Origin of the sequence: Streptomyces sp. NPDC007875 (assembly GCF_042868035.1) — a bacterium.
GTDB lineage: Bacteria > Actinomycetota > Actinomycetes > Streptomycetales > Streptomycetaceae > Streptomyces > Streptomyces antimycoticus.
The window spans coordinates 341,038-384,050 of sequence record NZ_JBIADZ010000004.1 but is presented as its reverse complement, the minus strand read 5'-3'; the positions used below and the strand labels follow the sequence as shown (position 1 = coordinate 384,050).

Sequence of the window (43,013 nt, the reverse complement as noted above, 5' to 3'; positions counted from 1 at the left end):
TGTGTTCTTCTACCCCCGCGGGTCCCCCCCCACCCACACCCGGCCCGGGGGGCCGCGGCGCGCGTTTCCCCGGGCGGGCCCCCCCCCCCCCCCGGGGGGGCGGCCCCCCGCTCGTCTCACCGGCCGGGCGCCGGGCCGCGGCCCCGGTGGGCCCGCCGGTTCACCCCGCTGCCTCACTCCGCGCGCCGTCCACGGACGCCGTTCTTACGTTGAGTCCATGAGCCACACACCTCGATCACTCCGAAGCCGGGCGGTGCTGACCTGCGCCCTGCTGGTGGCGCCGCTGATAGCGGGTGTGAGCGGATGCGCGGGATCTCCCGACCCCCTGTCCGCCAAGCCGTACGACGCCGCCGACCAGATCTCGTTCAGCGGTGACGGCGACGGCCGCAAGGCCGATCCGGACAAGCCGCTCGAAGTGACCGCCAAGGGCGACGACAGCCGGATCACGGATGTCACGGCCACCGACGCCGCGGGCCGCTACGTCCGGGGCGAACTGGCCGAGGACGGTAGGCACTGGCGCAGTACCGTGCCGCTGGCCGCGGGCGCCCACTACACGCTGAAGGTGTCCACGGAGGACTCCAACGGCGCTCCTGGCCGCCGTACCGTCGACTTCACCACCAGCTCCGCCCGCCGGCTGCTGAAGGTCACCTTCGGCCCCAAGGCGGGGGAGTACGGAGTGGGGCAGCCCATCACGGCCAAGCTGAGCCGGCCCGTCAAGGACCCCTCGGCCCGCGCCGTGATCGAGCGCGCCCTGAAGGTGGACTCGCGGCCCGCGGTGGAGGGCGTCTGGCACTGGGTGGACAGCCGTAACCTGCACTACCGCCCGCAGGAGTACTGGCCCGCCCACGCCACCATCACGGCCCACTCCAACCTCAAGGGCATCAGGATCGGCGGCGGGCTCTACGGCGGCGATACCAAGTCGCTGCGGCTGACCACCGGCGACCGCCTGGAGGCCCTCACCGACTCCGGCACCCACCAGATGACGGTGAAGCGGAACGGCGTGCCCATCCGGACCATCCCGATCACCACCGGTATGCCCGGATTCGACACCCGGAACGGCATCAAGGTGGTGCTGGCCAAGGAATCCGCCGTACGGATGACGGGTGCCAGCATCGGGCTCGGCGCCGGCTCCTACGACCTGATGGTCTACTGGGCCGCCCGGGTGACCAAGAGCGGCGAATATGTCCACGCCGCGCCCTGGTCCACCGGTTCGCAGGGCTACGCCAACGTCAGCCATGGCTGTACGGGCATGAGCACGGCGAACGCCGAGTGGTTCTTCAACACCGTGCGGCTGGGTGACATCGTCCAGGTCGTGAACAGCAACGGAGACGACATGGCGGCGTTCGGCAACGGCTACGGCGACTGGAACATGGCCTGGGCGGACTGGCGCAAGGGCAGCGCCGTCTCCGGCGGCCAGTCCGACGCCACGCCCGCCGACTCCGCCCGGCTCCGTCCCCAGGTCTGAACAGGAGTGCGGACGGTGAGCTCAGGCGCCCACGGAGAGCCGCTGGCGGAGCAGCCCGGCCAGCGCGTCCGCCAGGGCCACCGGGTCCACCGGATGCGTGACCGCGGCCTCCGCGCGGCTCCAGGTGGCCAGCCAGGCGTCCTGCGGGCGGCCGATGAGCAGCAGCACCGGCGGGCACTGGAAGATCTCGTCCTTGATCTGCCGGCAGACGCCCATCCCGCCCGCGGGCGCCGTCTCACCGTCCAGCACACAGGCGTCGATGCCGCCCTCCTCCAGTGCCGAGAGAACGGCCGGGAGGGTGGCGCACTCCAGAAATTCCACCGGTGGCACATCGGCGGCGGGCCGCCGCCCGGCCGCGAGGCGCACCTGTTCGCGGGTGCTCGCGTCATCGCTGTAGACCAGCACCGTTGCGATCGGCCGCATCATGACCTCCGGGCGAAGTAAGTGATCTGCCGGGCTCCTGTGGCGGATGCTACTCCCGTACAGCCGTCCGGAGGAGGGGGTGTACGGATCTCTCCCTCCTTCGGGGGACTGTCCCGAACAACCCCGACGAGCAGGGTCGATGCCCCCGCCACGGTCCTTGACACTCCGAACGGGACCCCCGGGAGTGAGCGCTGGATAAGCGACCGACATAATGTCGGTCGTGGCGACAGCAACAGCAGTAGAAACCGGGCACGCGCACCCGTCGGTCAACCGGCCGAACCTCACCAGCGTCGGAACCATCATCTGGCTGAGTTCCGAGCTGATGTTCTTCGCGGCCCTCTTCGCGATGTACTTCACCCTGCGATCGGTGACCGGAGCCGAGCACTGGAAGGAAATGGCGTCCGCGCTGAACTTCCCGTTCTCCGCGACGAACACCACGATCCTGGTGCTCTCCTCCCTCACCTGCCAGCTCGGCGTCTTCGCCGCCGAGCGCGGCGACGTGAAGAAGCTGCGCACCTGGTTCGTGATCACCTTCATCATGGGCGCGATCTTCATCGGCGGTCAGATCTTCGAATACACCGAGCTGGTCAAGAAGGATGGGCTCTCGCTCTCCTCCGACCCGTACGGCTCGGTGTTCTACCTGACCACCGGCTTCCACGGCATGCATGTGACGGGCGGCCTGATCGCCTTCCTGTTTGTCCTGGGCAGGACGTACGCGGCCAAGAGGTTCACCCACCAGCAGGCGACGGCGGCCATCGTCGTGTCCTACTACTGGCACTTCGTCGATGTCGTCTGGATCGGCCTCTTCGCCACGATCTACATGATCAAGTAAGCCGGTCACCGCACCGGAACCACGTCCTTAACAGCATCGACGCAGAAGATCCTGACACCGGGGTAATCCGTGAAAAAGCTCTCCGCACGACGGCGCCATCCGCTGGCTGCGCTCGTCGTCCTACTCTTCGCGCTGGCGGTCACTGGGGGGCTGTACGCCGCGTTTTCGCCGAGCGAGGCGAAGGCCGACGACAGCTCCGCCCAGTCCCTCGCCATCGAGGAGGGCAAGAAGCTCTATGCCGTCGGCTGCGCCAGCTGCCATGGCACGGGCGGTCAGGGGACCTCTGACGGCCCGAGCCTGGTCGGCGTCGGCTCCGCCGCCGTGGACTTCCAGGTCGGCACCGGCCGTATGCCCGCGCAGCAGCCGGGCGCCCAGGTGCCGAAGAAGAAGAAGATCTATTCGGACGCCGATATCGAGCAGCTCGCCGCCTACATCTCCTCGCTCGGCGCGGGTCCGGTGACGCCCACCAAGAGCCAGTACAGCCCGGACGGCGCGGACGTGGCGAAGGGCGGGGAGCTCTTCCGTACGAACTGCGCGCAGTGCCACAACTTCGCCGGCAAGGGTGGTGCCCTCACCAACGGCAAGTTCGCGCCGGCTCTCGACGGGGTCAGCGCCAAGCATCTCTACGAGGCCATGCAGACCGGCCCGCAGAACATGCCCTCCTTCCCCGACACCGTGATGCCGGAGAAGAACAAGCAGGACATCATCGCGTACCTCGACACGGTCAACAGCGACAAGAGCAAGACCCCCGGTGGCCTCGAGCTCGGCGGGCTCGGCCCGGTGAGCGAGGGTCTGTTCGGCTGGGTCTTCGGTATGGGCGCGATGATCGTCCTCACCATCTGGGTCGCCGCCCGGACCGCAAAGGCCAAGAAGTCATGAGTAGCCACGAGATTTCAGAAGCAGAAGACAAGCTGCCGGAAGAGCGAGGGGCCGAGAGCGCCGTAAGGCTGGCCGAGGACCCGTTCGCCGACCCGGGGCTGCCCCCGCACGAGCACCGTGTGCAGGACATCGACGAGCGGGCCGCGCGGCGCTCCGAGCGCACCGTCGCCCTGCTCTTCACGGTCTCGATGGTGGCCACGATCGCGTTCATCGCCGCGTATGTGGCGCTCCCGGTCGACAAGTACATCTACGTCTTCCCGATCGGGCACATCAGCGCGCTCAACTTCGCGCTCGGTGTGACGCTCGGCATCGCGCTCTTCAGCATCGGCGCGGGCGCGGTCCACTGGGCCCGCACCCTGATGTCCGATGAGGAGATCGCCGACGAGCGGCACCCCATCGAGGCCAGCCCCGAGGTGAAGTCGAAGGTCCTCGACGACTTCCGGGCCGGTGCCAAGGAGTCCGGCTTCGGGCGGCGCAAGCTGGCCCGCAACACCCTCTTCGGCGCGCTCGCGCTGGTGCCGCTCTCCGGCGTCGTGCTGCTGCGGGACCTCGGTCCGCTGCCGGGCACCAAGCTGCGGCACACCAAGTGGGCCAAGGGCAAGCGGCTGATGAACTACAACACCATGCAGCCGCTGCGTCCCGAGGACATCTCCGTCGGTTCGCTCACCTTCGCCATGCCCGAGGGCATGAGCGAGGAGCAGCACGACTTCCAGACGGAGATCGCCAAGGCGGCCCTGATGCTGGTCCGGCTGCAGCCGGAGAACATCAAGGACAAGCGCGAGCTGGACTGGTCGCACGAGGGCATCGTCGCGTTCTCCAAGATCTGCACCCACGTCGGCTGCCCGATCAACCTCTATGAGCAGCAGACGCACCACGTCCTGTGCCCCTGCCACCAGTCGACCTTCGACCTCTCCGACGGTGGCCGAGTGATCTTCGGTCCGGCCGGTCACGCGCTGCCGCAGCTGCGGATCAGGGCCAACGACCAGGGGTACCTCGAAGCCATGGGCGACTTCCCGGAGCCCGTCGGTCCTGCTTACTGGGAGCGCGGATGAGTACTACAAGCGACAGCGGTGCGCAGCGCCGCGGCAAAGCGCCCGCGGGCGAGCGCGTCGCCGACTGGGCCGATGGCCGGCTGGGCGTCTACAGCCTGGCCAAGGCCAATATGCGCAAGATCTTCCCGGACCACTGGTCCTTCATGCTGGGCGAGGTCTGCCTCTACAGCTTCATCATCATCATCCTCACGGGTGTGTATCTGACGCTGTTCTTCCACCCCAGCATGGAAGAGGTCACGTACCACGGGCCGTACGTCCCGATGCAGGGCGTCAAGATGTCCGAGGCGTTCGCCTCGACGCTCGACATCAGCTTCGAGGTGCGGGGCGGTCTGCTGATCCGGCAGATCCACCACTGGGCCGCGCTGGTCTTCCTGTGCGGCATGTTCACGCACATGATGCGCGTGTTCTTCACCGGTGCGTTCCGCAAGCCGCGTGAGATCAACTGGCTGTTCGGCTTCCTGCTGTTCTTCCTCGGCATGCTGACCGGCTTCACCGGCTACTCGCTCCCCGACGACCTGCTCTCCGGCACCGGTCTGCGGTTCATCGAGGGCGTGTTCCTGTCGATCCCGGTGGTCGGCACCTACATCTCGATGTTCGTCTTCGGCGGCGAGTTCCCCGGGATGGACCTCATCCCGAGGCTCTATCCGGTCCACGTCCTGCTGCTGCCGGGCATCATGCTCGGCCTGCTGGTGGCGCACCTGATCCTGGTCTTCTACCACAAGCACACGCAGTACCCCGGGGCCGGAAAGACCGAGAAGAACGTCGTGGGCATGCCCCTGCTGCCGGTCTACATGGCCAAGGCGGGCGGCTTCTTCTTCCTGGTCTTCGGTGTGATCGCGGTCCTCTCCGCGGTCGCGACCATCAACCCGGTGTGGACCATCGGTCCCTACCGGCCCGACCAGGTGTCCACCGGCGCCCAGCCCGACTGGTACATGGGCTTCGCCGAGGGTCTGGTCCGCGTGATGCCCGGCTGGGAGATCACCGCCTGGGGCCACACGCTCGTCCTGGGCGTGTTCATCCCGATCGTGCTCTTCCCGCTGGTCCTCTTCGCGATCGGGCTCTACCCGTTCATCGAGTCCTGGATCACCGGCGACAAGCGTGAGCACCACATCCTGGACCGCCCGCGCAACGCCCCGACCCGTACGGCCTTCGGTGTCGCCTGGCTGACCGCGTACTTCGTGATGCTGATCGGTGGCGGTAACGACCTGTGGGCCACCCACTTCCACCTGTCGATCAACTCGATCACGTGGTTCGTGCGGATCGGCTTCTTCGTCGGCCCGGTCCTGGCGTTCATCGCCACCAAGCGGATCTGCCTCGGCCTCCAGCGGCGCGACCGCGACAAGGTGCTGCACGGCCGTGAGACCGGCATCATCAAGCGGCTGCCGCACGGTGAGTTCGTCGAGGTCCACGAGCCGCTCGCGCAGGAGCAGCTGCACATGCTGACCCAGCACGAGCAGCCCGAGCCCTACGAGATCGGCCCCGAGACCGACGAGAACGGGGTCAAGCGGAAGGTGACGCCCGCGCAGCGGATCCGTTCGAAGCTCTCCAAGGGCTACTACGGCGAGGACAACGTCATTCCGAAGCCGACCCGCGAGGAGTACCACGAGATCACCAGCGGCCACGGCCACCACTGATCTCCGCCGTACCGCTCTCGCACGTCAGCTGACGCCACAGACCAGGGCCCCGGCCCGGACCACACGGTCCGGCCGGGGCCCTGGTCGTGCTGCCGATAGGCTGGCGGCGGGCCGCTGACGTGCGCGGCCCCTTCCCTGCCCACCCCCACGGATCCAGGAGCGGACCATGGACGTTGTGACCCCCGCCGGAGGCGACAGCACCGCGACGGCCCGCACCTGGCCGGACGTACTGACCTCGCTGATCGCCGGCCGGGACCTCGATGCCGACGACACCGCCTGGGCCATGGACCGGATCATGCGGGGCGAGGCCACCGACGCCCAGATCGCCGGTTTCGCGATCGCGCTGCGCTCCAAGGGCGAGACGGTCTCCGAAGTGGCCGGTCTGGTGCGGGCCATGTACGAGCACGCCAAGGTGATCGAGGTGCCCGGGGAGACGGTGGACATCGTCGGCACCGGCGGCGACCGCGCCAAGACCGTCAATATCTCCACCATGTCCGCGCTGGTCGTCGCCGGTACCGGCGCGCGGGTCGTCAAGCACGGCAACCGCGCCTCGTCCTCCGCCAGCGGCGCCTCCGACGTGCTGGAGAAGCTCGGCGTCAACCTGGACATCACCCCGGAGCGGGTGGTGGAGGTCGCGGAGGAGGCGGGGATCACCTTCTGCTTCGCGGTGAAGTTCCACCCGTCGCTGCGGCATGTCGCCTCGGCCCGCCGCGAGCTGGGCGTCGCCACTCCGTTCAACCTGCTCGGCCCGCTGACCAACCCGGCGCGGGTGAAGTGCCAGGCGACCGGCGTCGCCGACGCCCGGATGGCGCCCATCATCGCCGGGGTGCTGGCCGAGCGGGGCTCCTCCGCGCTGGTCGTCCGCGGCGACGACGGGCTGGACGAGCTCACCGTGACCACGACCTCCCAGGTGTGGGAGGTCCGGGGCGGCGCCGTGCGCCAGGAGACCCTCGACCCCCGCGACGTGGGCATCGAGCGGGCCCCCGTGGAGGCCCTGCGCGGCGCGGACGCCTCGTACAACGCCGATGTGGCGCGGCGGCTGCTGGCGGGCGAGCAGGGCCCGGTCCGGGACGCGGTACTGCTGAACTCGGCGGCGGCGCTGGTGGCGCTCGAGCCGGAGCCGGGGGACAAGCCCCTGGCGGAGCGGATCGCGGCGGGTGTCGCGCGGGCCGCCGAGTCGATCGACTCGGGCGCGGCGCGCGACGTCCTGGAGCGGTGGGTACGGGCCACTCACGCATAGGCGTTGCCCTTACGGCGCCCATGTTCTGTCCGTGCCCTGTCCGGGATGCGGACAGGGCATGGGCGCCGCCGTCCGGCATGGCATACTCCTGACCAGGTCACGAGTGACAGCGACTACGGCCCCGGCCCGCTGTCCGGCAACCCTCCGTCCGTGGCGGGGTGCCCCGGGTGATGACCAGGCCGCCTGGCAGCGAGGCCGGCGGCAAGCGCGGACCCCTCGCACTAGGGGTCCTGGTGGTCGAGGGAGTTCTTCCGTGATGCAGCGAATGCGCTAGGGCCGAGCGGCCCGTTTCCCCTCTTGTGCTCCGCGCGGTATGGCCGTGCGTCGAGCGACTTTCCGCGCCCTGACGGTCGGCTCACCGCCGTCTTTGTGCGCGTCACGCATTCTCACGCCTTTGATCCTCCCGGGAGACTTCGCCATGTCCGCGCGCCCTTCTGCCGCCGCCTCCGTCTCTGCCGATTCCGCCGCCTCCGCCGATTCCTCCGTCGCCGCCCGTGGGCCGCTGCCCGTGCTGGGCAGCGATGTCCTGGTGCCCCTGGTCACCGGGGGCGAGGTGACCTACGCGGCGCTCGACTACGCCGCCAGCGCCCCCGCGCTGCGGCGGGTCTGGGACGACATCGCCGCGTACGCCCCGTACTACGGCAGCGTGCACCGCGGGGCGGGCTACCTCTCGCAGCTGTCCACCGACCTCTTCGAGAACAGCCGTAAGGACGTCGCCGCCTTCCTCGGCTGCCGCGAGGACGACCAGGTCGTCTTCACCCGCTCCACCACCGATTCGCTCAACCTCCTGGCCGCCGTGGCGCCGCGGGGCACCGAGGTCTTCGTCTTCGAGACCGAGCACCACGCCTCGCTGCTGCCCTGGGAGCAGCGGAAGGACGTCACCGTCCGCTACCTCAGCGCCCCGCGCTCCCCGCGGCAGGCAGTGGAGACGCTGGAGAAGGCGCTCGCCGGGCGCGCCGAGGGCCCGGCGCTGGTCTGTGTGACCGGCGCGTCCAATGTGACCGGTGAGCTGTGGCCGGTGCGGGAGCTGGCCGCGGCCGCGCACGCACACGGCGCCCGTATCGTCCTGGACGCCGCGCAGCTGGCCCCGCACCACCCGGTGGACATCGCGGAGGCCGACGTCGACTGGGTGGCCTTCTCCGGGCACAAGCTGTACGCGCCCTTCGGCGCCGGTGTGCTGGCCGGTCGGGCGGACTGGCTGCGGGAGGCCCGGCCGTATCTGGCGGGTGGTGGCGCCAGCCGTAAGGTGACGCGCAGGGACGACGGCGGTCTCGACGTCGAGTGGCACACCACCGCCGCCCGGCACGAGGCGGGCTCGCCGAACGTCATCGGCGTCTACGCGATCGCGTCGGCGTGCAGGGCGCTGTCCGAGGCCGGTTTCGAGGGCCTGGTCGCCCGTGAGCGGGAGCTGATCGAGAAGGTGCGGACGGGGCTGGCCGAGGTGCCCGAGGTGCGGGTGCTCTCGCTGTTCGGCGACGACGCCCCCCGGGTCGCAGTGCTGTCGTTCGTGGTGGAGGGCTGGAACAGCTCCCACTTCGCGGCGGCGCTCTCCGCGGAGTACGGCATCGGCGTACGCGACGGGCTCTTCTGCGCGCATCCGCTGGTCCGCACCCTGCTGGACAGCGAGCCCGACGAGCCGGGCGAATGCGGTGCGCCGGAGGCCGCGCCGGGGGAGCGCTCGCTGAACGCGATCCGGGTCAGCTTCGGGGCGGGCACCCCGGACGAGCATGTCGAGCGGTTCGTCGGCGCCGTGAAGGAGCTGGTGCGTGAGGGGGCCCGGTGGAGCTACCGCACCGAGGACGGCCGCTGCGTCCCGGACCGCGGCTGAGCCCCTGTGCCCCGGGGACGCCGGGGGCTGAGGGAGCGAGCCGCTGGGCTCCGGGGGTCGGAGGGCTGAGGGAGCCCTGGGCCCCGGGGGGTGCCGGGGCCGCGGGGCCGGGGGTGTGGCGCTAGCCGTCCAGACCGATCGCGAACGCCGCCTCGAGGTCGTGCTGCGAGTACGTCCGGAAGGCGATGTGCGTCTCGGTCGAGGCCACCCCCGGCAGCTTGCTGATCTGCCCCGTGATGATGTCCGCGAGGTCGTCGTGCCGGGCCACCCGCACCATCGCGATCAGATCGTGCGCGCCGGTGACCGAGTAGACCTCGCTCACGTTCTCCAGCGCGGCGATCTTCTCGGCGGTCTCCGGAATCCGGTCCACGCTGGTCTTGATGAGCACGATCGAAGTGATCACGGCTGGCTTTCTCCCTCACTGGCCCTGGCTGCGCCGCCCACTCTAGTCGTCCTCCCGAACCGCCCCCACGCGTAGAGAAAGCCGAGCGTGAAGCCCACGAGATGGGCGAGATAGGCGACACCGGGGCGGTCGTCGGCCTGCCGGGCGGCCAGCCACTGGAGGGCCACCCAGAAGATCAGCACCGCCCAGGCCGGAAAGCGCAGCGGCAGAAAGAACAGAAACGGAAAGAGACTGGTCACCCTGGCCCGGGGAAACAGCCACAAGAAGGCGCCGAGCACCCCGGAAATGGACCCGGAGGCGCCCACCAGGGTCTGGGCGGAGTCGGCGTGCGCGGCGGCGTAGCCGAGCAGCGCCAGATAGCCGGTGACGAGGTAGAAGACGGCGAACTGGACTCGTCCCATCCGCTCCTCGGTCATCGCCCCGAAGACGTAGAGAAACAGCATGTTGCCGAGCAGATGCAGCCAGTTTCCGTGCACGAACAGCGCGGTCAGCGGGGCGAGCGGCTGGTCGGGGGCGCCGCTCCACAGGGCGCTGGGCACCACTCCCCAGCGCTCGAAGTACGTGGACTGGGCCTCCACCAGCCGCCCGCCCGTGCCATAGCCGGGGTTGAGCCCCGAGGCCGGTCCGATGACGAAGAGCAGGCAGCAGCTCACGATCAGGCCGTATGTCACCCACGGGCGGCCGGGCCCCGCCATCCAGGGGCGGCCGCGCCCCGACGACGTCTCGATCATGGTCAGATCATTCCGTACCGGGCGCAACCTCCACAGAGTGCCTCGCCGCGCTCCCGTCGGGGCGCGGGCGGGACGGGCCCGGCGCGGGGCAAGGCTCAGGCCGTAGGGTTACAGGACGCCGCCGACGAGCCGAGAAGCGAGGACCCGCAATCATGGCCGTGCCCCTGCCGACCGACCGGACCCGCTGGCGTTGCACACTGTGCGGCAACCTCACCCGGTTCGATGTGACCCGCTCGACCAGAGCCGTGGAGTATGTGCATCTCGACTTGGCCGGGGAACCCAGTGTCGAGGAACGCGAGGTGCTCAGTGAGACCATTGAGTCAGTGCGCTGTCGCTGGTGCAACGCGGTCGACCAGGTAGAACTCGTGGACCGTCCGAGTACCGGCCTGAGCGCCTGAGAACGGAGCGATGACAGGTGGTGGAGCGGACCGGCGACCCCGGGGCGGCCGGTGACGCCGAGGGCGTCACCGAGGCGCTGGACCGCCCGCTGCCGGAAGGGGTGCGGCGGCGGGTGGTGGCGCTGGTCGCGGACGCCTTCGGCGGGCTGACGGTCACCGAGCTGCCCACCCAGCTGCGGCAGTACGCCCGTTTCACCCCGACCCGCCGCGCCAAGTTCGCGGGCAACGCGATGGCCGCCGCGGTGGAGAGCGACCCCGTCTTCCGGCAGCGGATCGCGGGACGGCTGCGGGAGACCCAGCGGGAGCTGGCCGAGGCCATCGAGGGCGGCTCGCCGCCCGCCGCGGCCGATCCGGTGGATGTGGCGGCGGTGGCGTATGTGCTGCGGCCGGTGGGCTGGGTCAAGCTGGTCGAGGCGGCGGGCGAGGAAGCCCAGCGGGCCTCCGCCGAGCGGGCCGGCGAGGAGGCGGCGCGCGAGCTGCAGCGGCTGCGCGACGAACTCGCCGAGGCCAAGGCGGCCACCCGGCATGAGACGGACCGGACGCGCACCGAGTTGGAGGCCGCCCGCAAGGAGAACGACGGGCTGCAGCGCAAGCTGCGCAGCGCGCAGAGCGATGTGCGGCGGGGCGCGGCCGCGCTGCGCAAGGCCGAGGCGGAGCTGGAGGCCGTACGGGCGGAGGCGGCGGCCCGTCAGGCCACCGCGGACAGCGAGGCGCGGCGGCTGCGGGGCCGGCTCGCGGAGGCGGAGTCGGCGCTGGAGGCCAGCCGTCGGGCGGTGCGCGAGGGGCGCAGCGTGGAGGACATGCGGCTGCGGCTGCTGCTGGACACGGTGCTGGACGCGGCGCAGGGGCTGCGGCGTGAACTGGCCCTGCCGCCCGCCTCGATGCGCCCGGCGGACACGGTGGACGCAGTGGAGCCGGGGAAGATGACGCCGAAGGACATAGCGACCAGGGCGCTGTCGGAGATGGACCCGGCCCTGCTGGACCAGCTGCTCGCGCTGCCGCAGGCGCATCTGGTGGTGGACGGCTACAACGTCACCAAGACCGGCTATCCCACGATGCCGTTGGAGAAGCAGCGGCTGCGGCTGCTGGGCGGTCTCGCGGTGCTCGCGGCCCAGACGGGCGCGGAGATGACCTGTGTCTTCGACGGGGCCGAACTGGCCGCGCCGGTGCTGCTCGCGCCGCCGCGCGGGGTGCGGGTGCTGTTCAGCAAGCCCGGGGTGACGGCGGATGAGTTGATCCGCCAGATCGTGCGGGCGGAGCCGCCCGGCCGGCCGGTGGTGGTGGTGTCCACTGACCGCGAGGTGGCCGACGGAGTGGCGCGCGCCGGAGCGCGCCCCGTGGCATCCGCGCTGCTGCTGAAGCGACTTGCCCGTACCTGAGGCGTCGTATCCCGTATCTCCGTTATTCCCGTCTCCCCGGTTCCTGTGTTTCTGGGTGTCTGTGACTCCGGGCCCGAACTCTCTTCAGAGGTCGACCTCGCACCACTTCTGATGTCAGCGGAGCGTCAATCGACCATCACTGCCCGTGTGACATTCGTAAAAGATGCCCTTCCGGAGCGACTTTTTTGCCGTTGGGATTTGAACGGATCACGGCGGGGTCACTAAGGTCGGCTCGAACCTTCGCGCGGTTGATCACTCATCCGGGGTGACAGCGGAGGTACCGCCGAGTCCGCGCCCTGTCGCGGAGCCGGGGCTTCACAACCCCACCAACTCCCGGTAGGCGGCTGGAGGAAGAAGGAGCTCGCCTTCGTGGCGTCCCACCGTCGACCCAAGCAGCCGAGCCGCACTCGGGTAACCGTCCTTACCGCGACCGCGGCCGCCGCCGTCGCTCTCACTTCCCAGGCCGCCCAGGCCGCTCCGAAGCAGGACAAGAAGGACGTCAAGGAGCAGGTCGACAAGCTCTACGAAGAGGCGGAGCAGGCGACCGAGAAGTACAACGGGGCCAAGGAAAAGCAGCAGAAGCTGGAGAAGCAGGTCGGCGATCTGCAGGACAAGGTGGCGCGCGGCCAGGAGGACCTGAACAAGCTGCGCAACGGCCTGGGTTCGATGGCCACCGCCCAGTACCGCTCCGGCGGCATCGACCCCTCGGTGCAGCTGCTCCTCTCCTCCGACCCGGACACCTACCTCGAGAAGGCGTCCACCCTCAGCCAGCTGAGCGGCAAGCAGGCCGAGTCCCTGCGGAAGATCGCCGACAAGCAGCGCACCCTCAAGCAGCAGCGCGAGGAGGCGTCCACCAAGCTGCAGGACCTGGCGGACACCCGTAAGGCGCTCGGCAAGAAGAAGGACGAGATCCAGGGCAAGCTGTCCAAGGCCCGGAACCTCCTCAACACCCTGACCGCCAAGGAGCGCGCCCAGATGGCGGCCCAGGACGCGGAGCGCGCCAACCGCTCCAGCAGCCGGGTCGACCTGGGCAACGAGGTGCCGGAGTCGGGGCGTGCCGCCGCCGCGCTCGCCGCCGCCAAGACGAAGATCGGCCTCCCGTACGTCTGGGGCGCGACCGGTCCGTCCTCCTTCGACTGCTCCGGACTCACCGGCTGGGCCTACCAGCAGGCCGGGGTGCAGCTGCCGCGCATCTCCCAGGACCAGGCGAACGCCGGCAGCCGCATCGGCCGCGGTGAGCTCAAGCCGGGCGACCTGGTGCTCTTCTACGGCGACCTGCACCACATAGGTCTCTACGCGGGCAACGGCCAGGTGCTGCACGCGCCCAAGCCCGGTGCCGGTGTGCGCTACGAGTCGATGGACAACATGCCGTTCCAGTTCGGCGTCCGGGTCTGATCCGGAAGGTCTGATCAGGAACTGGAAAAGGGGTCTCAAACCGCCCCAAGAGCCATCCTTTCGGGCGAACCTCCAGTGCACTCGCTGATCCCCCGCCCCGCCGGTGACCTGCGTCACTCGGCGGGGCGTCAGTTTCTCCGCACACCACGGCCGTTGGACCGTGGGTAGCCCCACGGCTACTGTCTGCCCGCAGTTCTCAGCCCGACACTGCGGAAGGGAGTGCGGCTACCCATGGCGTCCTGTCGTCGCGTCGCGAAACCCGGGTCCGGCCGGGTCGCCGTCTGGACCGCCGCCTCGGCGGCCGCGGTGGCCTCCGCCGCCGCGCTGTCCGCGGTGGCGGCCGGTGCCGAACCGTATGACCCGGCGGGCCGTCCGTCCGCCCGGTCCGCCGGCGACCGCATCGCCACGCTCTACGCCCAGGCGGAGCGGGCCACCGAGCGCTACAACGCGGCGCAGACGCGCACCCAGGCCCTGCGCCGCGAGGTCGACCGGATCCAGGACCGGGTCGCCCGGGGCCAGGGGCGGGTCAACCGGATGCGAGTGGCGCTCGGCGCCCTCGCGGGCGGGCAATACCGCTCCGGCGGGATCGACCCGGGCCTGGCCCTGCTCCTCTCCGGCGACCCGGCCCAGTACCTCGACAGGGCCGCCATCCTGGAGCGGATCACCAGTCGCCAGGCCGCACAGCTGCGGGTGGTGCAGAGCGCCCAGCGCACGCTGCGACAGGAGCGCGCGGAGGCCGCGGCCAAGCTGGTGAAGCTGGAGCACAGCCGCCGGGTCGTGGCCCGCCACAAGCGGGCGGTCCAGCACCGGTTGGCCACCGCGCGGCGGCTGGTGAACGCGCTGCCGCCCAGGGACCGGGAGAGCTACGCCCACCGCGCCTCGCGGGCGGGCGGACGGGAGCCCGGTGCCCTCGCAGGCCTGCCGCCGGGCACCCTCTCCTCCGGTACTGGAACCGGCCCCGGTGAGTTCCCCGGTGGCCGCATCGGCGGGCGGCATGCGGCGCCGTTCTCGGGGCGGGCCGCGGCGGCGTTCGGCGCGGCACGGGCGGCCCTCGGGCTGCCGTACGCATGGGGCCACGCCGGTCCCACCGCCTTCGACTGCTCCGGGCTGACCCAATGGGCCTACGCCCACGCCGGGGTGGCCATTCCGCGCACCTCGCAGGCCCAGGCGCAAGCCGGGCAGCCGGTGCCGCTGTCCCAGGCCCGCCCCGGCGATCTGGTGGTCTACCGCTCCGACGCCAGCCATGTCGCCATGTACGCGGGCAACGGACAGGTGATCCACGCCCCCTACCCCGGGGCGCGGGTCCGCTACGACCCCGTGGGCATGTTGCCGATCTCTTCCATCACTCGCGTCTGAAGCCGGCGCGCGGGCTCGTACGATCTAAGACGTGGCGGGTTGGTGGAGGTCGGGCGGATGGCGGGCGCTGCTGTGCCTGCCGCTGGTGGGCACGTTCACCCTGACCGCGCTGGGCGGCTGCGCCCCCGCCCCCGCGCCCGACGACCCCGAGGGGCGTGACGGCCGGGCCGTGCAGCGCCTGCTGGACCAGCGGGCCGCCGCGGTCCGGGAGCGGGACGCGGACGCCTTCCTCGCCACCGTGGACCGCGGCTCCGCCCACTATGTGGCCGAGCAGCGGCGGGTGTTCCGGCAGATGTCCGCCGTACCGCTGCGCTCCTGGACCTACCGGCTGGTGCGCACCGGCGGTTTCACTCCCGCCCCGGTCGGCGGCCGCAGCCTCGCCGCACAGGTCGAACTCCGGTACCGGCTGACGGGATACGACACCGCGCCGGTCGTCTCCGCCCAGTACCTGACCCTCGCCCGGCGCGACGGGCGGTGGTACGTCGCCTCCGACGACGGCGTGGTGGACGGCAAGCGCGGTACGGAACAGCTCTGGGACCAGGGCACGGTCGACGTCGTCCGCGGCGCTCACAGCCTCGTCCTGGGCGTCGGCCAGGACCGGCGGGTGCTGCGCGCGATCGCCGGTATCGCGGACCGGGCGGTGCCCGTCCTCGGCCGGGTCTGGCCCCATGAGTGGGCCGGACGCGTGGTGGTCGAGGTCCCCGACTCCCTGGACCGGATGGCCGCCCTCCTCGGTGCCTCCGCGGACGGCTACCGCGGGATCGCCGCCGTCACCACGGGCGAGGTCGGCGGGGCCGGTGACGAGGCGCCCGCGGACCGGGTGATCGTCAACCCCGAGGCGTACCAGGTCCTCGGCGACTTCGGCCGACGCGTCGTGATCACGCATGAGACGGCCCATGTCGCCACCCGCACCGCCACCAGCGCCGCCACCCCGCTCTGGCTCTCCGAGGGCTTCGCCGACTGGGTGGGCTACCGCACCCCCGGCCGGACCCCCCGCCAGGTCGCACCCGAACTCACCGACGCCGTCGTCGCCGGGCGTGTGCCCACCTCGCTGCCGCGCGACGACGACTTCCGCTTCGGCAGCGACCCCGACCGCCTCTCCCGCGCCTATGAACAGGGCTGGCTCGCCTGCCGCCTGATCGCGGACCGGTGGGGCGAGAGGAAGCTGGTCGACTTCTACCGCACGGTGGGCCGGGCGCCCGAGCGCTCGGGGGCGGTGGAGTCGGCGCTGCGGAAGGTGCTGGGGGTGAGCCTGACGGAGTTCACGGCGCTGTGGCAGAAGTACGTGGCGACCGAACTGGGCTGAGCGCCGCCCTGGTCCCCGGCCCGGGTGGGCCGGAGCGGGCGCGCCGCGGCACCCGGTACTGTCGGCCACGATGGACAAGACCCTGCTCGTGACCAACGACTTTCCGCCCCGCCCCGGCGGCATCCAGGCGTTCCTGCACAACATCGCGCTGCGCCTCGACCCGGACCGGATCGTCGTCTACGCCTCCACGTGGAAGCGTGGTCAGGAGGGCGCCGAGGCCACCGCCCGCTTCGACGCCGAGCAGCCGTACCAGGTCGTCCGGGACCGGACGACCATGCTGCTGCCCACCCCGCGGGTCACCCGCCGCGCGACCGCGCTGCTGCGGGAGCACGGCTGCACCTCGGTGTGGTTCGGCGCCGCCGCGCCGCTCGGGCTGATGGCCCCCGCGCTGCGCGCGGCGGGGGCGCGGCGGCTGGTGGCCACGACGCACGGCCACGAGGCGGCCTGGGCGCAGCTGCCCGCCGCACGGCGGCTGCTGCGGCGAATCGGCGGGTCCACGGACACCCTCACCTATCTCGGTGAGTACACCCGCTCCCGTATCGCCGCCGCGCTCGACCCCCGGGACGCAGCCCGGATGGTGCAACTCCCGCCCGGTGTGGACGAGAAGACCTTCCACCCCGGCTCGGGCGGTGACGAGATCCGGGCCCGGCTGGGCCTCGCCGAGCGGCCCGTCGTGGTGTGCGTCTCCCGGCTGGTGCCGCGCAAGGGGCAGGACACGCTGATCCGGGCCATGCCGCGGATCCTGAAGCGGGTGCCGGACGCGGTGCTGCTGATCGTCGGCGGCGGGCCGTACGCCAAGGACCTGAGCCGGCTCGCGGAGACCGTGGGGGTGGCCGACTCCGTACGGTTCACCGGCCCCGTGCCCTGGGAGGAGCTGCCCGCCCACTACGGCGCGGGCGACGTCTTCGCCATGCCCTGCCGCACCCGCCGCGGCGGGCTGGACGTCGAGGGCCTCGGCATCGTCTATCTGGAGGCGTCCGCGACCGGTCTGCCGGTCGTCGCCGGGGACTCGGGCGGGGCGCCGGACGCGGTGCTGGACGGGGAGACCGGGTGGGTCGTCCCGGGCGGCTCCGCCGAGCAGAGCGCCGAGCGCGTCGTGGCCCTGCTGGAGGATGCCGAGCTGCGCCGCCGCATGGGCGAGCGGGGCCGCGCCTGGGTGGAGGAGCGCTGGCGCTGGGATCTGCTGGCCGACCGCCTGAAGTCGCTGCTGTGACGGTCCCCGGCACCGCGCCGTGGCGGGTGCCTGACGTCGCTGCCGTGACGGTCCGGGCCCGGGGGCATCGCCCTGGGCCCCGCCGTCGTCAGCCGCGGTAGATGGCCTCGATCTCGGACGCGAAGTCCTTCGCCACCACGTTCCGCTTCAGCTTCAGCGAGGGCGTCACATGCCCGGAGTCCTCGGTGAACTGCGTCGCCAGGACGCGGAACTTGCGCACCGACTCCGCCTTGGACACCGCCGCGTTGCCGTCCTCCACCGCCTGCTGGATCTCGGCCAGCAGGTCCGGGTCCTCGCGCAGCTCGGCCACCGTCACACCCTCGGGCTTGCCGTGCTCGGCCGCCCAGCGGGGCAGGAACTCCTCGTCCACCGTGACCAGCGCGCCCACGAAGGGACGGCCGTCGCCGACGACCATGCACTCGGCGACCAGGGCATGGGCGCGGATCCGGTCCTCGATCACCGCCGGAGCCACGTTCTTGCCGCCCGCGGTGACGATGATCTCCTTCTTGCGGCCGGTGATCGTGAGATAGCCGTCCTCGTCGAGCGTGCCCACGTCCCCGGTGTGGAACCAGCCGTCCGACAGCGCGTCCGCGGTGGCCGTCTCGTTGTTCCAGTACTCGGTGAAGAGGTGCTCACCGTGCAGCAGCACCTCGCCGTCGTCGGCGATGCGCACCACCGTGCCCGGCATCGGCTGCCCGACCGAGCCGATCTTCTGCCGGTCCCAGGGGTTGAAGGTGGTCGCCGCGCAGGACTCCGTCAGGCCGTACCCCTCCAGGACCGTGAAGCCGATGCCCCGGTAGAAGTGGCCCAGCCGCGCGCCCAGCGGGGCCCCGCCGGAGATGGCGTGGGTGGCCCGGCCGCCCAGCACGGCCCGCAGCTTGCTGTAGACCAGCCGGTCGAAGACCTTGTGCTTGAACCGGAGCCCGAAGGACGGCCCGCCCGGGGCGTCCAGCGCCTGGCTGTACTCGATCGCGGTGTCGGCCGCCTTGTCGAAGATCTTGCCCTTGCCCTCGGACTGGGCCTTCGCCCGCGCCGAGTTGTAGACCTTCTCGAAGACGCGCGGCACACCCAGCACCAAGGTGGGCCGGAACGCGGCGAGTTCGTCGGTCAGGGACTTCACATCCGGCACATGGCCGAGCTTGATCGGCGCCAGCACCGCCGCGATCTCCACCAGCCGCCCGAAGACATGGGCTTCGGGGAGGAACAGCAGGACCGACGACTCACCGGTGGTGAAGATCGGCTTGAGCCGCGCCACCGCGTTACCGCATTCGGCGAAGAAGCTGCGGTGCGAGAGCACACAGCCCTTGGGGCGGCCCGTGGTGCCCGAGGTGTAGACGATGGTGGCGGGGGAGTCGGCGTTGGCGATCGAGGAGCGCTCGTCCACCTTCTCCTCGGGCACGTCCGCGCCCAGCTTCCGCAGCGTCTCGATGGCATCGCCCTCGATCCGCCAGACATGCTTCAGGGTGGGCAGGCTGTCCCGGATGGCCTCGACGGCGGCCTCGTGGACCCCGGTCTCGACCAGTGCGGCCACCGCGCCCGAATCGCTGAGGATCCACTGGACCTGCTCCGGTGAACTCGTCTCGTACACCGGCACGGTGACCCCGCCGGCGCTCCAGATGGCGAAGTCCAGCAGCGTCCATTCGTAGCGGGTCCGCGACATCAGGCCGACCCGGTCGCCCGGCTCGACCCCGGCCGCGATCAGGCCCTTGGCGGCGGCCCGCACTTCGGCCAGGAACGCGGTCGCGGTCACGTCCTCCCATCGGCCGTCGACCTTGCGACCGACGACGGCGACATCGGGATGCTGTGCGGCATTGCGGCGGATGAGATCCGTCAGATTGCCGTCGGCCGGAACCTCGTACAGGGCCGGAAGGCTGAACTCGCGCAAGACTGCTGCTCCTCATGGGGCGCCGGCGCCGCTACAGGGCATGGGGGGTGGTGGACGGCCCGGACGTTACCCATCGGTACGCTTCCGGGATAGGGGTTCCAGCCCAGATGTTTGATGCGTCACACACCGCCTTCATGCTGCCCGCAGACTAGTCGACGGACGCCGTGGCCGCTAAGGAACCGCAGGTGGACGCGGGTCGCTGCAGGCAGAACACCTTACGGGCACGGGCCCTTACGTCTTAGGGTGACACGCATGCGAGTCCACGTGGTGAGTGACGTGCATGGCAACAGTGAGGACCTCGAGAAGGCCGGTGACGGGGCGGACGCCCTGATCTGCCTCGGCGACCTCGTGCTCTTTCTCGACTACGCCGATCACTCCCGTGGCATCTTCCCCGATCTCTTCGGGGTCGAGAACGCCGACCGCCTCGTCGAGCTGCGCACCGCCCGCCGCTTCGAGGAGGCCCGGGTGTTCGGCGACCGGCTGTGGGCGGGGATCGACCGCCACACGGCCATAGAGTCCGCGATCCGCCGCCAGTACGCCGCGCTCTTCACCGCGTTCCCCACCCCGACGTACGCCACCTACGGAAATGTCGACATGCCGTCACTGTGGCCGGAGTACGCCCAGTCCGGTACCACCGTCCTCGACGGCGAGCGCGCCGAGATCGGCGGGCTCGTCTTCGGTTTCGTGGGCGGCGGGCTGCGCACCCCGATGCGCACCCCCTACGAGATCGACGACGAGACCTATGCCGCGAAGATCGCGGCGCTCGGCGAGGTGGACGTGCTCTGCACCCACATCCCGCCGGATGTGCCCGACCTCTGCTACGACACCGTCGCCCGCCGCTTCGAGCGCGGCAGCGCCGCACTGCTGGAGGCGATCCACACCGTCCGTCCCAAGTACTCCCTCTTCGGCCATGTCCATCAGCCGCTCGTCCGCCGTATGCGGATCGGCGCCACCGAGTGCGTCAATGTCGGACACTTCGCCTCTTCCGGCACCCCCTGGGCCCTGGAGTGGTGACGCGCGCGCGGTAGCCTTCAGCGGCAGAGAGCTCATGCGGCGGACCGGTACGGAGGAGCCACGGCGATGGCGGAACACACCAGCTCGAGCATCACGATCGAGGCGGCCCCGGCCGACGTGATGGAGGTGATCGCCGACTTCGACCGTTACCCGGAGTGGTCCGGTGAGGTGAAGGAGGCCGACATCCTCACCAAGGACGAGCGGGGGCGCGCCGAGCAGGTGCGGATGCTGCTCGACGCCGGGGCGATCAAGGACGACTACACCCTCCAGTACAGCTGGACCGGAGACGACCAGGTCAACTGGTCCCTGGTCAAGTCCCAGATGTTGCGCACCCTCGACGGCTCCTACCGGCTGTCGGCGCTGGACGGCGGCAAGAGCACCGAGGTGACGTACCAGCTCACGGTCGACGTCAAGATCCCCATGCTGGGCATGATCAAGCGCAAGGCCGAGAAGGTCATCATCGACCGCGCGCTCGCGGGCCTGAAGAAGCGCGTCGAGAGCGCCTGACCCGGGCGGACCACCCGGGCCCCGACGGTGCCCGGGGTGGTCCGCGGCGCGGGGTACGCTCCGGCCGGGCGGATCATCCAACCCGCGCCGCGCATCTGACGCACCACCCTGCCGGAGGCTCCCTTCATGCGTACGGTCCTCGTCACCGGTACCGGCGGCGCGGGCCGCACCACCGTGGCCGCCGCGACCGCCCTCGCCGCCGCCCGTGAGGGGCAGCGGACGCTGCTGCTCACCGCCGACCCGGACGGCACCCCCGAGGCGCTGCTCGGCATCCGGGCGCTGCGGTCCGCCCCCGGGCGGTCGGCGGACCGGCTGCCGTGGTCCGTACCCGTCGAACTCGCCCCGGGGGTGTGGGCCGCGCGGATCGTCACGGACGAGTGGTTCCGTAGTGAGCTCACCGCCTTGCAGGACCGCGGCCACGGCCTGCTCGACCTGCTCGGCGCGACCCCGCTGGACGGCGAGGAGCTGACCGCCCTCCCGGGGGTGGAGTCCCTCGCGCTGCTGCGCGCCCTGCGCGCCGCCCAGACCGCCCCGCCCGGCACCGGCTGGGACGTCCTCGTCGTGGACATGCCGCCCGCGCCGGACACCGTCGCGCTGCTCGCGCTGCCCGAGCAGCTACGGCGCTATCTGCGGCGGCTGCTGCCCGCCGAGCGGCAGGCGGCCCGTGCGCTGCGGCCGATGCTCGCCCAGCTCGCGGGGGTGCCGATGCCCGCGCAGAAGCTGTACGAGACGGCCGAGCGCTGGGAGCGGGAACTGGCCGCCGTCCAGGGGGTGATCGAGTCCGAGGCCACGACGGTACGGCTGGTCGTGGAGCCCGGGCCGCTCGCCGACCGGGCGCTGCGCACCGCCCGCGCGGGCCTCGCGCTGCATGGCCGCCGGGTGGAGGCGGTGATCGCGAACCGGCTGCTGCCCACCGGGACCTCCGACCCGTGGCTCGCCGCGCTCTCCGGCCAGCAGCAGGACGCGCTCAAGGAGCTGTACGAGCAGTGGGCGCCCGCCGTCCCGGTCCGTGAGCTGCCGCATCTGGGCCGCGATCCGCACGGCGTCGGCGACCCGCGGGGCGCGGAGCCGCGGACCGGTGTGGGCGGTGTGGACGCCCAGCGCGCCCCGACCGGGCTCGCCGCGCTCGCCGGGGCCGTTGGGGCCCCCGGGGCGCGGCCCGACCGGCCCGCCCCCGACCCCTGGACCGTCGAGGACCGGCTGGCCGACGACGGGGTGCTGCTGTGGCGGCTGCCGCTGCCCGGCGCCGACCGCGACGGGCTCGGGCTGGTGCGCCGGGGCGACGAACTGATCGTCACCGTCGGCCCGTTCCACCGGGTGCTGCCGCTGCCGTCCGCCCTGCGCCGCTGTACCGTCTCCGGCGCCGGGCTGCGCGACGGATGGCTCCAGGTCCGCTTCACCCCCGACCCCGACCTGTGGCCGAAGCGGCTCTGAACCCGGCCCCGGCTCCGGCCGGCCCCCGGCTCCGGTCCTGGCCGGTCCGGGCTCTGACCCCGCCCCCCTCCTTCGGGTAACGTCGGTCACAAGCCCGGATGAACAGACCGGGCAGCCAGCATCCCCGCCGCAGGAGTTCGCCATGAGCGATGCCACCGAGCGCCCCGCAGAGCCCCCGCTGACCGATGTACCGGTCACCGAGCTGGACCCCGACGCCTGGGAGCGGGCGTGTGCCGAGGACCTCGCCGCCGAGCGGGCCAGGCGGCGGGCCCGGCAGTCCGCCGAGGAGCCGGGGAGCGTCGCCGAGGAGTTCCTCAAGCTGGCCGACGCGCTCGCCGACAAGGTCGCGGGGCTCCAGGCGCCGCTCGCCGGGACGGCGGTTCAGGGGGCCGTACAACAATTGATCGAAGGGGCGAAGGCTGCCGCGGAACCGGTCATAGAGCGCAATCCAGATGTTTTCGAACACCTCGCCAGCGCCGGATCCGAGCTGCTCGCCGCCTATCGCGCCGCCGTGACCGGCCAGGAGCGGCGCTGGACCCAGGGCGCCGAGGGCAGCTCCAAGGATCGCGGCGAGGAATCGACGAGTTCGAGTAGTGAACACATCGACCTCGACTGAGCGCCACCTCCGGTACCGTTAGCCTCGGCGGGGTTCGACCAAATAACTGAGGGACTCATGGGACTCACCATCGGCGTCGACATCGGCGGTACGAAGATCGCGGCCGGCGTGGTCGACGAAGAGGGCTCGATTCTCGAGACGAGCCAGGTTTCGACCCCGCAGACTCCCGAGGGAGTCGTCGACGCCATCGCGGACGCGGTGCGCATCGTCAGCGAGGGACACGAGATCGAGGCCGTCGGCATCGGCGCGGCCGGATATGTGGACGACAAGCGCGCCACCGTGCTCTTCGCGCCCAACATCAACTGGCGGCACGAGGCGCTCAAGGACAAGGTCGAGCAGCGCGTCGGCCTGCCCGTCGTGGTGGAGAACGACGCCAACGCGGCCGCCTGGGGCGAATACCGCTTCGGCGCCGGGGTCGGCCATGACGACGTCGTGTGCATCACGCTCGGCACCGGCCTCGGCGGCGGCATCATCATCGGTGGCAAGCTGCACCGCGGCCGCTTCGGCGTCGCGGCCGAGTTCGGCCACATCAGGGTCGTCCCCGACGGTCTGCTGTGCGGCTGCGGCAGCCAGGGCTGCTGGGAGCAGTACGCCTCCGGCCGTGCGCTGGTCCGCTACGCCAGGCAGCGCGCCGCCGCCACCCCGGAGAACGCCACGATCCTCCTCGGCCTCGGCGACGGCACCGCCGAGGGCATCGAGGGCAAGCACATCAGCGACGCCGCCCGCCAGGGCGACCCGGTGGCCATCGACTCCTTCCGTGAGCTGGCCCGCTGGGCCGGAGCCGGGCTGGCCGACCTCGCCTCGCTCTTCGACCCCTCGGCGTTCATCGTCGGCGGCGGGGTCTCCGACGAGGGCGATCTGGTCCTGGAGCCGATCCGCAAGTCCTTCCGGCGCTGGCTGGTCGGCAATCAGTGGCGTCCGCACGCCCAGGTGCTCGCCGCCCAGCTCGGCGGCAAGGCCGGGCTCGTCGGCGCCGCCGACCTGGCCCGCCAGGGCTGAGAGGCGAGGGGGGAACCGTCATCGTGCCGCTCGCGGACCTGCCCGGATCCACCACCGACCCGGACGCGGCCGTGGTGCGGGTGCTCAGCTACAACATCCGCTCGATGCGTGACGACCGCGAGGCGCTGGCCCGGGTGATCCGGGCCTGCACCCCCGATGTCGTCTGCGTCCAGGAGGCGCCGCGCTTCTTCCGCTGGCGCAAGGCCGCCGCCTGGCTGGCCCGGGAGACCGGCCTCGTCTACACCACGGGCGGGGCCACCGCCGCCGGCCCGATGATCCTCACCTCGCTGCGGGCCCATGTGGAGCACGCCGAGGACACCCTGCTGCCCCGCGTCCCCGGGCTGCACCGGCGCGGGTTCGCGACCGCCGTGCTGCGCTTCGGCGGCGGCCACCGCGACACCGGCGCCCCGGAGAGCGCAGTCGGCGTCCGGCTCGGCGTGGTCAGCTGCCATCTGAGCCTCGCGGAGGCCGAGCGCTACGAGCAGGCCGGGCTGCTGCTGGACCACCTGGCCGCGCTGGACGTCCCGTACGCCATCGCGGCCGGAGACATCAACGACCGGCCGGAGGGCCTCGCCTTCCGCCGGATCGCGGGCAAGCTGCGGGACGGCTGGGCCACCGAGCCCTGGGGGAGCGAGGCCACCTCGAACCCCGAGGACCCGCATCAGCGCATCGACGCCGTCTTCGCCTCCGAGGGCGTCGAGATCATCGGCTGTGGGGTCCCGGCCGGGCTGCCCGGCGTCACCGACGCGGACCTCCTGGCGGCCACGGACCACCTTCCGGTCCTGGCCGCGCTCCGGCTGCCCCGCGTCGCCTCGGTCTGAGGCCGATCGCTCCCGGGCGGAGCCTGAGCCGCGACGCCCGGCCCCGGAGCCCCGGGGTCAGACGACGGCGCCGCGCCCGGGGTCCTCGTCCTCTTCCTCGTCGTCGTCCTTCATCCGCAGCACCAGCGTGACGAAGCCGCCCAGGAAACCCCCGACGCCCAGCGTCGCGATCCACCAGACCATCTCCACCTGGAACAGCACCACACCGAGCAGCAGCAGCGGCCCGCCCAGCACGCCCAGCCAGGCGAAGCGGGAGGTGGTGTCGGACTCGGGGAGCGGAGGCGGCTCGGGCGGGACGAAATGGCCCTCGTCGCTCTCGTCGAAGTCGTCCTCGGACGGCTCCTCGGGCTCCCAGTCGCGGGGGCCCACCCCCGGGGCATAGACGATGAAGCCGCCCACCGGCTTACCGGTCTTGTCGGTCTTGGTCAGCCCGGCCGTCGCCGCCCCGCCGATGGCCTCGCCGTCACCGGGTCCGTCGCGGTCGGAGTCGGTAACGGTGTCGCCGTCCGCCGCGGACGGGCGGTCCTGGTCCCGCTCCCGATCCTCGTCGAGGTTCTCGGCGGCGGGCCATCGCTCGGTGCCCGGAGGGTCGTGCGGCTCCTCCTCGTACGCGGCGACGATGGCGGCGAAGGCGGCGTCGTCATCGCGCCGCGCGTCCGCCTCGTTCTCATTCGAGTCGCGCTCAGCCACTGGCCGCCGCCCCCTCCTTCCCGCTTCCCTTCCCGAGGTCGGTCCGGGTGTCGGTGTCTTCACCCATACCCGCCGTCAGCCGGGTGATGAACGTGTCCGTCTCCTCGAAGATGAACTCGGCGTCATGATCCAGGGTCGCCACGTGGAAGCTGCGCTCCAGCAGCCGCTCGGTGACGTCCCGCGAGGACACCTGACTCAGGATGCGCTCGGAGTCGGCCGGCGGCACCACATGGTCCTGGGGGCTGTGCATGACCAGCAGCGGCTGGGTCACCTGGGGCAGTTCGGCGTCGACCACCCGGTAGAAGCGGCGCATCGAGTGCACGGCGTGCAGCGGCATCCGGTCGTAGCCCGACTCCCGCACCCCCGGCTTGGCGATATCGCTCACGATGCCCTTCACCGAGGGCACCAGATGACGCAGCACCGGAAGGGCCACGGCCAGCGGATCGTGGATGCGGTTGGCCGGATTCACGAGGGCGAGGCCGCTGATGGCCGCGCCGTGCTGGGCCGCCAGCCGCAGCGCGAGCGCCCCGCCCATCGACAGACCGCAGACGAACACCCGCTCGCATGCCCGGATCAGCGACCGCAGCTCGCGGTCCACCTCCGCGTACCAGTCCTGCCAGCCGGTGACGGCGAGGTCCTGCCAGCGGGTGCCGTGGCCGGGAAGCAGCGGCAGTGAGACGGTCAGACCACGGGCCGCGAGATGGTCGGCCCAGGGCCGCACGGACTGCGGGGAACCGGTGAAGCCGTGACAGACGAGGACGCCGATCTCTCCGCCGTCATGGCGGAACGGCTCGGCTCCGGGCAGGAGCGGCACCACGGATCTCCGTTCACTGGGGAAGCGGGTATCGAGGTCCTCAGCGTACGCGGCGCGCCGCACACGGGGTAGGCAGGTTAAGGTCTCCTCGTCGGATACAGGAGGTCCCGGTTGTTCTACGGCGCTATGAAGCTGTCGGTGGGTGGCGCGTTGAAGCTCACCTTCCGGCCCTGGGTCGAGGGGTTGGAGAACGTCCCCGCCGAGGGGCCGGCCATCCTCGCGAGCAACCACCTCTCCTTCTCCGATTCCTTCTTCCTGCCCGCGATGCTCGACCGGAAGGTCACCTTCATCGCCAAGCAGGAGTACTTCACCACCCCCGGGGTCAAGGGGCGGCTCACGGCGGCCTTCTTCAAGGGCGTCGGCCAACTCCCGGTGGACCGCTCGGGTTCGCGCGGCGCGGGCGAGGCGGCCATCAAGGCGGGCATCGAGGTGATCAAGCGGGGTGAGCTCTTCGGCATCTACCCCGAGGGCACCCGCTCGCCGGATGGACGGCTCTACCGGGGCAAGCCGGGCGGGCTGGCCCGGGTCGCGCTCGCGACCGGTGCGCCGGTGCTCCCCGTGGCGATGATCGACACCGAGAAGATCCAGCCCCCCGGCAAGGTCATGCCCAAGCTGATGCGGCCCGGCATCCGGATCGGCAAGCCGCTGGACTTCAGCCGCTACCACGGCATGGACGGCGACCGCTTCATCCTGCGCTCGGTGACCGACGAGGTCATGTACGAGATCATGAAGCTCTCCGGCCAGGAGTACGTGGACGTCTACGCGACCGCCGCCAAGCGGCAGATCGCGGATGCCGAGGCGGCCCGTAAGGCGGCCGAGAAGGAGAAGGACAAACACAAGTCCGGCGCCTAGCCGCGCCGCACCGGGGGTGGGGGACGTTGACGGAGCAGTCCAGAGGTGAGCGCGCCGGGGGCGAGCGCGTGGTGCGGATGTCCGTCGAGCAGCCGCTGTGGCAGGCGCTGACCGCCTACCGGGTGCTCACCCTGCTCTACGCGCTCGGCCTGTGCGTCTACTCCTTCGACGACTACGACCATCCGCTCGGCGCCGTCGTCTATCTGGCGGTGCTCACGCTGTGGACGGCGCTCACCTTCCGGATGGTCTCCTCGGCCGAGCGCTGCAGCCGGCAGTTCCTCGTCGGCGACCTCGGCATCGCGGTGACCGGCATTCTGCTCACTCCGCTCGTGGACACCCACGACCGGATCGTCGAGGGCACGCCCACCCTGCCCTCGATATGGACGATGGGTGCGGTCCTCGGCTTCGCGATCAAGGGCGGCTGGCGCTGGGGCGCCTCGGCCTCCACCGTGGTCTGCGCCGCCAATGTGATCGAGCGCGGCGGATTCGCCCAGGACACCGTCCATATGCTGATGCTGGTGTGGGTGGCGAGCGTGGCCATCGGCTACGTCGTCGAGGTGGCCCGCGCCAGTGAGCGCACCCTCGCGCGGGCGCTGCGCATCGAGGCCGCGACCCGGGAGCGGGAGCGGCTGGCCCGCGACATCCACGACAGCGTCCTCCAGGTGCTCGCCATGGTGCAGCGGCGCGGCGCCGCGATCGGCGGCGAGGCGGCCGAACTGGGCCGGATGGCGGGGGAGCAGGAGATCGCGCTGCGCACCCTGGTCTCCACCGGTCTGGTGACCCCGCCGCGCGGGGCGGACGCCGCCCCCGGCCCGGGCGACCCGACGGACGCGGCGGGCCCATCCGCCCCGCCCTGTCCGCCCGGCCCCGAGCGCTCCGACGGCGGACTCTGCGATCTGCGGGCCCTGCTGGCACCGCACGCCGGCTCCCGGGTCACCTTTTCCGAACCGGGCGCCCCGGTGCTTCTCCCGGCGGGCGTCGCCGGGGAGTTGGCCGCCGCCGTGGGCGCCGCGCTGGACAACGTACGGGTCCACGCCGGGGAGGACGCCCACGCCTGGATCCTGCTGGAGGACGAGCCGGACGCGGTGATGGTGACCGTACGGGACGACGGCCCCGGTATCCCCGAGGGGCGGCTGGCGGACGCGGAGGCGGAGGGCCGCCTGGGGGTGGCCCTGTCGATCCGGGGACGGCTGCGCGACCTCGGCGGCACCGCCGCGTGGATCTCGGCGCCGGGGCAGGGCACCGAGGTGGAGTTGACGGTTCCGAAGGCGCCTGCGAAGAAGGCGAAGGCAAGGGGGGAAGCGGCACGATGACCGCTCAGCACGACGGCCGCCCGATGGCGGTGATGGTGGTCGACGACCATCCGATGTGGCGCGACGCGGTGGCCCGGGACCTGGCCGAGGCCGGGTTCGACGTGGTGGCCACGGCCGGCGACGGTCCGCAGGCGGTCCGCCGGGCCAAGGCCGCCGGGCCCGACGTCCTGGTGCTCGACCTCAACCTGCCCGGGCTGCCCGGGGTCGAGGTGTGCAAGGAGGTCCTCGCCGACCGCCCCGAGCTGCGGGTGCTGGTGCTCTCCGCGAGCGGTGAGCACGGGGACGTCCTGGAGGCGGTCAAGTCCGGGGCCACCGGCTATCTGCTGAAGTCGGCCAGCACCGAGGAACTGCTGGACGCGGTGCGCCGTACGGCGGCCGGCGACCCGGTGTTCACGCCCGGCCTCGCGGGCCTGGTGCTCGGCGAGTACCGGCGGCTCGCGGGCGAGCCCGCCCCCACCGCCGCCGACCAGCCGGCCGTCCCCCAGCTCACCGAGCGTGAGACGGAGGTGCTGCGGCTGGTGGCCAAGGGGCTGTCGTACAAGCAGATCGCCGAGCGGCTGGTCATCTCGCATCGCACGGTGCAGAACCACGTCCAGAACACCCTCGGCAAACTCCAGCTGCACAACCGCGTGGAGCTGGTCCGTTACGCCATCGAGCGCGGTCTGGACGACGCCTGAGGCCGACCGGCTGAGGCCCTGACACGGCCTCACCCCTCGTACGGGTGAAGTTCAAAACCAACTCCCTTGATTCGCACGGGAATCGACTCACGCCCCATCCCGTGTGACCTGGATCACCGTTAGCGTGGCTCTCCGTACCGGGCCCAATCACGGGATTCCATGGGAGAAGGGAAGAAACGATGCGGGTCGGAGTGCTGACCGGCGGCGGTGACTGCCCCGGGCTCAACGCGGTCATCCGCGCCGTCGTGCGCAAGGGCGTACAGGAATACGGCTATGACTTCATCGGCTTCCGGGACGGCTGGCGAGGCCCTCTCGAGAACGACACCGTTCCCCTCGACATCCGCGCGGTGCGCGGCATCCTGCCGCGCGGCGGCACCATCCTCGGCTCCTCCCGCACCAACCCCCTCAAGAGCGAGGACGGCATCCGGCGGGTCAAGGAGACCCTGGTCAAGCAGGAGGTCGACGCGCTGATCGCGATCGGCGGCGAGGACACCCTCGGCGTCGCCGCCCGGCTCTCCGGCGACTACGGGATCCGCTGCGTCGGCGTCCCCAAGACCATCGACAACGACCTGTCCGCCACCGACTACACCTTCGGCTTCGACACCGCCGTCAACATCGCCACCGAGGCCATCGACCGGCTCCACACCACCGCCGAATCGCATATGCGCGTGCTCGTCGTCGAGGTGATGGGCCGTCACGCCGGATGGATCGCCCTGCACTCGGGGCTGGCCGGCGGCGCCAATGCCATCCTTCTCCCCGAGCAGCGCTTCGACGTCGACCAGGTCTGTGCCTGGGTCGATTCCCGTTTCAAGATCCGCTACGCCCCCATCGTGGTCATCGCCGAGGGCGCGATGCCCAGGGACGGCGACGCGGTCCTCAAGGACGACTCGATGGACTCCTTCGGCCATGTCCGGCTCTCCGGGGTCGGCGAGTGGCTGGCCAAGGAGATCGAGAAGCGCACCGGCAAGGAGGCCCGCACCACCGTCCTCGGCCATGTCCAGCGCGGGGGCACGCCCAGCGCCTTCGACCGCTGGCTGGCCACCCGCTTCGGGCTGCACGCCATCGACGCGGTGCGGGACGAGGACTTCGGGAAGATGGTGGCGCTGCGCGGCACCGACATCGTCCGGGTTCCGCTTGCCGAGGCGACCGCACGGCTCAAGACCGTCGATCCCTCGCTCTACGCCGAGGCCGAGGTCTTCTTCGGCTGAGGCCGTCTGGGTGCAGTACGGCGATGGGCCGGGCGCGTTCACCGCGCCCGGCCCATCGTCATGCCGCCCTGCGGGCCGGTGGGCCCTTCAGACCAGCACGGCCGCCAGCAGCTCCGCCACCAGCGCCGCCCCGTTGCGGGACAGCACCGACTCCGGGTGGAACTGCACACCGGCGAAGCCCGGTCCGCGCAGTGCGTGCACGTCGCCGGTCACCGGGTCCCGGCTCAGCTCCACGCGGTGCATCGCCAGCTCCGTCTCCGCCGCCTCGTCGCAGCGCGCCGTGAAGGTGTTGTAGAAGCCGACGGTCTCCTCGCGTCCGAAGAAGTCGATCCGCTCCTGCGCGCCCTGGAACGGCACGTCCTTGCGCACGATCTCCAGCCCCAGCTCGGTCGCGATCAGCTCGTTCCCCAGGCACACCCCCAGCAGCCCGTGCCGGTGCCCGGCCACCAGCTCGGCGGTCAGCGCCCGCAGGAACCGCATCTTGGGGTCGGCCGCATCGCCGGGGTCGCCCGGCCCCGGGCCGAGCACCACGGGACCCTGATGCGCCAGTGCCGCCTCCCGCACCCCTGGCTCGTCGTACCGCCGCACGGTCACGGTCAGCCCCGAGGTGCGCAGCAGATGCGCGAGCATCGCGGTGAACGTGTCCTCGGCGTCGATCACCAGGGCATGCCCGGACAGCCCCCCGGCCAGCGGCTCATCCGCCGACGACGGGGTCTGCTGCATCCGCAGCCAGAACGGCGCCAGATCCGCCCGCCGCGCGTCCAGCGCCGCCCGCACCCGCGGATCGTCCGCGAGCCGCGGTCGCGGGCCCTGCCCCTGTGGCCGTACGGGCGCCGGCCGCACGCCCAGAGCCGTCAGCACCCCGGCCGCCTTGGCGTGCGTCTCGGCGACTTCGCCGCGCGGGTCGGAGTGGCGGACGAGCGTCGCGCCGACCGCCACCTTCAGCGATCCCCCGCGGTCGATGTCGGCGGTGCGGATCAGGATCGGCGAGTCCAGGGTCTGCGCGCCGCCGCCGTCCCGTCCGATCAGCGCGAGTGCCCCGGCGTAGTAGCCGCGTCCGGCGCCGTCCGGCCCGAGGGGCTCGTAGCGCTCGATCACCCGGCAGGCGTTCTGTACCGGCGACCCGGTGACCGTCGCGGCGAACATCGTCTCGCGGAGCACCTCCCGGACGTCGAGCGAGGAGCGGCCGCGCAGCTCGTACTCGGTGTGCGCGAGATGCGCCATCTCCCTGAGCCGGGGCCCGATCACCGTCCCGCCCATGTCGCCGACGGTGCACATCATCTTCAGCTCCTCGTCCACGACCATGGACAGCTCCTCCACCTCCTTGCGGTCGTGCAGGAACTCCAGCAGCCCCTCCGCGCTCGCCCCGCTCTCGGGGTAGCGGTATGTCCCGCTGATCGGGTTCATCACGACCGTGCCCGCCCGTCGCCCACCACCACCCTCAAGCGAGAGCGCTTCGTCGCCCCTCCCTCCCGTCATCCGCACATGCACCTCGGGGCTGGCGCCCACCAGCGTCCGCCCGTCCGCCAGCCGCACCACATACGTCCAGTAGGCGCCCCGCTCACCGGCCAGCAGCCGCCGGAAGAGCGCGAGCGCGTCGCTGCTGCCGAAGCCCGGGATCTCGCCCCGGAACGTCCGCCGGATGACGAAGTTGGCGCCCTCGCCGGTGCCGATCTCGTCCTCGAGGACCCGGCTCACGATGGACGCGTACGCGTCGTCGTCCACGTCGAACGCCCCGTCCTCGACCCGCACCCGGTGCGCGGGCAGCGCCTCCAGCGCCTCGGCCAGCGGCAGCTCGTAGCTCTCCCGGGGGCGCAGCACGGCCAGCGGCGTCCCGTCGTCGCGCACCTCGAACCCCCGCTCGCGGATCTGCCGGAACGGCACCAGCGCGAGGGCGTCCGCCACCGGCGCGCCGTCCTTCGGCGCGCCGGTCGGCAGCGGGATGTCGGCCAGCCGCTCCACCTCGCCGACCGGGCCGAGCAGCACCTCGACGGTGTCGGGTGCCCGGCCCGGGGTGCGTCGGTGCAGCAGGGCGAAGGGCGGCGCGTCGTCGGCGAGCAGCCGGGCGACGACGGCCTCAGCGGTGTTCTGCATGGCGGATGGTTCCTTCCGGAATGAGGAACGACCCGCGGAAACGCCGAAGGCCGCCCCTCGGGCGGCCTTCGCGAGATCTTGGGAGTGCGCGATTCAGTGGGCCGCCGGATGAGCGGTCCACCACCAGGTCATGGTCAGTCGCGCGAACATGCAGTGGACTTTACCTCAGCGGCGGGACATGGGGTCAGCCGGAGCGCCTGCCGATGGTGGTGAGGTCGATGTCCACCGTGAAGGGCGCTGTGATCGCGAGCTTGTCGTGGTGGATTCCGGTCAGGGAGAAGGACTCCGTGGCCGGGTCGCGCTCGTAGGTGTAGACGACGGTGCGGCCCTCGTCGTTCTCCACCCGCCAGTAGTGGCGGATGCCGGCCTTCGCGTACTTCCGTGGCTTGGTGTCGCGGTCCCGCTCCTCCGAGTCCGGCGACACGGCTTCGACAGTCAGCACGACGTCTTCCGGCAGGTAGAACGTGGATGGCTCGTCGCGCTCGTACGCCTCACGGGTCACCACGATGACGTCCGGCTCGGGAGCCTGGCGCTTGGCGAGGCGCACGGTCATCTCACGATCGGCCCGCAGACCGTCCGGGGCCTGCTGGTCCAGCTCCCTGACCAGCAGATTGATCACCCGGCTGTGCCATTTTTGCTGCGGGCTCACGAAGACGAGGCTCCCGTCGATGAGCTCGGTGTGTGGCGGAAGTCCGGGCAGCCGCAGAAGATCCTCGGCGGTGAAGCCGCCAGGCGGCGGGATCAGCCAGTCGGGCAGCGGCTCGGCACTCATGGGGCAAGAGTACGCGGCGGGAGAGGTATCGCGGGGCCGGAGTTGGCCGATCCCGGCGGCCGAGCCGATGTTCTCGGATGTGGCGGGCGCGTCCATGGCGTGGTGGAAGATGTCTCACCCTGTGGGCAACGAGCTGGGCGGCCGTGGAGACCCCGTAACCTTGTGCGGGTGACCGTGAACGCTGAATCCCACGCCGGTGGCCACACCTGGCAGTCTCTTCCCGCGGCGCAGCAGCCCGACTGGCCGGACCGAGCGGCTCTGCGCGATGTGATCGCTGAGCTTGAGTCCTATCCGCCGCTCGTCTTCGCGGGCGAGTGCGACGCGCTGCGGCACCGCCTGGGGGCCGTGGCGCGGGGCGAGGCGTTTTTGCTGCAGGGCGGGGACTGCGCCGAGGCATTCGACGGCGTGGGCGCCGACCAGATCCGTAACAAGCTGAAGACGCTCCTGCAGATGGGCGCCGTGCTGACCTATGCCGGATCCGTCCCGGTGGTGAAGGTGGGCCGGATCGCCGGGCAGTACAGCAAGCCGCGCTCGAAGCCGACCGAGACCCGCGACGGGGTGACCCTGCCCACATACCGTGGCGACTCCGTCAATGGATTCGAGTTCACCCCCGAGGCGCGGATCCCGGATCCGCAGCGGCTGAAGCGGATGTACCAGGCGTCGGCCTCGACCCTGAACCTGGTGCGTGCCTTCACTACCGGTGGCTACGCCGACCTGCGCCAGGTGCACGCCTGGAACCAGGACTTCGTGAAGTCGTCGCCGTCGGGCCAGCGCTACGAGGCGCTGGCACGCGAGATCGACCGGGCCCTGGCCTTCATGAACGCCTGCGGGGTGGACCCGGAGGAGTTCAAGACCGTCGAGTTCTTCTCCTCGCACGAGGCGCTGATCCTGGACTACGAGACGGCGCTGACCCGTACCGACTCGCGCACCGGTGAACTGTACGACGTGTCCGGGCACATGGTCTGGATCGGTGAGCGCACCCGGCAGCTGGACGGGGCGCATATCGAGTTCGCCTCGAAGGTCCGCAACCCGGTGGGCGTGAAGCTGGGCCCGACGACCACGCCGGAAGAGGCGCTGTCGCTGATCGAGCGGATCGACCCGGACCGCGAGCCCGGCCGACTGACCTTCATCACCCGGATGGGCGCGGACAAGGTCCGCGACAAGCTGCCCAACCTGGTGGAGAAGGTGACCGCCTCCGGTGCGCAGGTCGTCTGGGTCTGCGACCCGATGCACGGCAACACCTTCGAGGCGGCCTCCGGGCACAAGACCCGCCGCTTCGACGATGTGCTGGACGAGGTCAAGGGCTTCTTCGAGGTCCACAAGGAGCTCGGCACCCATCCGGGCGGCATCCATGTGGAGCTGACCGGCGACGATGTCACCGAGTGCGTGGGCGGCGGCGACGAGATCTTCGTCGACGATCTGCACCAGCGCTACGAGACGGCGTGCGACCCGCGGCTCAACCGCAGCCAGTCGCTGGACCTGGCGTTCCTGGTGGCGGAGATGTACCGGGACCAGTGAGGGTCTTCCGGTAGAGATCATAAAGACGCAGGTGGGGCGCGGATCACAACGATCCGCGCCCCTTGTCCGTTGTGGGGCTCCGATGCGGCAGGTAAGGTAAGGGTTACCTCACTGATCAACGTCATCGCTGGAGAGAGCCCGTGTACGTCTGCTCATGCTTCGGCATCACCGAGCAGCAGGTGCGTCAGCACGCGGAAACGGGCGCGTGCACCCCGCGCCAGATCGCCGGTGCCTGCAAGGCGGGTACGGACTGCGGATCGTGCGTGCGGAAGATCCAGGCGCTGCTGGGTCGCGGTGCGTGCCCCCGGCGCGAGGCGCTGGATCCGGTCGTGCTGACGACGGCCGCGGCGACGACGACCGCGGCGACGGCTGTCGCTGCCACTTCCGTCCCGGCACCGACGGCGGCCGAGGCGGCCTGACCGGCGGCCCGGCCCGGTCGCTCCGGGCTCAGTGGCCCTTCCCGGAGTAGTTGCCCCCGCTGTGATCGTCGCTGGGCTGCTCGATCTGCTGGGCGATGTAGAGGGCCTCACCGAGCTTCTCGATCAGCTCGAGTTGGGTGTCGAGATAGTCGATGTGGAGTTCCTCGTCGGCGAGGATGTACTCGAAGAGATTGGCCGAGGTGATGTCGCCCTTGGACCGCATCAGCTCGATGCCCCGCTTGAGGCGGTCGATCGCCTCGACCTCCACCTGCCGGTCGGCCTGGAACATCTCGGTCGCCGTCTGGCCCACCCGGACATGGAAGAGCCGCTGGTAATTGGGCAGGCCATCCAGGAGGAGGATCCGGTCGGTGAGAAGCTCCGCATGCTTCATCTCATCGAAAGACTCCGACCGGGTGTATTTGGCAAGCCGAGTCCAGCCAAAGTGGTCCTGCATCTTGGAGTGCAGAAAGTACTGATTGATCGCGGTCAGCTCGCCGGTCAACTGCTCGTTGAGGAACTCGAGGACCTCGGGGTCACCCTGCATCGGAGGGGCTCCTTCCAATCCGATCGGGAACGGCAGGTTCCGCGCATCGTGTCACCGCGCCTGTTGGGGCGTCCAGTAAGTGCACGCTTAGTACGAGTTGTGCCCGTCCCTGATGCCCTGGTCACGACCACCCCCGGCGGTCTGAGACCATGGAGCCCATGGGTCAGTCGGAAAGCCGCGAGGGGGAGCTCGCGAAGCTGCCCCCTGGGCAGCGACTGCAGCGCGGTTGGCCGGTTACGCACTATGGGCCGGTCCCGAAGTTCAGGCCGGAGCGATGGGAGTTCCGGGTCTTCGGCGCCACGGCGGACGGCGATAAGCACTGCTGGACGCATGAAGAGTTTTCGGCGCTGCCGTACTCGACGGTCGTGGCCGATCTGCACTGCGTCACCAAATTCAGCATGCTCGGCGCCGAATGGGGCGGGGTTTCCGCCCTGGAGATCGTGGGGCTCGCGCCGCCGGCGCCCGATGTCACCCACGTGATGGTATGGGCGGAATACGGCTTCAGCTCGAATCTGCGCCTGACGGACTTCATGGCGGAGACCACGATTTTCGCGACGCACAAGGACGGGGAGCTGCTCACCGCCGAGCACGGTTTTCCGGTGCGGCTGGTGGTGCCCCATCTCTATGCCTGGAAGGGCCCGAAATGGGTGCGCGGCGTGGAGTACATGACCGCCGACCGTCGCGGCTTCTGGGAGGAGCGCGGCTACCACAACCTCGGCGACCCGTGGACGGAGCAGCGTTACTCCTACCAGGAGGGGCCGGGCGACGGCCCGGAGTTCTAGTTGACGGCGCCGCTGTGCTTCGCGGTCAGTGGTACTGGTGGACCACCGCATGCCCCTTGCCCCGCGCGATCATCCACTTGTTGACCGGCGTGGTGAGCAGGAACGCCACCACGAACGACAGGGCCAGGCTGAGCCAGAAGAGCGCGTCCGACAGCGTCGCGTCCATCGCGTCGGGGAAGAGGGCGATCGTTCCGTTGTCGGCCAGCTCCATGATCGTGATCGATACGGTGTCGGCCGCCAGGGCCACCCGCAGCGCGCTGCGCACATCGAGCCCCGCCCGCAGCACACCCCGCATGGTCAGGGAGTAGCCGAAGACGAAGGCGAGCGCGATCGCCAAGATCATGGTCGGGACGTTATGCCAGGCCAGGGCCGTGCCGATGACCATGCCCGCGATCTCGCCGATGGCACAGCCGGTGAGGCAGTGCAGGGTGGCCTGGGCGGCCATCGGCCAACTCGTCGCGCCCTTACGGTGCTCATGGCGTCCATGGCGCTCGTGAGGTCCGCTCCGCGTGTGCTCATGCTGCTGCATGTCCCTACCCCCAGCGGTGATCGGTGATCGGTGATCGGTCGATCCCGTCCAACGCTATACCCCCTAGGGGTATTCCTGGGGTCGGACTTTTCTTAGGCCGCCCCGGCGCGCAACTCCTTCAGCCGGGCCACATCCGCCGCATGCCCCTCCGTACCATCCGGTCCGCCCGGCGTCTCGATCACCAGCGGCACCCCGTCCGTCGCGGGGTGGCTGAACAGCTCGCGGAACGGCTCCGCCCCGATGTGCCCGGCGCCGATGTTCGCGTGCCGGTCCTTGTGGGCGCCGACCACGTCCTTCGAGTCATTGGCGTGGATCAGCTTGAGCCGCCCCTCGCCGGCGACGGCCACCAGCTCGTCCAGGGTCTGCTTCATACCGCCCGGGGCAGCGAGGTCATGGCCGGCCGCGAACACATGGCAGGTGTCCAGGCAGACACCGAGCCGGGGATGCCGGTCGAGCGCCTCGACGTACGGGCCCAGGTCCTCCACCAGCGCGCACAGCGAGGTGCCCTGCCCGGCGGTCGGCTCCAGCAGCAGCCAGGGGTCGTCGTCCCGGGTCAGCTCGTCCAGCAGCGGCAGCACTCGCTCCCGCACCTGCGCGATCGCGGTGGCCCGCGCGCGTCCCCCGGTCGCGGAGCCGGTGTGGACGACGACGCCGAGCGCACCGATCTCCCGGCCGCGCCGGAGCGAATGGCGCAGGGATTCCACGGAGCGGTCGGCCGTGGCCTCGGTGTGCGAACCGAAGTTGATCAAGTAGGGGGCGTGGACATACGCCGGTACGGACCGCTCAGCGCAGGCGGCGCGGAACGCCTCGTCCTGGGCGGGCGTACCGGCCGGGGTGGCCCAGCCACGCGGATTGGCGACGAAGACCTGCACGGTCTCGGCGCCGATGTCGGCGGCGTGCGCCAGACCGACGGTGGCGAGGCCACCGGCCACACGGACATGGCCACCGATGGGATTGCGGATCCGATGCGTACTCACAAGGTCAAGGTTCCCAGGTGAGGAGGGCCCGCGTGATCGGGCCTGTCCCAGCTGTCGGTGGGCGCCTCTACCGTGACGTACATGACTCTGCTGAGCTTTGACCGTCGCTGCTCCGAGATCGTCGCGCAGACCCAGCTGTTGCGGGGCTCGATCGAGGGCGCGGATCTGACGCGCCCCGTGCCCACCTGCCCCGGCTGGAACGTCGGGCAGCTGCTGCGTCATCTCGGCGGGACCCATCGGTGGGCCGAGGAGATGGTGCGGACCCGGGCCACGGGCGCGCTGCCCGACCAGCACTTCCGCGATCTGTCGCCATATGCGGAGGAGGACGCCGCCGAGGTCGCCCCCTGGCTGGTCGAGGGCGCCGAGCTGCTGGCCGAAACGCTGCGCGAGGCGGGGCCCGACGCGGAGCTGTGGACCCCGGCACCGGACTTCGGGCAGATCGCCGGAGGGCGCGCGGACTTCTACGCCCGCCGCTTCACCCATGAGACGGCGCTCCACCGGGCCGACGCGGTCCTGGCCCTCGGCGCGGAGTACACCGTTGACCAGGAGGTCGCCCTGGACGGGATCGACGAGTGGATGGCGCTCGGCTCGCTGCCGATGCACTTCGAGGTCCAGCCTTGGATGCGCGAGCTGCTCGGGCCCGGCCGCACCCTCCACTTCCACGCCACCGACACCGCACCGGAGGTGGCGGCGGAGTGGGTGGTCGACCTCACCGGCGACGCGATCATCTGGCGGCGGGCGCATGAGAAGGCCGCGGTCGCGGTGCGCGGGCCGCTGACCGACCTGCTGCTGATCATCTACAAGCGGCGCCCGGCCCGGAGCGCGGGCGTCGAGATCCTGGGCGATGAGAAGCTGCTCGATTTCTGGCTGGAGCGGGTCAGCTTCGGCTGACCGGCTGGAGCCAGGGGCCGCTGCCGGACGGATCGCGCTCACCGTCCGGCAGCCGCAAGGCCGCTGGGCAGGGCCTCAGAAGCAGGGGCCCTAGAACACCCCGCCCTTGATCTTGATGGTGATCGTGCTCCCCTTGGGTGCCTCGTCCCCGCCGTCCACCGACTGGTCCTGCACCTTGTCCCCGGGGAACAGCAGCGCCTTCTCCACGTCCACCTTGAAGCCGGCCTCCTCGAGCTGCGCCTTGGCGTCGTCGGCTGTCATACCCGTGACGTCCGGCACCTCGATCATCTGCACGCCCTTGGAGACGGTCAGCGTGACCGTGTCGCCCTTGGCGCCCTCTTCGTCTCCCTCTCCGGAGGGAGACTGCTCGGCGACCGAGCCCTTGTCCTCCTCCGAGAACACCTGCCGCTCGGCGATCTTCACCTTGAAGCCCTCGTCCTCCAGCTCGGACCGGGCCTCGTCGACCGAATCGCCCACCACGTCCGGGATGTCGACCGGCTGGCCCTTGCTGACCACGATCGACACCGGCGTCTCGGGGCGGCGCACGGAGCCGGAGACCGGGCTGGTGGAGAGGACCGAGTCCTGGGCCGTCTCACTGCTGAAGCGGCGGATGACCTTGCCGATCGTCAGCCCCTGGTCCGCGATCTTCCGCTTGGCCTCGGCCAGCGGCATGCCCACCACATTGGGCACCTCGGCCCGCGGCGGCCCCTGGGAGACCCGGATGGTCACGGTGCCGGTGTCGCGGACGCGCTCACCCGGGCCGGGCTTGGAGCCGATGACCTTGCCCTTGGGGATGACATCGCTGAACTCGTTGACGACCTTCACATCGAGCCCGGCGCCGTGCAGCTTCTTCTCCGCCTCCGCCTGGGTCTTCCGCAGCACCGGCGGGACCTCGGTGAACTGGCCGGCGCTGATGTACCAGACACCGGCGGCGAGGGCGATCGCGAGCAGCACCGCGGCGACGATCGTCACGATCCCGCGGCGCGACATCCCGCCCCGGCCGCGTCGGTCATGCCCCTGCTGCCGGGGCGGTTCCGGCGGCAGCTCCAGACGGCTGGTGTGGTTGAGCAACTCCTGCTCGTCGTCGACGGCGGCCGCCGGGCGCGGAATCACCGTCGTACGGTTCTCGGCGCCGGCCGAGGTGTCCTCCCTGGCCTGCGGGGGCACCGCGTCCAGCTGGTCGTCGGTCAGCGAGGCCCGCACCGCGCGGGTCGCGCTCAGCAGCGCGACGGCGTCGACGGGGCGCCCCTCGGCCGCGCGCGCGGTGGCCGTGGCGACCAGCGCGTCCAGCTCGGGGGCGACCCCGGGTGCGAGGGCGGACGGCGGCGGGACGTCCTCGTTCAGATGCTGGTAGAGGACCTGCGCGGGGGTGCTGCCGCCGTGCGGCTTGGAGCCGGTCAGCATCTCGTACAGCACCACACCGCAGGCGTAGACATCGGCGCGCGGGTCGGCCGTGCCGTGCTCGATCTGCTCGGGCGCGAGATAGGACACGGTGCCGAGGACGGTGCCGGTGGAGGCGCTGGTGTTGGTGTCCACCGCCCGGACCAGGCCGAAGTCAGCGACCTTGACCCTGCCGTCGTCCCCGATCAGCACGTTCTCGGGCTTCATGTCGCGGTGGACGAAACCGGCGCGGTGGGCCGCCCCGAGCGCGGCCAGCACCGGCTCCAGGATGTCCAGCGCGGCGCGCGGATGCAGCGCCCCCCGCCCGCGGAGCACATCGCGCAGGGTGCAGCCCGCGACGTATTCCATGGCCAGATAGACGTGGCCGCCGTCTGCTCCCTGGTCGTAGACGGCGACCACATTGGCGTGCGCGAGTCTCGCGACGGACTTCGCCTCACGGATGAAGCGGTCGACGAAGGCGGCGTCGGAGGCGAGGCTCTGGTGCATCACCTTCAGGGCGAGCACACGGTCCAGCCGGGTGTCGACGGCCCGGTAGACCGTCGCCATCCCGCCAACGGCGATCCGCGCCTCAACGCGGTAGCGGCCGTCGAGCTCCTGCCCGACGAGGGGGTCCTGGAGGGTCGTATCCACGGGGGAAGTCTACGAGGCATCGATATGAGCCATGACCGGCCGCCCCAGGTGAGGCGGGTACTGCAGCGGAACGGTGACACCGGCGGGTCAGTTGTGCGACGCGGCGGCGATCGCGGCCAGCTCCTCGAGCGCTGAGGTCCAGGACAGCGTGGCGTACTCGGCGTGCTTGGCCTTGGCGTCGTCGGGGACGGCCAGGGCGCGGATACCGCTCTCCGCCAGCCGCAGCCGGGTGCCCCGCCCCTCGGGGGAGAGCGCGAACTCCACCAGGGTCGCCTCCCCGGGGTCCGAGGGCGCGTGATCGGGTTCCAGGGCCAGCCGGAAGCGGAAGAGCGTGTCGGGGACCGCCCGCTCGACCTGACCGTGGAACTCTCCGTGTTCGTCCCACCGGAACCGGAGCCTCCCACCGGGGTGCGGATCGATCTCGCAGCCGCCGGGGGCGTACCAGACGCGGATGTGCTCGGGCGTCGTCAGCACCCGCCACACCCGGTCGATCGGCGCCGGTACGTACACCTCGCGCTCGATCCGGTCGTCCACGGTCACGGTCACGGCGACCACCTCCGCGCTGTGCGCTGCTCCCTCAATCCACGGTAGAGGCCCGCGCCGGGCCCGGACAGCGGTTGGCCGAGGGCGGGGCCTGGATGGGGGCTGAGCCTGGACGGGTCCGGCCGGACGCCGGGCTGGGACGCGGGTCCAGCCGGATGTCGTGCTCGGACGCGGGTCCAGCCGGATGTCGTGCCCGGACAGGGCCTGGCCGAACGCCGGGGTCCGGACAGCGCAGCTAGCCGAACGCCGGGCGCTCGGGGTCCAGGGCCGCCAGGCCCTCGGCCGGGCTCGACGCCTCGGCGAAGTGGCGGCGCGGGATCCGGCCCGCCCGGTGGGCCAGCCGGCCCGCCTCCACCGCGTGCCGCATCGCCCGCGCCATCAGCTCCGGCTCCTGGGCCCTGGTGACGGCCGAGGCGAGCATCACCGCCGCGCACCCCAGTTCCATGGCCAGCGCGGCGTCCGACGCCGTGCCCGCGCCCGCGTCCAGGATCACCGGCACGGTGGCGCGCTCGGTGATCAGCTGGAAGTTGTGCGGATTGCGGATGCCGAGACCGGAGCCGATCGGGGAGCCGAGCGGCATGATCGCGGCGCAGCCGACGTCCTCCAGCTTCCGGGCCAGGATCGGGTCGTCGTTGGTGTACGGGAGGACCGTGAACCCGTCGTCGACCAGCGTCTCGGCGGCGTCCAGCAGTTCGATCGGATCGGGGAGCAGGGTGCGCTCGTCGGCGACCACCTCCAGCTTGACCCAGTCCGTGCCCAGGGCCTCCCGGGCGAGGCGGGCGGTGAGCACGGCCTCGCCGGCGGTGAAACACCCGGCGGTGTTGGGGAGCGGGCGGATTCCGTGCCGGTTCAGAACGGAGAGCACCGACCCCTGCACCGTGGGGTCGAGCCGCCGCATCGCGACGGTCGTCAACTCGGTGCCGGAGGCCAGCAGCGAGCGCTCCAGGATGTCCAGGCTGGGAGCGCCGCCGGTGCCCATGATCAGACGGGAGCCGAAGTCGGTCCCGGCGATGGTGAGCGGGTCGGGGGCGGCGAGGGGCTCCCGGCCCGGGGCGTTCGGGGTGTTCGCGGCGGTGGTGACGGGCGTGGTGGTCGTGGTGGTCGGGGTGGGAGCCATGGGTGGATCAGCCTCCTTGGACCGCGGTGAGGACCTCGACGCGATCACCGTCGCCGAGCGGGGTCGCGGGCCATTGGGTGCGTGGGACGACCGTCTCGTTGACGGCGGCGGCGACGCCGGAGGGCGCCTGGGTGAGGGTCGCGACAAGCCGGTCGAGGGTGGTCCCGTCCGGGACCTCGCGGGGCTCGCCGTTGACGGAGACGGTCATGGGTGCTGCTCCTGTGCTGGGGTGGGCGCGGCTGCGGGGGCGGCGGCGGGGACGGTCGGGGCTGCCCCGCCGTCCGAGGGGGCCGCGAAGCGCCGTGGGGTGAACGGCCGGGCCTCCGGCGGGAGTTCTCCGCTCGTCAGTGCCTCGGCCATGACATCGCCGGTGATCGGGGTGAGCAGGACGCCGTTGCGGTGGTGGCCGGTGGCCAGCAGCAGCCCCGGCAG

Annotated in this window: 44 protein-coding genes and 1 riboswitch (1 of these 45 running past the window's edge); of the genes, 27 read left to right on the top strand and 17 right to left on the bottom strand. The window is 71.2% G+C overall.

The window, feature by feature from the left end; all coding sequences use genetic code 11:
- Nucleotides 1-217: 217 nt before the first annotated feature.
- Nucleotides 218-1,465, top strand: a complete 1,248-nt coding sequence (locus tag ACFYOY_RS11075; protein WP_351894437.1) for an Ig-like domain-containing protein — start codon at nucleotides 218-220, stop codon at nucleotides 1,463-1,465.
- 21 nt (nucleotides 1,466-1,486) lie between these two features.
- On the opposite strand, the gene ACFYOY_RS11070 is transcribed toward ACFYOY_RS11075, so the two are convergent.
- Nucleotides 1,487-1,888, bottom strand: coding sequence for a hypothetical protein (locus ACFYOY_RS11070; RefSeq protein WP_388586115.1), 402 nt, complete (start codon nucleotides 1,886-1,888; stop codon nucleotides 1,487-1,489).
- A gap of 211 nt (nucleotides 1,889-2,099) precedes the next feature.
- Here ACFYOY_RS11070 and ACFYOY_RS11065 point away from each other — a divergent pair, with 211 nt between their 5' ends.
- From ACFYOY_RS11065 to ACFYOY_RS11040, 6 genes are all read left to right on the top strand, one after another.
- A complete protein-coding gene (locus ACFYOY_RS11065) occupies nucleotides 2,100-2,720 on the top strand; it encodes a heme-copper oxidase subunit III (protein ID WP_059143403.1) in 621 nt (206 codons plus the stop codon).
- A 69-nt stretch (nucleotides 2,721-2,789) separates the two neighbouring features.
- A complete protein-coding gene (locus ACFYOY_RS11060) occupies nucleotides 2,790-3,599 on the top strand; it encodes a c-type cytochrome (protein WP_059143404.1) in 810 nt (269 codons plus the stop codon).
- A complete protein-coding gene (locus ACFYOY_RS11055) occupies nucleotides 3,596-4,651 on the top strand; it encodes a Rieske 2Fe-2S domain-containing protein (protein ID WP_351894446.1) in 1,056 nt (351 codons plus the stop codon). Before ACFYOY_RS11060 ends, ACFYOY_RS11055 begins: the two co-directional genes overlap by 4 nt.
- On the top strand, nucleotides 4,648-6,285 hold the full coding sequence (locus ACFYOY_RS11050) for a ubiquinol-cytochrome c reductase cytochrome b subunit (RefSeq protein ID WP_237516370.1): 1,638 nt from the start codon (nucleotides 4,648-4,650) through the stop codon (nucleotides 6,283-6,285). Before ACFYOY_RS11055 ends, ACFYOY_RS11050 begins: the two co-directional genes overlap by 4 nt.
- Before the next feature lie 166 nt (nucleotides 6,286-6,451).
- The gene (gene trpD / locus ACFYOY_RS11045) at nucleotides 6,452-7,525 is read left to right on the top strand and encodes an anthranilate phosphoribosyltransferase (protein ID WP_351894452.1); all 1,074 of its coding nucleotides are present in this window, start codon (nucleotides 6,452-6,454) and stop codon (nucleotides 7,523-7,525) included.
- A gap of 95 nt (nucleotides 7,526-7,620) precedes the next feature.
- Nucleotides 7,621-7,739, top strand: a riboswitch (SAM riboswitch).
- Nucleotides 7,740-7,943: 204 nt separating this feature from the next.
- Nucleotides 7,944-9,353, top strand: coding sequence for an aminotransferase class V-fold PLP-dependent enzyme (locus ACFYOY_RS11040; protein ID WP_388586109.1), 1,410 nt, complete (start codon nucleotides 7,944-7,946; stop codon nucleotides 9,351-9,353).
- Nucleotides 9,354-9,474: 121 nt separating this feature from the next.
- On the opposite strand, the gene ACFYOY_RS11035 is transcribed toward ACFYOY_RS11040, so the two are convergent.
- Both ACFYOY_RS11035 and ACFYOY_RS11030 read right to left on the bottom strand, forming a co-directional pair.
- Entirely contained in the window at nucleotides 9,475-9,756 is a 282-nt protein-coding gene (locus tag ACFYOY_RS11035) for an Lrp/AsnC family transcriptional regulator (protein WP_014060065.1), read from the bottom strand.
- Nucleotides 9,753-10,487: a rhomboid family intramembrane serine protease gene (locus ACFYOY_RS11030; RefSeq protein ID WP_137965414.1), complete on the bottom strand. Its 735-nt coding sequence runs from the start codon at nucleotides 10,485-10,487 to the stop codon at nucleotides 9,753-9,755. The genes ACFYOY_RS11035 and ACFYOY_RS11030 overlap by 4 nt, the downstream gene beginning before the upstream one ends.
- A gap of 152 nt (nucleotides 10,488-10,639) precedes the next feature.
- Between ACFYOY_RS11030 and ACFYOY_RS11025 the strand changes: the two genes are divergently transcribed.
- From ACFYOY_RS11025 to ACFYOY_RS11000, 6 genes are all read left to right on the top strand, one after another.
- Nucleotides 10,640-10,885 carry a hypothetical protein gene (locus ACFYOY_RS11025; protein WP_059143410.1) on the top strand — a complete coding sequence of 82 codons (246 nt, stop codon included), beginning with the start codon at nucleotides 10,640-10,642 and terminating at the stop codon, nucleotides 10,883-10,885.
- Between the two features lie 17 nt (nucleotides 10,886-10,902).
- The gene (locus ACFYOY_RS11020) at nucleotides 10,903-12,264 is read left to right on the top strand and encodes an NYN domain-containing protein (RefSeq protein WP_351894463.1); all 1,362 of its coding nucleotides are present in this window, start codon (nucleotides 10,903-10,905) and stop codon (nucleotides 12,262-12,264) included.
- Between the two features lie 369 nt (nucleotides 12,265-12,633).
- Nucleotides 12,634-13,659 carry an NlpC/P60 family protein gene (locus tag ACFYOY_RS11015; RefSeq protein ID WP_351894466.1) on the top strand — a complete coding sequence of 342 codons (1,026 nt, stop codon included), beginning with the start codon at nucleotides 12,634-12,636 and terminating at the stop codon, nucleotides 13,657-13,659.
- Between the two features lie 231 nt (nucleotides 13,660-13,890).
- On the top strand, nucleotides 13,891-15,015 hold the full coding sequence (locus ACFYOY_RS11010) for an NlpC/P60 family protein (protein ID WP_351894469.1): 1,125 nt from the start codon (nucleotides 13,891-13,893) through the stop codon (nucleotides 15,013-15,015).
- Nucleotides 15,016-15,085: 70 nt separating this feature from the next.
- The gene (locus ACFYOY_RS11005; protein ID WP_388586298.1) at nucleotides 15,086-16,321 is read left to right on the top strand and encodes a hypothetical protein; all 1,236 of its coding nucleotides are present in this window, start codon (nucleotides 15,086-15,088) and stop codon (nucleotides 16,319-16,321) included.
- A gap of 70 nt (nucleotides 16,322-16,391) precedes the next feature.
- Complete coding sequence (locus ACFYOY_RS11000) at nucleotides 16,392-17,534, top strand: glycosyltransferase family 4 protein (protein ID WP_351894476.1); 1,143 nt, start codon at nucleotides 16,392-16,394, stop codon at nucleotides 17,532-17,534.
- A gap of 88 nt (nucleotides 17,535-17,622) precedes the next feature.
- On the opposite strand, the gene ACFYOY_RS10995 is transcribed toward ACFYOY_RS11000, so the two are convergent.
- Nucleotides 17,623-19,419, bottom strand: a complete 1,797-nt coding sequence (locus ACFYOY_RS10995; RefSeq protein ID WP_351894479.1) for an AMP-binding protein — start codon at nucleotides 19,417-19,419, stop codon at nucleotides 17,623-17,625.
- A 252-nt stretch (nucleotides 19,420-19,671) separates the two neighbouring features.
- On the opposite strand from ACFYOY_RS10995, the gene ACFYOY_RS10990 reads away from it, so the two are divergent.
- From ACFYOY_RS10990 to ACFYOY_RS10965, 6 genes are all read left to right on the top strand, one after another.
- A complete protein-coding gene (locus tag ACFYOY_RS10990) occupies nucleotides 19,672-20,433 on the top strand; it encodes a metallophosphoesterase (RefSeq protein ID WP_388586103.1) in 762 nt (253 codons plus the stop codon).
- Nucleotides 20,434-20,499: 66 nt separating this feature from the next.
- The gene (locus tag ACFYOY_RS10985; protein WP_059143417.1) at nucleotides 20,500-20,940 is read left to right on the top strand and encodes an SRPBCC family protein; all 441 of its coding nucleotides are present in this window, start codon (nucleotides 20,500-20,502) and stop codon (nucleotides 20,938-20,940) included.
- Between the two features lie 126 nt (nucleotides 20,941-21,066).
- On the top strand, nucleotides 21,067-22,374 hold the full coding sequence (locus tag ACFYOY_RS10980; protein WP_351894485.1) for an ArsA-related P-loop ATPase: 1,308 nt from the start codon (nucleotides 21,067-21,069) through the stop codon (nucleotides 22,372-22,374).
- A gap of 142 nt (nucleotides 22,375-22,516) precedes the next feature.
- Nucleotides 22,517-22,990: a DUF5304 family protein gene (locus ACFYOY_RS10975; RefSeq protein WP_351894487.1), complete on the top strand. Its 474-nt coding sequence runs from the start codon at nucleotides 22,517-22,519 to the stop codon at nucleotides 22,988-22,990.
- 57 nt (nucleotides 22,991-23,047) lie between these two features.
- Nucleotides 23,048-23,989 (top strand): ROK family glucokinase, encoded by a 942-nt coding sequence (locus tag ACFYOY_RS10970; protein WP_351894490.1) that lies wholly within the window; start codon nucleotides 23,048-23,050, stop codon nucleotides 23,987-23,989.
- Between the two features lie 23 nt (nucleotides 23,990-24,012).
- Nucleotides 24,013-24,810, top strand: a complete 798-nt coding sequence (locus ACFYOY_RS10965) for an endonuclease/exonuclease/phosphatase family protein (protein WP_351894494.1) — start codon at nucleotides 24,013-24,015, stop codon at nucleotides 24,808-24,810.
- A 57-nt stretch (nucleotides 24,811-24,867) separates the two neighbouring features.
- On the opposite strand, the gene ACFYOY_RS10960 is transcribed toward ACFYOY_RS10965, so the two are convergent.
- Nucleotides 24,868-25,500, bottom strand: a complete 633-nt coding sequence (locus ACFYOY_RS10960; RefSeq protein WP_351894497.1) for a hypothetical protein — start codon at nucleotides 25,498-25,500, stop codon at nucleotides 24,868-24,870.
- Nucleotides 25,493-26,314, bottom strand: coding sequence for an alpha/beta fold hydrolase (locus tag ACFYOY_RS10955; protein ID WP_351894500.1), 822 nt, complete (start codon nucleotides 26,312-26,314; stop codon nucleotides 25,493-25,495). The genes ACFYOY_RS10960 and ACFYOY_RS10955 overlap by 8 nt, the downstream gene beginning before the upstream one ends.
- A gap of 126 nt (nucleotides 26,315-26,440) precedes the next feature.
- On the opposite strand from ACFYOY_RS10955, the gene ACFYOY_RS10950 reads away from it, so the two are divergent.
- The 4 genes from ACFYOY_RS10950 (at nucleotide 26,441) to ACFYOY_RS10935 (ending at nucleotide 30,364) form a co-directional block, all read left to right on the top strand.
- A complete protein-coding gene (locus ACFYOY_RS10950) occupies nucleotides 26,441-27,166 on the top strand; it encodes a 1-acyl-sn-glycerol-3-phosphate acyltransferase (RefSeq protein ID WP_059143424.1) in 726 nt (241 codons plus the stop codon).
- A gap of 77 nt (nucleotides 27,167-27,243) precedes the next feature.
- Entirely contained in the window at nucleotides 27,244-28,479 is a 1,236-nt protein-coding gene (macS, locus tag ACFYOY_RS10945) for a MacS family sensor histidine kinase (protein WP_388586295.1), read from the top strand.
- On the top strand, nucleotides 28,476-29,156 hold the full coding sequence (locus ACFYOY_RS10940) for a response regulator transcription factor (protein WP_351894508.1): 681 nt from the start codon (nucleotides 28,476-28,478) through the stop codon (nucleotides 29,154-29,156). The genes macS and ACFYOY_RS10940 overlap by 4 nt, the downstream gene beginning before the upstream one ends.
- Nucleotides 29,157-29,335: 179 nt before the next feature.
- On the top strand, nucleotides 29,336-30,364 hold the full coding sequence (locus tag ACFYOY_RS10935) for a 6-phosphofructokinase (RefSeq protein WP_388586097.1): 1,029 nt from the start codon (nucleotides 29,336-29,338) through the stop codon (nucleotides 30,362-30,364).
- A gap of 87 nt (nucleotides 30,365-30,451) precedes the next feature.
- Here the strand turns inward: ACFYOY_RS10935 and ACFYOY_RS10930 are convergent, their stop codons facing one another.
- From ACFYOY_RS10930 to ACFYOY_RS10920, 3 genes are all read right to left on the bottom strand, one after another.
- Nucleotides 30,452-32,458 carry an anthranilate synthase family protein gene (locus ACFYOY_RS10930; RefSeq protein ID WP_351894514.1) on the bottom strand — a complete coding sequence of 669 codons (2,007 nt, stop codon included), beginning with the start codon at nucleotides 32,456-32,458 and terminating at the stop codon, nucleotides 30,452-30,454.
- 93 nt (nucleotides 32,459-32,551) lie between these two features.
- On the bottom strand, nucleotides 32,552-32,608 hold the full coding sequence (locus ACFYOY_RS10925) for a trp operon leader peptide (protein ID WP_106516695.1): 57 nt from the start codon (nucleotides 32,606-32,608) through the stop codon (nucleotides 32,552-32,554).
- A 34-nt stretch (nucleotides 32,609-32,642) separates the two neighbouring features.
- Nucleotides 32,643-33,230, bottom strand: coding sequence for a Uma2 family endonuclease (locus ACFYOY_RS10920; RefSeq protein WP_351894517.1), 588 nt, complete (start codon nucleotides 33,228-33,230; stop codon nucleotides 32,643-32,645).
- A 168-nt stretch (nucleotides 33,231-33,398) separates the two neighbouring features.
- On the opposite strand from ACFYOY_RS10920, the gene ACFYOY_RS10915 reads away from it, so the two are divergent.
- Together ACFYOY_RS10915 and ACFYOY_RS10910 are read left to right on the top strand one after the other, a co-directional pair.
- Nucleotides 33,399-34,748, top strand: coding sequence for a class II 3-deoxy-7-phosphoheptulonate synthase (locus ACFYOY_RS10915; RefSeq protein WP_351894519.1), 1,350 nt, complete (start codon nucleotides 33,399-33,401; stop codon nucleotides 34,746-34,748).
- Nucleotides 34,749-34,888: 140 nt separating this feature from the next.
- The gene (locus tag ACFYOY_RS10910; RefSeq protein ID WP_351894521.1) at nucleotides 34,889-35,167 is read left to right on the top strand and encodes a (2Fe-2S)-binding protein; all 279 of its coding nucleotides are present in this window, start codon (nucleotides 34,889-34,891) and stop codon (nucleotides 35,165-35,167) included.
- Between the two features lie 28 nt (nucleotides 35,168-35,195).
- Here the strand turns inward: ACFYOY_RS10910 and bfr are convergent, their stop codons facing one another.
- Nucleotides 35,196-35,711: a bacterioferritin gene (bfr, locus tag ACFYOY_RS10905; protein WP_351894523.1), complete on the bottom strand. Its 516-nt coding sequence runs from the start codon at nucleotides 35,709-35,711 to the stop codon at nucleotides 35,196-35,198.
- A gap of 158 nt (nucleotides 35,712-35,869) precedes the next feature.
- On the opposite strand from bfr, the gene ACFYOY_RS10900 reads away from it, so the two are divergent.
- Nucleotides 35,870-36,493: a sulfite oxidase-like oxidoreductase gene (locus tag ACFYOY_RS10900; RefSeq protein ID WP_351894526.1), complete on the top strand. Its 624-nt coding sequence runs from the start codon at nucleotides 35,870-35,872 to the stop codon at nucleotides 36,491-36,493.
- A gap of 25 nt (nucleotides 36,494-36,518) precedes the next feature.
- Here ACFYOY_RS10900 and ACFYOY_RS10895 read toward each other — a convergent pair whose 3' ends face one another.
- Both ACFYOY_RS10895 and ACFYOY_RS10890 read right to left on the bottom strand, forming a co-directional pair.
- Nucleotides 36,519-37,022, bottom strand: a complete 504-nt coding sequence (locus ACFYOY_RS10895) for a DUF4396 domain-containing protein (RefSeq protein ID WP_351894529.1) — start codon at nucleotides 37,020-37,022, stop codon at nucleotides 36,519-36,521.
- Between the two features lie 92 nt (nucleotides 37,023-37,114).
- On the bottom strand, nucleotides 37,115-37,999 hold the full coding sequence (locus ACFYOY_RS10890) for a deoxyribonuclease IV (RefSeq protein ID WP_351894532.1): 885 nt from the start codon (nucleotides 37,997-37,999) through the stop codon (nucleotides 37,115-37,117).
- An 81-nt stretch (nucleotides 38,000-38,080) separates the two neighbouring features.
- On the opposite strand from ACFYOY_RS10890, the gene ACFYOY_RS10885 reads away from it, so the two are divergent.
- Nucleotides 38,081-38,890 carry a maleylpyruvate isomerase family mycothiol-dependent enzyme gene (locus tag ACFYOY_RS10885; protein ID WP_351894536.1) on the top strand — a complete coding sequence of 270 codons (810 nt, stop codon included), beginning with the start codon at nucleotides 38,081-38,083 and terminating at the stop codon, nucleotides 38,888-38,890.
- A gap of 90 nt (nucleotides 38,891-38,980) precedes the next feature.
- On the opposite strand, the gene pknB is transcribed toward ACFYOY_RS10885, so the two are convergent.
- The 5 genes from pknB to thiO form a co-directional block, all read right to left on the bottom strand.
- Entirely contained in the window at nucleotides 38,981-40,921 is a 1,941-nt protein-coding gene (gene pknB, locus ACFYOY_RS10880; protein WP_351894540.1) for a Stk1 family PASTA domain-containing Ser/Thr kinase, read from the bottom strand.
- Between the two features lie 87 nt (nucleotides 40,922-41,008).
- Nucleotides 41,009-41,467, bottom strand: coding sequence for an SRPBCC domain-containing protein (locus ACFYOY_RS10875; protein WP_351894543.1), 459 nt, complete (start codon nucleotides 41,465-41,467; stop codon nucleotides 41,009-41,011).
- A gap of 232 nt (nucleotides 41,468-41,699) precedes the next feature.
- Entirely contained in the window at nucleotides 41,700-42,581 is an 882-nt protein-coding gene (locus ACFYOY_RS10870) for a thiazole synthase (protein ID WP_351894550.1), read from the bottom strand.
- 7 nt (nucleotides 42,582-42,588) lie between these two features.
- Entirely contained in the window at nucleotides 42,589-42,789 is a 201-nt protein-coding gene (gene thiS / locus ACFYOY_RS10865) for a sulfur carrier protein ThiS (RefSeq protein ID WP_014060033.1), read from the bottom strand.
- Nucleotides 42,786-43,013, bottom strand: the 3' end of a protein-coding gene (thiO, locus tag ACFYOY_RS10860; protein ID WP_388586292.1) for a glycine oxidase ThiO. Its footprint extends 963 nt past the window's final position; only the last 228 of its 1,191 coding nucleotides appear in the window; its start codon lies off the right edge, out of view; it ends in the stop codon at nucleotides 42,786-42,788. The genes thiS and thiO overlap by 4 nt, the downstream gene beginning before the upstream one ends.

What these genes read in the sequence shown, in the direction of transcription:
- ACFYOY_RS11075 (WP_351894437.1), top strand. Translation starts at nt 218, where the DNA reads ATGAGCCACACACCTCGATCACTCCGAAGCCGGGCGGTGCTGACCTGC.
- ACFYOY_RS11070 (WP_388586115.1), bottom strand. Translation starts at nt 1,888, where the DNA reads ATGCGGCCGATCGCAACGGTGCTGGTCTACAGCGATGACGCGAGCACC.
- ACFYOY_RS11065 (WP_059143403.1), top strand. Translation starts at nt 2,100, where the DNA reads ATGTCGGTCGTGGCGACAGCAACAGCAGTAGAAACCGGGCACGCGCAC.
- ACFYOY_RS11055 (WP_351894446.1), top strand. Translation starts at nt 3,596, where the DNA reads ATGAGTAGCCACGAGATTTCAGAAGCAGAAGACAAGCTGCCGGAAGAG.
- ACFYOY_RS11050 (WP_237516370.1), top strand. Translation starts at nt 4,648, where the DNA reads ATGAGTACTACAAGCGACAGCGGTGCGCAGCGCCGCGGCAAAGCGCCC.
- trpD (WP_351894452.1), top strand. Translation starts at nt 6,452, where the DNA reads ATGGACGTTGTGACCCCCGCCGGAGGCGACAGCACCGCGACGGCCCGC.
- ACFYOY_RS11040 (WP_388586109.1), top strand. Translation starts at nt 7,944, where the DNA reads ATGTCCGCGCGCCCTTCTGCCGCCGCCTCCGTCTCTGCCGATTCCGCC.
- ACFYOY_RS11030 (WP_137965414.1), bottom strand. Translation starts at nt 10,487, where the DNA reads ATGATCGAGACGTCGTCGGGGCGCGGCCGCCCCTGGATGGCGGGGCCC.
- ACFYOY_RS11025 (WP_059143410.1), top strand. Translation starts at nt 10,640, where the DNA reads ATGGCCGTGCCCCTGCCGACCGACCGGACCCGCTGGCGTTGCACACTG.
- ACFYOY_RS11010 (WP_351894469.1), top strand. Translation starts at nt 13,891, where the DNA reads ATGGCGTCCTGTCGTCGCGTCGCGAAACCCGGGTCCGGCCGGGTCGCC.
- ACFYOY_RS11000 (WP_351894476.1), top strand. Translation starts at nt 16,392, where the DNA reads ATGGACAAGACCCTGCTCGTGACCAACGACTTTCCGCCCCGCCCCGGC.
- ACFYOY_RS10990 (WP_388586103.1), top strand. Translation starts at nt 19,672, where the DNA reads ATGCGAGTCCACGTGGTGAGTGACGTGCATGGCAACAGTGAGGACCTC.
- ACFYOY_RS10985 (WP_059143417.1), top strand. Translation starts at nt 20,500, where the DNA reads ATGGCGGAACACACCAGCTCGAGCATCACGATCGAGGCGGCCCCGGCC.
- ACFYOY_RS10980 (WP_351894485.1), top strand. Translation starts at nt 21,067, where the DNA reads ATGCGTACGGTCCTCGTCACCGGTACCGGCGGCGCGGGCCGCACCACC.
- ACFYOY_RS10975 (WP_351894487.1), top strand. Translation starts at nt 22,517, where the DNA reads ATGAGCGATGCCACCGAGCGCCCCGCAGAGCCCCCGCTGACCGATGTA.
- ACFYOY_RS10970 (WP_351894490.1), top strand. Translation starts at nt 23,048, where the DNA reads ATGGGACTCACCATCGGCGTCGACATCGGCGGTACGAAGATCGCGGCC.
- ACFYOY_RS10950 (WP_059143424.1), top strand. Translation starts at nt 26,441, where the DNA reads ATGAAGCTGTCGGTGGGTGGCGCGTTGAAGCTCACCTTCCGGCCCTGG.
- macS (WP_388586295.1), top strand. Translation starts at nt 27,244, where the DNA reads ATGTCCGTCGAGCAGCCGCTGTGGCAGGCGCTGACCGCCTACCGGGTG.
- ACFYOY_RS10940 (WP_351894508.1), top strand. Translation starts at nt 28,476, where the DNA reads ATGACCGCTCAGCACGACGGCCGCCCGATGGCGGTGATGGTGGTCGAC.
- ACFYOY_RS10935 (WP_388586097.1), top strand. Translation starts at nt 29,336, where the DNA reads ATGCGGGTCGGAGTGCTGACCGGCGGCGGTGACTGCCCCGGGCTCAAC.
- ACFYOY_RS10930 (WP_351894514.1), bottom strand. Translation starts at nt 32,458, where the DNA reads ATGCAGAACACCGCTGAGGCCGTCGTCGCCCGGCTGCTCGCCGACGAC.
- ACFYOY_RS10920 (WP_351894517.1), bottom strand. Translation starts at nt 33,230, where the DNA reads ATGAGTGCCGAGCCGCTGCCCGACTGGCTGATCCCGCCGCCTGGCGGC.
- bfr (WP_351894523.1), bottom strand. Translation starts at nt 35,711, where the DNA reads ATGCAGGGTGACCCCGAGGTCCTCGAGTTCCTCAACGAGCAGTTGACC.
- ACFYOY_RS10900 (WP_351894526.1), top strand. Translation starts at nt 35,870, where the DNA reads ATGGGTCAGTCGGAAAGCCGCGAGGGGGAGCTCGCGAAGCTGCCCCCT.
- ACFYOY_RS10895 (WP_351894529.1), bottom strand. Translation starts at nt 37,022, where the DNA reads ATGCAGCAGCATGAGCACACGCGGAGCGGACCTCACGAGCGCCATGGA.
- ACFYOY_RS10885 (WP_351894536.1), top strand. Translation starts at nt 38,081, where the DNA reads ATGACTCTGCTGAGCTTTGACCGTCGCTGCTCCGAGATCGTCGCGCAG.
- ACFYOY_RS10870 (WP_351894550.1), bottom strand. Translation starts at nt 42,581, where the DNA reads ATGGCTCCCACCCCGACCACCACGACCACCACGCCCGTCACCACCGCC.
- thiS (WP_014060033.1), bottom strand. Translation starts at nt 42,789, where the DNA reads ATGACCGTCTCCGTCAACGGCGAGCCCCGCGAGGTCCCGGACGGGACC.